At 41.9% G+C, this 57,648-nt stretch carries 48 protein-coding genes, 2 tRNA genes, 3 rRNA genes, 4 pseudogenes and 1 CRISPR repeat array; of the genes and pseudogenes, 23 read left to right on the top strand and 34 right to left on the bottom strand.

Features of this window, described 5'->3' with window-relative positions; genetic code table 11:
• Position 1: 1 nt before the first annotated feature.
• The 9 genes from rrf to AC4ME5_RS08795 form a co-directional block, all read right to left on the bottom strand.
• Positions 2–117, bottom strand: a 5S ribosomal RNA gene (gene rrf, locus AC4ME5_RS08835).
• Positions 118–193: 76 nt separating this feature from the next.
• A 23S ribosomal RNA gene (locus AC4ME5_RS08830) occupies positions 194–3,097 on the bottom strand.
• Positions 3,098–3,219: 122 nt separating this feature from the next.
• A tRNA-Ala gene (locus AC4ME5_RS08825) sits at positions 3,220–3,292 on the bottom strand.
• A gap of 51 nt (positions 3,293–3,343) precedes the next feature.
• A 16S ribosomal RNA gene (locus AC4ME5_RS08820) occupies positions 3,344–4,892 on the bottom strand.
• Together the 16S, 23S and 5S rRNA genes with 2 tRNA genes alongside form the textbook arrangement of a ribosomal RNA operon.
• A 233-nt stretch (positions 4,893–5,125) precedes the next feature.
• Positions 5,126–5,197, bottom strand: a tRNA-Glu gene (locus AC4ME5_RS08815).
• A 116-nt stretch (positions 5,198–5,313) separates the two neighbouring features.
• Positions 5,314–5,748 (bottom strand): cytidine deaminase family protein, encoded by a 435-nt coding sequence (locus AC4ME5_RS08810; RefSeq protein WP_491800533.1) that lies wholly within the window; start codon positions 5,746–5,748, stop codon positions 5,314–5,316.
• A gap of 12 nt (positions 5,749–5,760) precedes the next feature.
• Complete coding sequence (gene gltX, locus AC4ME5_RS08805) at positions 5,761–7,221, bottom strand: glutamate--tRNA ligase (RefSeq protein ID WP_491800532.1); 1,461 nt, start codon at positions 7,219–7,221, stop codon at positions 5,761–5,763.
• Between the two features lie 134 nt (positions 7,222–7,355).
• Positions 7,356–8,705, bottom strand: coding sequence for a glucose-6-phosphate isomerase (locus AC4ME5_RS08800; protein ID WP_000018247.1), 1,350 nt, complete (start codon positions 8,703–8,705; stop codon positions 7,356–7,358).
• A gap of 168 nt (positions 8,706–8,873) precedes the next feature.
• Positions 8,874–9,563 carry a gamma-glutamyl-gamma-aminobutyrate hydrolase family protein gene (locus tag AC4ME5_RS08795; RefSeq protein WP_414344934.1) on the bottom strand — a complete coding sequence of 230 codons (690 nt, stop codon included), beginning with the start codon at positions 9,561–9,563 and terminating at the stop codon, positions 8,874–8,876.
• A gap of 277 nt (positions 9,564–9,840) precedes the next feature.
• Here AC4ME5_RS08795 and AC4ME5_RS08790 point away from each other — a divergent pair, with 277 nt between their 5' ends.
• The 4 genes and pseudogenes from AC4ME5_RS08790 to AC4ME5_RS08775 form a co-directional block, all read left to right on the top strand.
• Positions 9,841–10,254: a helix-turn-helix domain-containing protein gene (locus AC4ME5_RS08790; RefSeq protein WP_007522644.1), complete on the top strand. Its 414-nt coding sequence runs from the start codon at positions 9,841–9,843 to the stop codon at positions 10,252–10,254.
• Positions 10,251–10,676: a hypothetical protein gene (locus AC4ME5_RS08785; RefSeq protein ID WP_007522645.1), complete on the top strand. Its 426-nt coding sequence runs from the start codon at positions 10,251–10,253 to the stop codon at positions 10,674–10,676. Before AC4ME5_RS08790 ends, AC4ME5_RS08785 begins: the two co-directional genes overlap by 4 nt.
• 161 nt (positions 10,677–10,837) lie before the next feature.
• A pseudogene (locus AC4ME5_RS08780) lies at positions 10,838–11,050 on the top strand (DUF3114 domain-containing protein); the annotation flags it as partial.
• Positions 11,035–11,433: pseudogene (locus AC4ME5_RS08775) on the top strand (IS30 family transposase); the annotation flags it as partial. The pseudogenes AC4ME5_RS08780 and AC4ME5_RS08775, both read left to right, overlap by 16 nt.
• 51 nt (positions 11,434–11,484) lie before the next feature.
• Here AC4ME5_RS08775 and AC4ME5_RS08770 read toward each other — a convergent pair.
• Both AC4ME5_RS08770 and AC4ME5_RS08765 read right to left on the bottom strand, forming a co-directional pair.
• Entirely contained in the window at positions 11,485–13,251 is a 1,767-nt protein-coding gene (locus AC4ME5_RS08770; protein ID WP_061588520.1) for an ABC transporter ATP-binding protein, read from the bottom strand.
• Positions 13,252–14,958 (bottom strand): ABC transporter ATP-binding protein, encoded by a 1,707-nt coding sequence (locus AC4ME5_RS08765; protein ID WP_491800531.1) that lies wholly within the window; start codon positions 14,956–14,958, stop codon positions 13,252–13,254.
• 206 nt (positions 14,959–15,164) lie between these two features.
• Between AC4ME5_RS08765 and AC4ME5_RS08760 the strand changes: the two genes are divergently transcribed.
• From AC4ME5_RS08760 to csn2, 6 genes are all read left to right on the top strand, one after another.
• Positions 15,165–16,181: an NAD(P)H-dependent glycerol-3-phosphate dehydrogenase gene (locus AC4ME5_RS08760; protein ID WP_491800530.1), complete on the top strand. Its 1,017-nt coding sequence runs from the start codon at positions 15,165–15,167 to the stop codon at positions 16,179–16,181.
• A gap of 21 nt (positions 16,182–16,202) precedes the next feature.
• A complete protein-coding gene (gene galU, locus AC4ME5_RS08755) occupies positions 16,203–17,102 on the top strand; it encodes a UTP--glucose-1-phosphate uridylyltransferase GalU (protein ID WP_109290272.1) in 900 nt (299 codons plus the stop codon).
• Positions 17,103–17,623: 521 nt separating this feature from the next.
• Positions 17,624–21,754 carry a type II CRISPR RNA-guided endonuclease Cas9 gene (gene cas9 / locus AC4ME5_RS08750; RefSeq protein ID WP_491800529.1) on the top strand — a complete coding sequence of 1,377 codons (4,131 nt, stop codon included), beginning with the start codon at positions 17,624–17,626 and terminating at the stop codon, positions 21,752–21,754.
• Positions 21,754–22,620 (top strand): type II CRISPR-associated endonuclease Cas1, encoded by an 867-nt coding sequence (gene cas1 / locus AC4ME5_RS08745; protein ID WP_491800528.1) that lies wholly within the window; start codon positions 21,754–21,756, stop codon positions 22,618–22,620. The genes cas9 and cas1 overlap by 1 nt, the downstream gene beginning before the upstream one ends.
• Complete coding sequence (cas2, locus tag AC4ME5_RS08740) at positions 22,617–22,961, top strand: CRISPR-associated endonuclease Cas2 (RefSeq protein WP_002895389.1); 345 nt, start codon at positions 22,617–22,619, stop codon at positions 22,959–22,961. The genes cas1 and cas2 overlap by 4 nt, the downstream gene beginning before the upstream one ends.
• Positions 22,951–23,613 (top strand): type II-A CRISPR-associated protein Csn2, encoded by a 663-nt coding sequence (gene csn2 / locus AC4ME5_RS08735; RefSeq protein ID WP_045618030.1) that lies wholly within the window; start codon positions 22,951–22,953, stop codon positions 23,611–23,613. The genes cas2 and csn2 overlap by 11 nt, the downstream gene beginning before the upstream one ends.
• Before the next feature lie 90 nt (positions 23,614–23,703).
• Positions 23,704–24,333: direct repeats of the CRISPR family, unit length 36 nt; unit sequence GTTTTAGAGCTGTGTTGTTTCGAATGGTTCCAAAAC.
• 41 nt (positions 24,334–24,374) lie between these two features.
• Here csn2 and AC4ME5_RS08730 read toward each other — a convergent pair.
• From AC4ME5_RS08730 to pbp1b, 6 genes are all read right to left on the bottom strand, one after another.
• The gene (locus AC4ME5_RS08730; RefSeq protein ID WP_491800527.1) at positions 24,375–25,055 is read right to left on the bottom strand and encodes a rhomboid family intramembrane serine protease; all 681 of its coding nucleotides are present in this window, start codon (positions 25,053–25,055) and stop codon (positions 24,375–24,377) included.
• The gene (locus AC4ME5_RS08725; protein ID WP_491800526.1) at positions 25,039–25,578 is read right to left on the bottom strand and encodes a 5-formyltetrahydrofolate cyclo-ligase; all 540 of its coding nucleotides are present in this window, start codon (positions 25,576–25,578) and stop codon (positions 25,039–25,041) included. The genes AC4ME5_RS08730 and AC4ME5_RS08725 overlap by 17 nt, the downstream gene beginning before the upstream one ends.
• Before the next feature lie 11 nt (positions 25,579–25,589).
• A complete protein-coding gene (locus tag AC4ME5_RS08720) occupies positions 25,590–26,720 on the bottom strand; it encodes an N-acetyldiaminopimelate deacetylase (RefSeq protein WP_491800525.1) in 1,131 nt (376 codons plus the stop codon).
• 59 nt (positions 26,721–26,779) lie between these two features.
• Entirely contained in the window at positions 26,780–27,478 is a 699-nt protein-coding gene (gene dapD / locus AC4ME5_RS08715; RefSeq protein ID WP_061588511.1) for a 2,3,4,5-tetrahydropyridine-2,6-dicarboxylate N-acetyltransferase, read from the bottom strand.
• Between the two features lie 85 nt (positions 27,479–27,563).
• Positions 27,564–28,475 carry a DMT family transporter gene (locus AC4ME5_RS08710; RefSeq protein ID WP_096422871.1) on the bottom strand — a complete coding sequence of 304 codons (912 nt, stop codon included), beginning with the start codon at positions 28,473–28,475 and terminating at the stop codon, positions 27,564–27,566.
• 76 nt (positions 28,476–28,551) lie between these two features.
• A complete protein-coding gene (gene pbp1b, locus AC4ME5_RS08705) occupies positions 28,552–31,053 on the bottom strand; it encodes a penicillin-binding protein PBP1B (RefSeq protein ID WP_491800524.1) in 2,502 nt (833 codons plus the stop codon).
• Between the two features lie 140 nt (positions 31,054–31,193).
• Here pbp1b and tyrS point away from each other — a divergent pair, with 140 nt between their 5' ends.
• The gene (gene tyrS, locus AC4ME5_RS08700) at positions 31,194–32,450 is read left to right on the top strand and encodes a tyrosine--tRNA ligase (protein WP_414344940.1); all 1,257 of its coding nucleotides are present in this window, start codon (positions 31,194–31,196) and stop codon (positions 32,448–32,450) included.
• A gap of 54 nt (positions 32,451–32,504) precedes the next feature.
• Entirely contained in the window at positions 32,505–33,353 is an 849-nt protein-coding gene (locus tag AC4ME5_RS08695) for a putative RNA methyltransferase (protein WP_491800523.1), read from the top strand.
• A 108-nt stretch (positions 33,354–33,461) separates the two neighbouring features.
• Here the strand turns inward: AC4ME5_RS08695 and AC4ME5_RS08690 are convergent.
• The 3 genes and pseudogenes from AC4ME5_RS08690 to malQ form a co-directional block, all read right to left on the bottom strand.
• Positions 33,462–33,670: pseudogene (locus AC4ME5_RS08690) on the bottom strand (hypothetical protein).
• Positions 33,671–33,911: 241 nt separating this feature from the next.
• Positions 33,912–36,170, bottom strand: a complete 2,259-nt coding sequence (glgP, locus tag AC4ME5_RS08685; RefSeq protein ID WP_491800522.1) for a glycogen/starch/alpha-glucan family phosphorylase — start codon at positions 36,168–36,170, stop codon at positions 33,912–33,914.
• 77 nt (positions 36,171–36,247) lie between these two features.
• Positions 36,248–37,780: a 4-alpha-glucanotransferase gene (gene malQ / locus AC4ME5_RS08680; protein ID WP_491800521.1), complete on the bottom strand. Its 1,533-nt coding sequence runs from the start codon at positions 37,778–37,780 to the stop codon at positions 36,248–36,250.
• A gap of 474 nt (positions 37,781–38,254) precedes the next feature.
• Between malQ and AC4ME5_RS08675 the strand changes: the two genes are divergently transcribed.
• From AC4ME5_RS08675 to AC4ME5_RS08655, 5 genes are all read left to right on the top strand, one after another.
• Entirely contained in the window at positions 38,255–39,526 is a 1,272-nt protein-coding gene (locus AC4ME5_RS08675; protein ID WP_491800520.1) for an extracellular solute-binding protein, read from the top strand.
• Between the two features lie 126 nt (positions 39,527–39,652).
• Complete coding sequence (locus AC4ME5_RS08670; protein WP_000431414.1) at positions 39,653–40,945, top strand: carbohydrate ABC transporter permease; 1,293 nt, start codon at positions 39,653–39,655, stop codon at positions 40,943–40,945.
• Between the two features lies 1 nt (position 40,946).
• A complete protein-coding gene (locus tag AC4ME5_RS08665) occupies positions 40,947–41,789 on the top strand; it encodes a sugar ABC transporter permease (protein ID WP_491800519.1) in 843 nt (280 codons plus the stop codon).
• Between the two features lie 180 nt (positions 41,790–41,969).
• Positions 41,970–42,770 (top strand): DUF1189 domain-containing protein, encoded by an 801-nt coding sequence (locus tag AC4ME5_RS08660; protein WP_491800518.1) that lies wholly within the window; start codon positions 41,970–41,972, stop codon positions 42,768–42,770.
• 9 nt (positions 42,771–42,779) lie between these two features.
• Entirely contained in the window at positions 42,780–43,766 is a 987-nt protein-coding gene (locus AC4ME5_RS08655; protein ID WP_491800517.1) for a LacI family DNA-binding transcriptional regulator, read from the top strand.
• A gap of 33 nt (positions 43,767–43,799) precedes the next feature.
• Here the strand turns inward: AC4ME5_RS08655 and AC4ME5_RS08650 are convergent, their stop codons facing one another.
• The 9 genes from AC4ME5_RS08650 to hisS form a co-directional block, all read right to left on the bottom strand.
• Positions 43,800–44,741 carry a YitT family protein gene (locus AC4ME5_RS08650; RefSeq protein ID WP_268721828.1) on the bottom strand — a complete coding sequence of 314 codons (942 nt, stop codon included), beginning with the start codon at positions 44,739–44,741 and terminating at the stop codon, positions 43,800–43,802.
• Entirely contained in the window at positions 44,719–46,482 is a 1,764-nt protein-coding gene (aspS, locus tag AC4ME5_RS08645; protein WP_491800516.1) for an aspartate--tRNA ligase, read from the bottom strand. The genes AC4ME5_RS08650 and aspS overlap by 23 nt, the downstream gene beginning before the upstream one ends.
• Positions 46,483–46,633: 151 nt before the next feature.
• The gene (locus AC4ME5_RS08640) at positions 46,634–46,852 is read right to left on the bottom strand and encodes a hypothetical protein (protein WP_000832176.1); all 219 of its coding nucleotides are present in this window, start codon (positions 46,850–46,852) and stop codon (positions 46,634–46,636) included.
• Between the two features lie 17 nt (positions 46,853–46,869).
• The gene (locus AC4ME5_RS08635; protein WP_491800515.1) at positions 46,870–47,511 is read right to left on the bottom strand and encodes a CPBP family intramembrane glutamic endopeptidase; all 642 of its coding nucleotides are present in this window, start codon (positions 47,509–47,511) and stop codon (positions 46,870–46,872) included.
• 11 nt (positions 47,512–47,522) lie between these two features.
• Complete coding sequence (locus tag AC4ME5_RS08630) at positions 47,523–48,245, bottom strand: DUF3169 family protein (protein WP_491800514.1); 723 nt, start codon at positions 48,243–48,245, stop codon at positions 47,523–47,525.
• Between the two features lie 13 nt (positions 48,246–48,258).
• On the bottom strand, positions 48,259–48,609 hold the full coding sequence (locus AC4ME5_RS08625; protein WP_491800513.1) for a PspC domain-containing protein: 351 nt from the start codon (positions 48,607–48,609) through the stop codon (positions 48,259–48,261).
• A complete protein-coding gene (locus tag AC4ME5_RS08620; protein ID WP_491800512.1) occupies positions 48,606–48,809 on the bottom strand; it encodes a hypothetical protein in 204 nt (67 codons plus the stop codon). The genes AC4ME5_RS08625 and AC4ME5_RS08620 overlap by 4 nt, the downstream gene beginning before the upstream one ends.
• A complete protein-coding gene (locus AC4ME5_RS08615) occupies positions 48,806–49,012 on the bottom strand; it encodes a helix-turn-helix transcriptional regulator (protein ID WP_491800534.1) in 207 nt (68 codons plus the stop codon). Before AC4ME5_RS08615 ends, AC4ME5_RS08620 begins: the two co-directional genes overlap by 4 nt.
• Before the next feature lie 144 nt (positions 49,013–49,156).
• The gene (gene hisS / locus AC4ME5_RS08610) at positions 49,157–50,437 is read right to left on the bottom strand and encodes a histidine--tRNA ligase (protein ID WP_491800511.1); all 1,281 of its coding nucleotides are present in this window, start codon (positions 50,435–50,437) and stop codon (positions 49,157–49,159) included.
• 167 nt (positions 50,438–50,604) lie between these two features.
• On the opposite strand from hisS, the gene AC4ME5_RS08605 reads away from it, so the two are divergent.
• Positions 50,605–50,946: a metal-sulfur cluster assembly factor gene (locus tag AC4ME5_RS08605; RefSeq protein WP_001204052.1), complete on the top strand. Its 342-nt coding sequence runs from the start codon at positions 50,605–50,607 to the stop codon at positions 50,944–50,946.
• Positions 50,947–51,120: 174 nt separating this feature from the next.
• Here AC4ME5_RS08605 and ilvD read toward each other — a convergent pair whose 3' ends face one another.
• On the bottom strand, positions 51,121–52,824 hold the full coding sequence (ilvD, locus tag AC4ME5_RS08600; protein WP_491800510.1) for a dihydroxy-acid dehydratase: 1,704 nt from the start codon (positions 52,822–52,824) through the stop codon (positions 51,121–51,123).
• 220 nt (positions 52,825–53,044) lie between these two features.
• On the opposite strand from ilvD, the gene rpmF reads away from it, so the two are divergent.
• The 4 genes and pseudogenes from rpmF (at position 53,045) to AC4ME5_RS08580 (ending at position 55,566) form a co-directional block, all read left to right on the top strand.
• A complete protein-coding gene (gene rpmF / locus AC4ME5_RS08595; RefSeq protein ID WP_000290417.1) occupies positions 53,045–53,227 on the top strand; it encodes a 50S ribosomal protein L32 in 183 nt (60 codons plus the stop codon).
• A 15-nt stretch (positions 53,228–53,242) separates the two neighbouring features.
• The gene (gene rpmG, locus AC4ME5_RS08590; protein WP_001265622.1) at positions 53,243–53,392 is read left to right on the top strand and encodes a 50S ribosomal protein L33; all 150 of its coding nucleotides are present in this window, start codon (positions 53,243–53,245) and stop codon (positions 53,390–53,392) included.
• Positions 53,393–53,470: 78 nt separating this feature from the next.
• Positions 53,471–53,989, top strand: a complete 519-nt coding sequence (locus tag AC4ME5_RS08585) for an HXXEE domain-containing protein (protein WP_491800509.1) — start codon at positions 53,471–53,473, stop codon at positions 53,987–53,989.
• 203 nt (positions 53,990–54,192) lie between these two features.
• A pseudogene (locus AC4ME5_RS08580) lies at positions 54,193–55,566 on the top strand (ISL3 family transposase).
• An 81-nt stretch (positions 55,567–55,647) separates the two neighbouring features.
• Here AC4ME5_RS08580 and AC4ME5_RS08575 read toward each other — a convergent pair.
• The 4 genes from AC4ME5_RS08575 to AC4ME5_RS08560 are packed head-to-tail and all read right to left on the bottom strand — an operon-like array spanning position 55,648 to position 56,807.
• A complete protein-coding gene (locus tag AC4ME5_RS08575) occupies positions 55,648–55,836 on the bottom strand; it encodes a hypothetical protein (protein ID WP_045618078.1) in 189 nt (62 codons plus the stop codon).
• A gap of 2 nt (positions 55,837–55,838) precedes the next feature.
• The gene (locus AC4ME5_RS08570; protein WP_045618080.1) at positions 55,839–56,048 is read right to left on the bottom strand and encodes a helix-turn-helix transcriptional regulator; all 210 of its coding nucleotides are present in this window, start codon (positions 56,046–56,048) and stop codon (positions 55,839–55,841) included.
• Between the two features lie 2 nt (positions 56,049–56,050).
• A complete protein-coding gene (locus tag AC4ME5_RS08565) occupies positions 56,051–56,620 on the bottom strand; it encodes a hypothetical protein (RefSeq protein WP_045618082.1) in 570 nt (189 codons plus the stop codon).
• Position 56,621: 1 nt separating this feature from the next.
• Complete coding sequence (locus AC4ME5_RS08560; RefSeq protein WP_045618084.1) at positions 56,622–56,807, bottom strand: hypothetical protein; 186 nt, start codon at positions 56,805–56,807, stop codon at positions 56,622–56,624.
• A gap of 388 nt (positions 56,808–57,195) precedes the next feature.
• Here AC4ME5_RS08560 and AC4ME5_RS08555 point away from each other — a divergent pair.
• Positions 57,196–57,648: transposase family protein (locus AC4ME5_RS08555; protein WP_491800484.1), on the top strand; the 453-nt coding region annotated here is incomplete at its 3' end.

Below are 57,648 nucleotides of genomic sequence, written 5' to 3'. Positions count from 1 at the left end.
AGCTAAGCGACTTCCATATCTCACAGGGGGCAACCCCCAACTACTTCCGGCGTTCTAGGGCTTAACTGCTGTGTTCGGCATGGGTACAGGTGTATCTCCTAGGCTATCGTCACTTAACTCTGAGTAATACCTACTCAAAATTGAATATCTATCAAATAATTAGAAAACCTCACGCTTCGTATCCTCAGTTACTTTGGATAAGTCCTCGAGCTATTAGTATTAGTCCGCTACATGTGTCGCCACACTTCCACTTCTAACCTATCTACCTGATCTTCTCTCAGGGCTCTTACTGATATATAATCATGGGAAATCTCATCTTGAGGTGGGTTTCACACTTAGATGCTTTCAGCGTTTATCCCTTCCCTACATAGCTACCCAGCGATGCCTTTGGCAAGACAACTGGTACACCAGCGGTAAGTCCACTCTGGTCCTCTCGTACTAGGAGCAGATCCTCTCAAATTTCCTACGCCCGCGACGGATAGGGACCGAACTGTCTCACGACGTTCTGAACCCAGCTCGCGTGCCGCTTTAATGGGCGAACAGCCCAACCCTTGGGACCGACTACAGCCCCAGGATGCGACGAGCCGACATCGAGGTGCCAAACCTCCCCGTCGATGTGAACTCTTGGGGGAGATAAGCCTGTTATCCCCAGGGTAGCTTTTATCCGTTGAGCGATGGCCCTTCCATACGGAACCACCGGATCACTAAGCCCGACTTTCGTCCCTGCTCGAGTTGTTGCTCTCGCAGTCAAGCTCCCTTATACCTTTACACTCTGCGAATGATTTCCAACCATTCTGAGGGAACCTTTGGGCGCCTCCGTTACCTTTTAGGAGGCGACCGCCCCAGTCAAACTGCCCGTCAGACACTGTCTCCGATAGGGATAACCTATCCGGGTTAGAGTGGCCATAACACAAGGGTAGTATCCCAACAACGTCTCCTTCGAAACTGGCGTCCCGATCTCTTAGACTCCTACCTATCCTGTACATGTGGTACAGACACTCAATATCAAACTGCAGTAAAGCTCCATGGGGTCTTTCCGTCCTGTCGCGGGTAACCTGCATCTTCACAGGTACTAAAATTTCACCGAGTCTCTCGTTGAGACAGTGCCCAAATCATTACGCCTTTCGTGCGGGTCGGAACTTACCCGACAAGGAATTTCGCTACCTTAGGACCGTTATAGTTACGGCCGCCGTTTACTGGGGCTTCAATTCATACCTTCGAGTTACCTCTAAGCACTCCTCTTAACCTTCCAGCACCGGGCAGGCGTCACCCCCTATACATCATCTTACGATTTAGCAGAGAGCTGTGTTTTTGATAAACAGTTGCTTGGGCCTATTCACTGCGGCTGACGTAAAGTCAGCACCCCTTCTCCCGAAGTTACGGGGTCATTTTGCCGAGTTCCTTAACGAGAGTTCTCTCGCTCACCTGAGGCTACTCGCCTCGACTACCTGTGTCGGTTTGCGGTACGGGTAGAGTATGTTTAAACGCTAGAAGCTTTTCTTGGCAGTGTGACGTCACTAACTTCGCTACTAAACTTCGCTCCCCATCACAGCTCAATGTTACAGATATAAGCATTTGACTCATATCACACCTCACTGCTTAGACAGACTCTTCCATTCGTCTGCTTTAGTTAGCCTACTGCGTCCCTCCATCACTACATACTCTAGTACAGGAATATCAACCTGTTGTCCATCGGATACACCTTTCGGTCTCTCCTTAGGTCCCGACTAACCCAGGGCGGACGAGCCTTCCCCTGGAAACCTTAGTCTTACGGTGGACAGGATTCTCACCTGTCTTTCGCTACTCATACCGGCATTCTCACTTCTATGCGTTCCAGCGCTCCTCACGGTACACCTTCTCCACACATAGAACGCTCTCCTACCATACCTATAAAGGTATCCACAGCTTCGGTAAATTGTTTTAGCCCCGGTACATTTTCGGCGCAGGGTCACTCGACTAGTGAGCTATTACGCACTCTTTGAATGAATAGCTGCTTCTAAGCTAACATCCTAGTTGTCTGTGCAACCCCACATCCTTTTCCACTTAACAATTATTTTGGGACCTTAGCTGGTGGTCTGGGCTGTTTCCCTTTCGACTACGGATCTTAGCACTCGCAGTCTGACTGCCGACCATAATTCTTTGGCATTCGGAGTTTATCTGAGATTGGTAATCCGGGATGGACCCCTCACCCAAACAGTGCTCTACCTCCAAGAATCTCTAATGTCGACGCTAGCCCTAAAGCTATTTCGGAGAGAACCAGCTATCTCCAAGTTCGTTTGGAATTTCTCCGCTACCCACAAGTCATCCAAGCACTTTTCAACGTGCCCTGGTTCGGTCCTCCAGTGCGTCTTACCGCACCTTCAACCTGCTCATGGGTAGGTCACATGGTTTCGGGTCTACGACATGATACTAATGCGCCCTATTCAGACTCGGTTTCCCTACGGCTCCGTCTCTTCAACTTAACCTCGCATCATATCGTAACTCGCCGGTTCATTCTACAAAAGGCACGCTCTCACCCATTAACGGGCTCGAACTTGTTGTAGGCACACGGTTTCAGGTTCTATTTCACTCCCCTCCCGGGGTGCTTTTCACCTTTCCCTCACGGTACTGGTTCACTATCGGTCACTAGGGAGTATTTAGGGTTGGGAGATGGTCCTCCCAGATTCCGACGGGATTTCGCGTGTCCCGCCGTACTCAGGATACTGCTAGGTACAAAGACTATTTTAAATACGAGGCTCTTACTCTCTTTGGCTGATCTTCCCAAATCATTCTTCTATAATCTTTGAGTCCACATTGCAGTCCTACAACCCCGAAGAGTAAACTCTTCGGTTTGCCCTTCTGCCGTTTCGCTCGCCGCTACTAAGGCAATCGCTTTTGCTTTCTCTTCCTGCAGCTACTTAGATGTTTCAGTTCACTGCGTCTTCCTCCTCATATCCTTAACAGATGTGGGTAACAGGTAGTACCTGTTGGGTTCCCCCATTCGGAAATCCCTGGATCATCGCTTACTTACAGCTACCCAAGGCATATCGTCGTTTGTCACGTCCTTCTTCGGCTCCTAGTGCCAAGGCATCCACCGTGCGCCCTTATTAACTTAACCTTATTTTCTGACCTTTCAGTCATAAACTCTTTTAATACTACAGCGTTTCGGTTTATTTTCTTGTTACTATTTGATATAGATATTCAATTTTCAATGTGCATTACTTGGTGATCTCTCACCAATGGAGCCTAGCGGGATCGAACCGCTGACCTCCTGCGTGCAAAGCAGGCGCTCTCCCAGCTGAGCTAAGGCCCCACAAGACCTCTCAAGACTAAACAAGACCAATGCGCAGTTCCTTATCCTTAGAAAGGAGGTGATCCAGCCGCACCTTCCGATACGGCTACCTTGTTACGACTTCACCCCAATCATCTATCCCACCTTAGGCGGCTGGCTCCTAAAAGGTTACCTCACCGACTTCGGGTGTTACAAACTCTCGTGGTGTGACGGGCGGTGTGTACAAGGCCCGGGAACGTATTCACCGCGGCGTGCTGATCCGCGATTACTAGCGATTCCGACTTCATGTAGGCGAGTTGCAGCCTACAATCCGAACTGAGACTGGCTTTAAGAGATTAGCTTGCCGTCACCGGCTTGCGACTCGTTGTACCAGCCATTGTAGCACGTGTGTAGCCCAGGTCATAAGGGGCATGATGATTTGACGTCATCCCCACCTTCCTCCGGTTTATTACCGGCAGTCTCGCTAGAGTGCCCAACTAAATGATGGCAACTAACAATAGGGGTTGCGCTCGTTGCGGGACTTAACCCAACATCTCACGACACGAGCTGACGACAACCATGCACCACCTGTCACCTCTGTCCCGAAGGAAAACTCTATCTCTAGAGCGATCAGAGGGATGTCAAGACCTGGTAAGGTTCTTCGCGTTGCTTCGAATTAAACCACATGCTCCACCGCTTGTGCGGGCCCCCGTCAATTCCTTTGAGTTTCAACCTTGCGGTCGTACTCCCCAGGCGGAGTGCTTAATGCGTTAGCTGCGGCACTAAACCCCGGAAAGGGTCTAACACCTAGCACTCATCGTTTACGGCGTGGACTACCAGGGTATCTAATCCTGTTTGCTCCCCACGCTTTCGAGCCTCAGCGTCAGTTACAAGCCAGAGAGCCGCTTTCGCCACCGGTGTTCCTCCATATATCTACGCATTTCACCGCTACACATGGAATTCCACTCTCCCCTCTTGCACTCAAGTTAAACAGTTTCCAAAGCGTACTATGGTTAAGCCACAGCCTTTAACTTCAGACTTATCTAACCGCCTGCGCTCGCTTTACGCCCAATAAATCCGGACAACGCTCGGGACCTACGTATTACCGCGGCTGCTGGCACGTAGTTAGCCGTCCCTTTCTGGTAAGATACCGTCACAGTGTGAACTTTCCACTCTCACACTCGTTCTTCTCTTACAACAGAGCTTTACGATCCGAAAACCTTCTTCACTCACGCGGCGTTGCTCGGTCAGACTTCCGTCCATTGCCGAAGATTCCCTACTGCTGCCTCCCGTAGGAGTCTGGGCCGTGTCTCAGTCCCAGTGTGGCCGATCACCCTCTCAGGTCGGCTATGTATCGTCGCCTTGGTGAGCCGTTACCCCACCAACTAGCTAATACAACGCAGGTCCATCTGGTAGTGATGCATTTGCACCTTTCAATCGATTATCATGCGATAATCCATTTTATGCGGTATTAGCTATCGTTTCCAATAGTTATCCCCCGCTACCAGGCAGGTTACCTACGCGTTACTCACCCGTTCGCAACTCATCCGCTCGGTGCAAGCACCAAGCTTCAGCGTTCTACTTGCATGTATTAGGCACGCCGCCAGCGTTCGTCCTGAGCCAGGATCAAACTCTCATTAAAAGTTTGAGTTCTCACTCATTTCTGTCACTGACAGATTTATTGTTTTTTTCATTGTTCAGTACTACAACATTAGTTGTAGTGCCCTGCACATTGGTTCGTCTTGTTCAGTTTTCAAAGGTCTTTGTCACTCAATCTCTCTCAAGCGACAACTATATTAGTATATCACAGCTGCTAACCTATGTCAACACTTTTTTTGAAACTTTTTTACTTTTTTCGTCCCTGTGATACACTCATAGTCCGTACGGGATTCGAACCCGTGTTACCGCCGTGAAAAGGCGGTGTCTTAACCCCTTGACCAACGGACCTGAGCTTTTCAACTCTTTCTATTATATCTACTTTTTCCCCTTTGTCAAGAACTTTTTTCCTCTTTATCGAAATTCTGAAAAAATAAGGGGAAAAGAGCCAGTAAAACTGACTCCTTCTATTTATCTTGCCAATTAGTCGCACGTTCCTCTCCCCACCAGTATGGGATTAACTCGGCAACTTTGATTGTTTTTCTTGTTTTGTAGTCCATCATGAACTCTGCTTCTTTATTTTCAGCATTCAATTCTAAGAGAAATTCTCTGCAAGCGCCACAGGGCATACCTGATCCTTCGCCGTAGGGAGGTTTATCTCGAAGGGCGAGGATTTTCTTAACTTTAGTTTGTCCTGAAAATTGATACATATTGAAGAGAGCTGCTCGTTCTGCACAGAGATGAAAAACGCCACAAGTGCCCTCCATACAAAATCCTGTGAAGATCTGACCATCTTCTGCTTCTACTGCAGCAACAACATGGTTAGCATAAACAAAGTCAGAAACTTCATGGGGATTGAATAAGGTTCGTGCTTCTTCATACATTTTTTCCCATGTATCCATCGGAAGTCCTTTTTATTTAGAAATCTCTTTGAGCATATTATCGATATGCTGAATTGACTTTTCACGTCCGAGTAAGAAAATGGTGTCTGGTAATTCTGGTCCATGCATTTCACCTGATACAGCAATACGAATCGGCATGAAGAGATTTTTTCCTTTGATACCTGTTTCTTTTTGAACTGCTTTGATTTGTGGGAAGATGTTTTCTGTCACAAATTCATCGTCTGTCATTGCTTCTAGTTTCGCTTTGAAGGCTTCTAGAACAACTGGAACGGTTTCTCCTGCCATGACCTCGCGCTCAGCGTCTGTCAACTCTGGGAAATCTGCAAAGAAAAGATCTGTCAATGGAACAATTTCATCCACTGACTTCATTTGTGGTTTGTAGAGTTCCACCATTTTTTCAGACTTGTCAGTCAAACGCCCTGCTTCTTCTAGGAATGGTTTTGCCATCTCAAAGATAGTTGCTAAGTCAGCTCTCTTGATGTAGTCGTTGCTCATCCAGTCTAGTTTCTTCTGATCGAAGGCTGCTGGTGACTTGCTGAGACGATTTTCATCAAAGAGTTTAATCAATTCCTCACGTGAGAAAATTTCATCTTCGCCACCTGGGTTCCAACCAAGAAGAGCAATAAAGTTAAAGACTGCTTCTGGCAAATAGCCTTTTTTACGGTAGTCTTCGATAAACTGAAGGGTGTTGGTGTCGCGTTTAGACAATTTTTTACCCGTTTCAGAGTTGATGATCAAAGTCATGTGACCGAACTCTGGAGCTTCCCAACCAAGAGCCTCATAAACCATAAGCTGTTTGGGTGTGTTGGCAATGTGGTCATCTCCACGGATAACATGAGAAATTTGCATATCGTGATCATCAATCACAACAGCAAAATTGTAAGTTGGGTAACCGTCTTTCTTTTGAATAACCCAGTCACCACCGATATTGCCACCTTCAAACTCGATATCACCTTTGACCATATCGTGCCATTTGTAGATACCAGACTCATTGACAGCCAAACGGACAGTTGGGATGATACCAGCTGCTTCACGTTCTGCAATGTAAGCCGCCTTTTCTTCTTCGCTCATGCCAAGATATTCATTGATGTAGCGTGGTGTTTCACCAGCTGCTTCTTGGCGTTCGCGCTCAGCTGCCAACTCTTCTTCTGTAACGTAAGATTTGTAGGCTTTTCCTTCAGCTAGCAATTGGTCGATGTATTTTTGATAGAGTTCCAAACGCTCTGATTGGCGATAGTTTTCATGAGTTTCTGGACTTTCATCCCAATTCATTCCTAACCAACGAAGATTTTCAAGCTGTGAACGTTCACCATCCTCAACATGGCGTTTACGGTCGGTATCTTCAATACGAATAATAAAAGTTCCACCATGATGGCGTGCGTAAAGGTAGTTGAATAATGCTGTACGGGCATTTCCGATGTGTAGTAGTCCTGTTGGACTTGGTGCGTAGCGTACGCGGATATCTTTTGACATAGTTTCTCCTATAAAGTCTCTAGGCGTCTGCCTTTTTGCTTTCTATATTATATCACAAGTCTCGCCTGAGTCCAATGTCTACGAATAAAGAGAGTAAAAAGAGTGGACAAGCCACTCTTTTCTTCTATTACAGACTATAGACGTGCGTTAAGCTCTTTGCTCAATTCTTCAAATCCTGGTTTCCCAAGAAGGGCAAACATGTTGCGTTTGTATGCTTCAACACCTGGTTGGTCAAATGGGTTGATGGCATTCAAGTAACCTGAAAGAGCAATTGCCAATTCGAAGAAGTAAATAGTATAACCAAGAGTGAAGGCATCTTGCTCTGGAAGGGTTACGTACATGTTTGGTACATCACCGTCTGTGTGGGCAAGAAGAACACCGTCAGTTGCTTTTTTGTTTACAAAGTCAACGTCTTTTCCTTGAAGGTAACCAAGCCCATCAAGGTCTTCTTCCAAAGTAGGAATGATCACGTTCTTACGTGGTTTGTCCACACGGACAACTGTTTCAAACATGATACGAGTTCCTTCTTGGATAAATTGACCCAATGAGTGCAAGTCAGTTGAGAAGTTTGCTGAAGTTGGGTAAATCCCTTTTTGGTCTTTCCCTTCTGACTCACCAGCCAATTGTTTCCACCATTCTGAGAAGTATTGAAGTGATGGCTCGTAGTTTACCAAGATTTCAGTAGCGTAGCCTTTACGGTAAAGGATGTTACGAACTGCTGCGTATTGGTAAGCTTCATTTTCAGTAATCTTGTCTGAAGTGTAGTCTTTACGAGCTGCATTCGCACCTTCCATAAGGGCTTTGATGTCAGCTCCTGATGCTGCGATTGGAAGCAAACCAACTGCTGTCAAGACTGAGAAGCGTCCACCGATGTCATCTGGAACAACAAATGTTTCCCAACCGTTGGCATCTGCTTCAACCTTAACAGCACCTTTTTGGCGGTCAGTTGTAGCGTAGATACGTTTGTTAGCTTCTTCTTGACCGTATTTCTTAACCAAGAGTTCTTTAAAGACACGGAAAGCGATGGCTGGTTCTGTTGTTGTACCTGATTTAGAAATCACGTTTACTGAGAAGTCTTTGTCAGCTACGTACTCTACCAAGTCAGCAAGGTAAGTAGATGAAATTGAGTTTCCAGCGTAAAGGATTTGTGGCGCTTTACGCTCTTCTTTTGTTTGTAAGTTAGCAAAGTGGTGGTTCAAGAAGTCAATAGCTGCTTTGGCACCAAGGTAAGATCCACCGATACCGATTACAACCAAAACATCGCTGTCTGATTTGATTTGCTCAGCAGCTTTCAAGATGCGGTCGAATTCTTCACGGTCGTAATTTTCAGGAAGGTCCAACCAACCCAAAAAGTCACTACCAGCACCAGTTCCTTTACGGATCAATTCGTCTGCTGCTGTTACTTGTGCTTGCATGTATTCCACTTCATGTGGTGCTACAAATTTATCTAAAACTTTTGAATAATCAAATTTAATATGTGACATGATATTCCTCCATTTTTTCTTCTTTTCTATCATAACGCTTACCTTCGATTTTTTCAAGTTTTTTTATTGAATTTGCCCAATTTTTATCAGAATTCAAACGTTTGCGTAAAAACGCTAAAATACAAAAAATCTGAAAGAACGAATAAAAACGGCTAGATATTCTAACCGTTACAATTCATTTAATAGGTACTCAAATAGTTCTAAATTGCCGTCTTCTTCATTGACCAGAAACTCTGGATGCCACTGCAAACCAATGATACGATGCTCATCAATAGACTCAATCGCTTCCACCGTCTGGTCGCGAGGATCTACAGCCGTTACACGGAAATTAGGTGCTAGGTCTTTGATACTTTGTCGATGTACTGAATTGACTTGGCTTTCTTTGCCGAACAACTTTGCAACAACGCTTCCTTCTACTGTTTCAATAGAATGAGATGTTCCAAAAGGCAGACCTTGCCAGTGTCCCTCAATTTCTTGGTGGAGAGTACCGCCAAAAGCAACATTGACCAGCTGGACACCACGGCAGATTGCTAAAATGGGCTTGTCCTGACGAAGAGCTTCTTTCAAGAGGGCCAGTTCAAACTCATCTCGTACTAGGTTGTAATCATCGCTCTCGATGGTTTTTTTCTCTCCATAAAACTGAGGATGGACATTTTGCCCGCCTGTCAAGATCAGTTTATCGATCATTTCCACATAATCACGCACAACGGACTCATCACCAACAGGAATAACCAAGGGGAGACCTCCGACCTGGCGAATGCTCTCTGCGAATCTACAAGATACAGATGAATGAATGTTTTTTCCTTCTGCATCTACAGGACATAGATTTGCAGCAACTCCTACAACCGTTCTAGCCATGATGGGGCTCCTTTCGATTTTCTAACGATAGTCCTATCTTATCATTCAAGCACTCTGCTGTCTAATATGTTTTTTAAAAGACCGTGATAAGTATTTTTTATGGGTTAAAAAAATTGAATTAGGAATATAAAAAGTTCTAGTATTTGTACTAGAGCTCAGATGGGCTTCTTTTTTGCTATGATTTTTAACAAAAAAACTCTCGTTTTGCCAATAAAAGGCGCTTGAAAATTGGACAAGAAGGCTCTATAATGAGTTTAGAAAAAGAGGTAGGAAAAGTATGATTAGTAAAACGATTGCTCTGCTAAGGAAAAAGTCAGGTTATTCTCAGGAAAAATTAGCTGAAAAAGTAGGCGTATCTCGTCAGACTCTCAGTAAGTGGGAATTGGGCGACAGTTTACCGGATATTATTTCTTCAAGTCGTTTGGCAGAAATTTTTGATATCAGCTTAGATGAGTTGGTTAATGGGGATGTCTCTCCTTTTGCTGCTAAAGCCAAAGAAGGGAAGTATATTTTTGGAACGGTAACTGTTGGTGAAAAGGGACAAATCGTCATTCCTGTACGAGCGAGAAAAATTTTTAACATCCAAAAAGACGACAGCCTTATGGTTTTAGGTGATATCAATCAAGGCTTGGCCTTGTTGAAGAGCGATTTTTTTATTCAATCTTTTGAAGAAATGGGGTTAATGAAATGAAAAAAATTACTGGCTTTGGTCTTAGCTTTGCAGTGTTTATATTTTTCTTGAATTTGATAGGCTGCTATGATTTTGTCATGGTAATGACGCGTAACCAGACTTATTTTGCAGAACATTATAATTCAGCTATTATGGTTTACTTTAGCCATTATCCTGTTGTCTTTGTAATTGTGTGGTTTAGCCATTTGTTAGCTGCTACCTTGAGTCCGATTTTCTATTTTTTCAGAAGAAAATTAGCCCTTACTTTGGCTGGTCTTGCTTTCTGGGGAGATGCTCTGCTGATTCTATTGACCAGTCTTTTTAGGAATCGCATTCAGATTTTTGGTTGGCAATTTTTCGTTGATTTGGTTGTTCTAGAATTGCTTGGCCTTTATTATCTGTATTTGCGTAAAATATTTCTTAGCACATCAGGAAAAATCTAGGATTTTAAAATAATCCTAGGTGTTTTTTGGTTATTTATGTATATTGTCTATAAAGATTAATGGAATACGACAAGAAAGTGAGAGAAGTGATTTTTAACTAAGAATCTGCTTCTGTCTCACTGCCTTTTTTGTTATAATAAGCTTTTGAAAGGAGAGAGTCTATGTGGCACATTTTAGGAAGTTATCCATTTTCCCAAGCAGGTTTGCACAAACGTTATGAACAAGCTAAGCAACTGCTTTTATGGGAAAGTGCGGGCTGGACTAGAAAGGATCTAAAGAACCTTGCTAAAAGAGATTTACAGCTATCTGATTTTTGCATAGGCTCTCAGGCTTTTAATCTCTTATGGCAAGATGCTTACGCTACTCAAAAGCCATCATCACACTGAAAACCAATGGACGGAAAGCAAGTGATATTGAGGCCTCCATCAATCAATGGTTGTCTCAAGTTCCCAGCCATCTCTTTAAGTCGATAACGTTTGATTGTGGGAAAGAATTTTCTAATTGGAAATCTATTTCCAATGCACATGACATTGATATTTTCTTTGCGGATCCAGGATGTCCCGGTCAACGAGGTCTCAATGAGCATTCTAATGGCTTATTAAGACGAAATGGATTACCGAAACAAATGGATTTTACGAATATTTCTCAAAATTATTTATCAGCTATAGCTGATAAAAGAAATAGAATTCCTAGAAAATCATTGAATTATCAATCACCCTACCAAGTTTTTCTGAGTTACTTGAAAAGTCTAACTTAATTTGACAATTTAGGGGGCAAGAAAAAGCTGCCCAAGAGGACAACTTTTTTCTTATTCAAATACAAATTGATTGTGATAGAGTTCTGAGTAGAAACCGCCAAGTTTGAGCAACTCGTGATGATTTCCACGTTCAATAACCTCTCCATCTTTGAGGACAATAATCTGATCGGCATTGAGGATGGTCTTGAGACGATGGGCAATGACAAAACTGGTTCGACCTGCTACAACTGCCTCCATGGCATGTTGAATCTTGCTTTCTGTTACGGTATCGACATTGGAAGTCGCTTCGTCTAAGATTAGGACTTGAGGATCTGTCATCAAGGTCCGAGCGATGGAAATCAATTGTTTCTGACCAGTTGAGAAGATATTTTGCTCATCATCAATAAGGGTATCATACTTATCAGGCAAGCTTTCGATATAGTCATGAATATGAGTTGCCTTAGCAGCTGCTTCGACCATTTCCTGACTGGCATCTGGCACACCAAAGCGGATATTGTCTCGGATTGTTCCGCTAAACAAGACCGAATCCTGCAAGACAATACCGACCTTGCTTCGCAGACTGTCCAAGTCGTAGTCACGAATGTCTTTGCCATCAAAGGAAATGCTACCTGCATCCACATCGTAGAAACGATTGATGAGGTTCATGATGGTCGTCTTCCCTGAGCCAGTTGGACCGACAACTGCTATCATCTGCCCCTTAGGAGCTGAAATGCTAACATCTTTTAAAATCGGCTTGTCTGGCACATAAGAGAAATCAATATGACTGATTTCAACACCTTCTCGCAATTCCGTAAAGGCAGGTGCACTTTGCGGGCGAATCTCTTCTTCTGCATCAAACATTTCTTGGATACGATCCGCCCCAGTAAAGGCCAACTGGAGGCTACCCCAACTCGCAGCTACCTGGATAATCGGCTGGTAGTACTGCTGAGAAAATTGGGTAAACATGACAATCAAACCTAGGGCTGTCGTTGTTTCGATACTTGGATCGTTCAGCAAGACAGCCGAACCTGCAAAAATGACGATAGCCGTATTGACCAAGCTCATCCCATTCATAACTGGAAAGAGGATGCCTGAGAACATTCTTCCTTTAAAGGTTGCCTTGCGCACGCGCTCATTTTGCTCCACAAAGCCTGCTACGATGTCATCTTGAATTCCTTGTACGATAACAGCTTTCTGCCCAGAAATGCTTTCGTCCATGTAGGCGTTGAGTTTTCCAACCTCTTTTTGCTGGAGATTGGTGTACTTGCGGGCCATTTTCACGATGAAGACCAGCATGAGAAAGGCCACTGGAGTGCTGGCTACTGTTATCAGGGCTAGCGTCACATTTTTTGAAAACATGACAAAAATCAAACCGATGTAAAGAGCAATATTGCTCATAACCTGAACTAGACTTTCATTGAAGGCTTGAAGGATGTTATCCAAGTCACTAGTGAAGCGAGAAAGGATATCCCCATCCTGATGGCGGTCAAAGAAAGAAACCGTCAAACGGGAAAGTTTACCAAAAAGGCCCTTACGCATCTCATTTGTCGACTCGGCAATCACACGGGTCATCAAGGTCATGTAAATCAAGCTAGACACAACCAAGGAAAGGACAACCAGAGCTAGATTCAGCATCAGAGCCGATAAACTCTGCCAGGCTAGTTCGGAAGTTCCATTTTGATAAGCCAGAACTAGGTTAGCAAGCTCTGTTACTGCTTGACCTGAAAAAACTGGAAAGAGGGCTTGGGAAATCGTCGCAATCGCAACCATCAGAATCACAACGACAAAGGAGAGCTTGTAGACTTTAAAATAATTCCAGAAAAATCGAACTGTTTTCATTTATTCCTCCTTTCCCTTTTGTGTTTCGTAGATTTCGCGGTAGACGGCATTGCTAGCTACCAAGTCCGCATGCCTTCCTTCTCCAATCAATCGTCCTTGATCCAAGACCAAAATCTTGTCTGCATGGACGACTGAACTGATCTTTTGAGCGATGATAATGGTTGTCGTCCCTTTCAGGTCTTTGTTCAAAGCTTCCTGCACGAGTCTTTCTGACTTGGCATCCAAGGCCGAAGTCGAATCGTCAAAAATCAGGATACGGGGATTGCTGACAATCCCACGGGCAATGGACATCCGTTGTTTTTGTCCACCAGAAAAGTTGGTGCCACGTTCCTCGACCTGACTCTCAAATTTGTTTTCCATGCGTCCGATAAATTCGCTGGCTTGAGCAATCCGTGCTGCACGTTCCATTTCTGACACGCTGGCATTGCCTTTTCCTTGACGAAGATTATCTGCAATGGTCCCGCTAAAGAGAATAGCACGTTGCAAGACGATAGAAACTGTTTTACGCAAGGTTCCCTCGCTGACGTCTCGAATATCCTTGCCACCAATCTTGATAGATCCCTCCTGTGGATCAAAAAGCCGTGGAATTAACTGAGCTAGGGTGGACTTCCCTGCTCCAGTAGCCCCAACCACACCGACCATTTGACCAGGCGCAATTTCAAAGGTTACATTCTTCAGCATAGGCTCATCGTCATTAGGATAGGTGAAGGTTACATTTTCAAAAGAGAGACTTCCTTCTAACTCTTCGTTCGGGAGATCTTTAAAGGTCATTGCTGGCTCGGTATCTAGAATCTCGCGGATACGACGCAAGGAAATCATGGCACGGCTGACAGAATTTCCTAAAAATCCAACCATGATAATGGTAAAGATAATCTGGCTGAGATAGTTGACAAAGGAAGCAATCGAGCCCACAACAGATGGATCTGACTGAGCCATTCCAGCCACCAACCAGATAGAGAGAAAGACAGCCCCATAGCCGACTAGCATCATAATAGGTTCTATAACTGAGAAGGCATAACCGATATAAAGATTTTGGCCGAGAAGTTCATCAGAAACCTCGGTAAATTTGTCAAATTGTGCTTTTTCTTGTACAAAGGATTTGACCACGCGCACACCACGTAGATTTTCCTTGGCGATAGCATTGATCCGTTCAAGAAGGGTTTGAAACTTAGCAAATCGTGGCCCCATCATCCCCATCATGATGGCAGTTAGTGCAAGGATTAGGAGCACCATGAGGACAATCACCCACCAAAGCGACGGAAGAGTGTGAACCGCCAAGATAAAGGAACCGATAAAGAGAAGAGGGAGACGGAAGAGGATTTGAAAAGCCATCATCACCACGTTCTGAATTTGGTTGATATCATTGGTCATACGGACGACAAGGTTACCGGCATTGAATTGCTCAATATTGGCATAAGAAAAAGTCTGGATCTTGCGAAAAGCGTCTTCCCGAAGGTCCGAAGACACTCCCTGAGCAATGTAGGCTGCAAGTGTCACATTGACCCCACCTGCAACCAGACCGACTAGGGCTACTCCTATCAGCCAAGCGCCAATACTATAAATAGCCTCATTTTGTCCGGCCAACAAAGCTTCTAACACCTCTTGCAAATAGCGCGGTTGCAAGAGCGAACTCGCAACCATCAAGCCTGTCATCATTAGGGATGCCAAGGCTTGCCATTTATAGGTTTTTATTTTTTTAATGAGCATATTTCCTCCTAATAAAATAGATAAAGGGAGCGACATCCTGCGTCAGCTCCTTCTCATTCGTTCATATTGATGCTATTCTAGCAAAAAAGAGGCATCTTGTCAAAGAAGTCTCCTTATTATAAATTAGTGCGCTTTCATCTACAGGTGATGCATGAAAAGGCTTTTTATGGTAAAATGAAAGGAAGAACTCTTACAAGGAGGAAAAGATGAAGAAACAAACCATCGCTGTCTTGGGTCCTGGTTCTTGGGGGACCGCCCTTTCGCAGGTCCTAAACGACAATGGACACGAAGTTCGAATTTGGGGAAATATTTCTGACCAAATCGATGAAATCAATAACCAACATACAAACAAACGCTATTTCAAAGATATCCTACTGGACGAAAAGATCAAAGCCTATCATGACTTGGAAGAAACACTAAAGGATGTGGATGCTGTTTTATTTGTAGTCCCAACAAAAGTAACGAGACTGGTTGCCCAACAAGTAGCAAAGGTGCTCGATCACAAGGTTGTCATCATGCATGCCTCCAAAGGATTGGAACCAGATAGCCACAAACGCCTCTCAACCATTCTTGAAGAGGAAATTCCAGCTGACCTCCGTAGTGACATCGTCGTTGTTTCCGGACCTAGTCACGCTGAGGAAACGATTGTACGGGATATTACCTTGATTACAGCAGCCTCTAAAGACCTCGAAACTGCTCAGTACGTACAAAATCTCTTTAGCAATCACTACTTCCGCCTCTATACCAATACGGATGTTATCGGAGTTGAAACCGCTGGTGCTCTTAAAAACATCATTGCAGTTGGTGCAGGAGCATTGCATGGTCTAGGATTTGGCGACAATGCCAAGGCAGCAATCATCGCACGTGGCTTGGCAGAAATCACCCGTCTAGGTGTCACTCTTGGAGCTAATCCTCTGACTTACAGCGGTCTTTCTGGAGTCGGTGATTTGATCGTAACTGGTACATCAATCCACTCTCGTAACTGGAGAGCTGGTGACGCTCTTGGTCGTGGAGAATCCTTGGCAGACATCGAAGCCAACATGGGTATGGTCATCGAAGGCATTTCAACAACGCGAGCAGCTTACGAACTGGCTCAGGAATTAGGTGTCTACATGCCAATCACACAGGCTATTTACCGAGTCATCTACGAAGGTGTCAATATCAAAGAAGCAATCACTGACATCATGAGCAATGAATTTAAAGCAGAAAACGAATGGTCATAGACCTTTATAGAAAGGAACATCATGAAACAACAAGTCAGAAAAGCAGTCATCCCTGCCGCTGGATTGGGAACTCGCTTCCTCCCAGCAACTAAGGCCTTGGCCAAGGAAATGTTGCCAATCGTAGACAAACCTACTATCCAGTTTATCGTTGAAGAAGCTCTCAAATCTGGTATCGAAGATATCTTGGTTGTTACGGGTAAGTCAAAACGTTCCATCGAGGACCACTTCGACTCAAACTTCGAATTGGAATACAACCTCAAAGAAAAAGGGAAAACAGATCTTTTGAAGCTAGTTGATGAAACAACTGGCATGCGTCTGCATTTTATCCGCCAAACTCATCCACGTGGTCTCGGCGATGCTGTTTTGCAAGCCAAGGCTTTCGTTGGAAATGAACCTTTTGTCGTTATGCTTGGTGATGACTTGATGGATATCACCAACGAAAAGGCTGTTCCACTTACCAAACAACTCATGGATGACTACGAGCGTACCCACGCGTCTACTATCGCTGTTATGCCAGTCCCTCATGACGAAGTATCTGCTTATGGAGTTATTGCTCCGCAAGGCGAAGGGAAAGATGGTCTTTACAGCGTTGAAACCTTCGTTGAAAAACCTGCGCCGGAGGATGCTCCTAGCGACCTTGCTATCATCGGACGCTACCTCCTTACTCCTGAAATTTTCCAAATCCTCGAAAATCAAGCTCCAGGTGCAGGAAATGAAATTCAGCTGACAGATGCAATCGATACCCTCAATAAAACACAACGTGTATTTGCTCGTGAATTCAAGGGAGCTCGTTACGATGTCGGAGATAAGTTTGGCTTTATGAAAACATCCATCGACTACGCTCTCAAACACCCACAAGTCAAAGACGACCTGAAAGACTACCTCATTCAACTCGGAAAAGAGTTAGCTGGGGGGGAATAGAAGAATATTCCATATAAAAAGAACTAGGATAGTTAATTATCCCAGTTCTTTTTATTTTGTATTGCTATTCTTCAAAACATCTATTACCTAAAAAGAAATCTGTATTGCTCAGTCAACCTACTTAAAAGCTCCACCGAATTGGTCTCAAACTACATCAAAGCGCTACGATATTATTTTTTATAAAAATGGGATCACAATAAGTTTGTATAATAAAATAAAAAGCACCGAATCGGTGCTCACTTTTTCAAGTTGTGTACGGACAAAAGCCTTATTTTAACTTGCTGTGTTGTTTCGAATAGTTCCAACACTTGTATTGTATACCATTCTTTTAAAAATTGCAAGAAGAAATCTATATAAAATAGAATAACATCCCATTTTATAACGATTTAAAAATTTACAGATTGAAAACGTTTTACAATTTCTTGATTTTAATAGTCAAAAGATATATAATTTATCCAAGGTTAATATATTAGCATTTGCTGATAAGAACTTAAAGAGTATAACTCAAAGGAGAACACTAAATGAACAATAAACCTTACTCTATCGGACTTGATATCGGAACAAACAGCGTCGGATGGGCCGTCATTACAGATGACTATAAAGTTCCGTCGAAAAAGATGAAAGTTCTGGGCAATACTGATAAGCACTTTATCAAGAAAAATCTAATCGGAGCTTTATTATTTGACGAGGGGACTACTGCTGAGGATAGACGTCTCAAACGAACAGCACGTCGTCGCTATACTCGTCGGAAAAATCGTCTTCGCTATCTTCAAGAAATCTTTGCTGAGGAAATGAGCAAGGTAGATAGTAGTTTCTTTCATCAATTAGATGACTCCTTTTTAGTTCCTGAGGATAAAAGAGGAAGTAAATACCCTATTTTTGCTACCTTAGCGGAAGAAAAAGAATATCACAAGCAATTTCCAACTATCTATCATTTGAGGAAACAGCTGGCGGACTCAAAAGAAAAAGCTGACTTGCGTTTAATCTATCTGGCATTAGCTCATATGATTAAATACCGCGGACATTTTTTATATGAAGAATCTTTCGATATTAAAAACAATAATATCCAAAAAATCTTTAACGAGTTTATAAGCATTTACGACAATACCTTTGAAGGAAGCTCCCTTAGTGGACAAAATGCACAAGTAGAAGCAATTTTTACTGATAAAATTAGTAAATCAGCCAAGAGAGAACGCGTTCTAAAACTCTTTCCTGATGAAAAGTCCACTGGTTTGTTTTCCGAATTTCTCAAGTTAATTGTAGGAAATCAGGCTGATTTTAAAAAACATTTTGACTTAGAAGAAAAAGTCCCACTACAATTCTCTAAAGATACCTATGATGAGGATTTGGAAAACTTACTCGGACAAATTGGAGATGACTTTGCAGACCTTTTCCTAGTTGCTAAAAAACTCTATGACGCTATTCTTCTATCAGGAATCTTAACTGTTACAGATCCTTCAACCAAGGCTCCACTATCAGCATCTATGATTGACCGTTATGAAAATCATCAAAAAGACTTGGCTGCTTTAAAACAATTCATTAAAACAAATCTTCCAGAAAAATATGATGAAGTTTTTTCTGACCAATCTAAAGATGGATATGCTGGATATATCGATGGCAAGACCACTCAAGAAGCATTTTACAAATACATCAAAAATCTTCTCTCTAAACTCGAAGGAGCAGATTATTTCCTTGATAAAATTGAACGTGAAGATTTCTTAAGAAAACAACGCACCTTTGATAATGGTTCTATTCCTCATCAAATTCATCTTCAAGAAATGAATGCCATTATCCGTCGACAAGGAGAACATTATCCATTTCTGCAGGAAAATAAAGAAAAGATAGAGAAAATCTTGACCTTCCGTATCCCTTACTACGTTGGCCCATTGGCTCGTGGCAATCGTGATTTTGCTTGGCTAACTCGAAATTCTGACCAAGCAATCCGACCTTGGAATTTTGAAGAAATCGTTGATAAAGCAAGATCTGCAGAAGACTTCATCAATAAGATGACTAACTATGACTTGTATCTACCAGAGGAAAAAGTTTTGCCCAAGCACAGTCTCTTGTATGAAACATTTGCTGTCTACAATGAATTAACAAAAGTAAAATTTATTGCGGAAGGATTGAGAGACTATCAATTCCTTGATAGTGGGCAGAAGCAGCAAATTGTCACTCAATTATTCAAAGAGAAAAGAAAAGTAACTGAAAAAGACATCATTCAGTATCTACACAATGTTGATAGCTACGATGGAATCGAACTAGAAGGAATTGAAAAACAATTTAACGCTAGTCTATCTACTTACCATGATTTGCTCAAAATTATCAAGGATAAGGAGTTTATGGATGATTCTAAAAATGAAGCAATTCTTGAAAATATCGTCCACACGCTAACTATCTTTGAAGATCGTGAGATGATCAGGCAACACCTTACTCAATATGCCTCTATCTTTGATGAGAAAGTTATTAAAGCACTAACTCGTCGACATTATACTGGATGGGGCAAACTCTCTGCCAAGCTGATTAACGGTATCTGTGATAAACAAACAGGAGATACGATTCTTGACTACCTGATTGATGACGGTGAGATTAATCGTAACTTTATGCAATTAATCCATGATGATGGGCTTTCCTTCAAAGAAATTATCCAAAAAGCACAAGTAGTTGGCAAGACAGATGATGTGAAACAAGTTGTCCAAGAACTCCCAGGAAGTCCTGCTATTAAAAAGGGAATTTTGCAAAGTATCAAGATTGTTGATGAACTTGTCAAGGTTATGGGACACGAACCTGAGTCCATTGTCATTGAAATGGCTCGCGAAAATCAAACCACTGCAAGAGGAAAAAAGAATTCCCAACAAAGATATAAGCGCATTGAAGATGCACTAAAAAATTTAGCACCTGAGCTTGATTCAAATATATTAAAAGAACATCCAACAGATAATATTCAACTCCAAAACGACCGTCTCTTCCTTTACTATCTCCAAAATGGGAAGGATATGTACACTGGGGAAGCTCTTGATATCAACCAACTGAGCAGCTGTGACATTGACCACATCATTCCACAAGCCTTTATAAAGGACGATTCGCTCGATAACCGTGTCCTAACCAGCTCCAAAGATAATCGTGGTAAATCTGACAATGTTCCAAGTTTAGAGATTGTTCAAAAAAGAAAAGCTTTTTGGCAACAATTATTGGATTCCAAATTGATTTCAGAACGTAAATTTAATAATTTGACTAAGGCTGAACGTGGTGGACTAGATGAGCGAGATAAAGTTGGCTTTATCAGACGCCAACTAGTTGAAACACGGCAAATCACAAAGCATGTTGCGCAGATTTTGGATGCTCGCTTCAATACAGAAGTGACTGAGAAGGATAAGAAGGACCGTTCCGTCAAAATCATCACTTTGAAATCCAATCTAGTTTCCAACTTCCGTAAAGAATTTAGGTTATACAAGGTGCGGGAAATTAATGACTACCACCACGCACATTATGCCTATTTAAATGCAGTAGTTGCTAAAGCTATCCTTAAGAAATATCCTAAACTAGAGCCTGAATTCGTCTATGGTGACTATCAAAAATACGATCTTAAGAGATACATCTCCAGAACCAAAGATCCTAAAGAAGTTGAAAAAGCAACTGAAAAGTATTTCTTCTACTCAAACTTGCTGAACTTCTTTAAAGAAGAGGTGCATTACGCAGACGGAACCATCGTAAAAAGAGAGAATATCGAATACTCCAAGGATACTGGAGAAATCGCTTGGAATAAGGAAAAAGATTTCGCTACAATCAAAAAAGTTCTTTCACTTCCGCAGGTGAATATTGTGAAGAAGACAGAAGAACAAACCGTTGGACAAAATGGTGGTCTGTTTGATAACAATATTGTGTCCAAGAAAAAAGTAGTTGACGCAAGCAAACTAACCCCTATCAAATCCGGTTTGTCACCTGAAAAGTATGGTGGCTATGCAAGACCTACAATCGCTTATTCAGTTCTTGTTATAGCAGATATTGAAAAAGGAAAGGCTAAAAAATTAAAGAGAATTAAAGAGATGGTTGGAATAACCGTTCAAGATAAAAAGAAATTTGAAGCAAATCCAATCGCCTATCTTGAAGAATGTGGTTATAAAAATATCAATCCTAATCTTATTATAAAACTACCTAAGTATAGTCTCTTTGAGTTTAATAATGGACAGCGAAGATTATTAGCAAGCTCTATTGAGTTGCAAAAAGGTAACGAATTGATTGTACCTTACCATTTCACTGCTTTGCTTTACCACGCACAGCGAATTAATAAAATTAGTGAACCAATTCATAAACAGTATGTGGAAACACATCAAAGTGAATTTAAAGAATTATTAACAGCAATCATTTCTTTATCTAAAAAATATATCCAAAAACCAAATGTTGAATCGTTATTACAACAAGCGTTTGACCAATCCGATAAAGATATTTATCAATTAAGCGAATCATTTATCTCGCTTTTAAAACTGATTTCATTTGGAGCTCCTGGAACCTTTAAATTCCTTGGTGTTGAAATTAGTCAATCAAATGTACGATATCAATCTGTGTCTTCTTGTTTCAACGCCACCCTCATCCACCAATCCATCACTGGTCTCTACGAGACTCGGATTGACTTGAGCAAACTAGGAGAAGACTGATGGGATGGAGAACCGTTGTTGTCAATACACACTCTAAACTCTCCTACAAGAACAACCACTTGATTTTTAAAGATGCCTCTCGGACAGAGTTGATTCACCTGTCCGAGGTGGACATCCTGCTTTTGGAGACAACGGATATCGTTCTCTCCACTATGCTGATTAAACGCTTGGTGGATGAAAATATTCTGGTCATCTTTTGTGATGATAAACGCTTGCCAACAGCCTACTTAACGCCTTACTATGGTCGACACGATTCCAGTTTGCAACTCTCTCGTCAAATCACATGGAACGAGGAAACTAAAGTACAAGTTTGGACTACCATTATTGCACAAAAAATTCTCAATCAAGCTTTTTATCTGGGGAGTTGTGGTTTTCTAGAAAAATCTCAGTCCGTCATCGATCTCTATCATGGGTTGGATTTATTTGATCCTAGTAACCGGGAGGGACACGCAGCTCGTATTTATTTCAACACCTTGTTTGGAAATGATTTTAGTCGTGAGCAAGATAGTGATATCAATGCTGCCTTGGACTACGGCTACACCATGATTTTGAGTATGTTTGCGCGTGAGATTGTCTTGTCTGGTTGTATGACTCAGTTTGGTTTGAAACATGCTAATCAGTTTAATCAGTTCAACCTAGCTAGTGATATTATGGAGCCTTTCCGACCAATTATTGATAGAATTGTCTATGAAAATCGAAGCAGTTCTTTTGTCAAAATCAAGCGAGAACTTTTCACTATTTTCTCAGACACCTTCCACTACAATGGAAAGGATATGTATCTGACCAATATCGTCAGTGACTATACTAAGAAAGTCATCCAAGCTCTCAATCAACCCGAGAAAGGAGTTCCTGAGTTTAGGATATGAGTTATCGATATATGCGTATGATTTTAATGTTTGATATGCCAGTTGATACCGCAGAGGAACGCAAGGCCTATCGGAAATTTCGGAAGTTCCTCATAGATGAGGGATTTATCATGCACCAATTCTCCATCTATAGTAAGCTCTTGCTCAACAATTCTGCTAATAATGCTATGATTGAGCGACTCAAGACTCATAACCCTAAAAAAGGAAACATTACTCTCTTGACCGTTACAGAAAAGCAGTTTTCTCGCATGATTTACTTAAATGGCGAACGAAATACCAGCGTAGCAAACTCCGACGCACGCTTGGTCTTTCTGGGAGAGGAGCCTAGAGATGAAGATTAATTTCCCACTACTGGATGAACCATTAGCTATTGAAAATGCAACTTTTTTAGTGTTGGAAGACCAGTTTACCTTTTCAACTATCGTCAAGCAATTCTACCAATATACTGATGATGGGGAGTTGAAGTTGTTTGATAGAAATCTAAAAGCACTGAAAGAGTCCGAATTACTAGTGATAACGGATGTCTTAGGATACAATCTCAACTCACCTGCCATGCTTAAATTGATACATGCTGATTTAGAAAATCAGCTCAATGACAAACCCGAAGTCAAGTCCATGATTGAAAAGTTGGTTGCTACGATTACAGAATTGCTGGCATTTGAGTGTTTGGAAAACGAGTTAGACCTAGAGTATGATGAAATCACCATTCTAGAGTTAATCGATGCACTTGGTGTCAAAGTCGAAACTCTGAGTGATACACCTTTTGAAAAGATGCTAGAGATTGTCCAGGTTTTTAAATATCTTTCTAAAAAGAAACTCCTTGTTTTCATCAATGCATCAGCCTATCTATCAAAGGATGAGTTAGTAAATCTGATAGAGTATATCCAACTAAATCAACTAAGGGTTTTATTTGTCGAACCTCGAAAAGTCTATGATTTTCCGCAGTATGTGCTGGATCAAGACTATTTCTTGAACCCTGAAAATATGGTATAATAAGAGTAACAATTGGAACCTAACGAGCTGAAGTCTGGCTGGGACGAATGGCGCGATTACGAAATTTCGTGAGAAAAATCTTTCTACGAGGTTTTAGAGCTGTGTTGTTTCGAATGGTTCCAAAACTCATTGGAAAAATAGTCGGAAACTTCATGCGTTTTAGAGCTGTGTTGTTTCGAATGGTTCCAAAACTGGACTTCATATTGGTCAGTAATTTTTTATGTTTTAGAGCTGTGTTGTTTCGAATGGTTCCAAAACTATTTTCAGTTTTTTCTAGAGCAGGCTCTAGTTTTAGAGCTGTGTTGTTTCGAATGGTTCCAAAACCTTTTGTGATTGAGGTGATTTATGAGGTAGGTTTTAGAGCTGTGTTGTTTCGAATGGTTCCAAAACAATTTGGTCGGTTTTTGCAAAGGGTAATCAGTTTTAGAGCTGTGTTGTTTCGAATGGTTCCAAAACACAAGAAAACGCAAACAGAAGGAGCATGATGTTTTAGAGCTGTGTTGTTTCGAATGGTTCCAAAACACTTGAACGTTTCACCCGTGTTCGTCTTAAGTTTTAGAGCTGTGTTGTTTCGAATGGTTCCAAAACACTGATGAGTTCAAGCCATGGTCAGGTGCTGTTTTAGAGCTGTGTTGTTTCGAATGGTTCCAAAACTTCAGTACATCGTTTCCCTGGCACCTTACTGTTTTAGAGCTGTGTTGTTTCGAATGGTTCCAAAAAAAGCTACTCATTTTTTGAGTAGCTTTTTAACTATTCCAACTCTACACATAGCTCATTCCTTTGTAGAAAAGGAAAACGGCTAGTGCGACAAAAAGTAGAGTTGCTCCGATTCGCTGGCTGGTACTATACATCCCTTTTTCCCATTTGACTGGAAAGATGACTGCTAGAAAGGCCCCGCCTACTGCACCACCAATATGCCCTGCTAGGCTGATTCCTGGGATCAGAACACTTCCAATGATATTTATCACAAAAAGCATCAGGTAGGATTGCCCTAACTGCTGGATATAGGGGCTGCGAGTCGCGTAGCGCAAAACAATAATCGCAGCAAATAGTCCGTAAAGAGAAGTGGATGCTCCTGCTGCAAGGACTTTCGGTGTAAAAGCAAACACAAAGAGATTGCCCATCATTCCTGATAAGAGATAGAGAAAGAAGAACTGTTTAGAGCCGAAAATCTCCTCCACCTGTCGCCCAAGAAAATAGAGAGAAAGCATATTGACAATGAAATGCTCCCAGCCTATGTGCACAAATATAGCCGAAAAAAGGCGCCACATCTGTTCTGGAAACAGGCGAATGATCGGTCCATACATAGCTCCAAACTGAAAAAGAGTTTTTACCCGATCAAAGTTGATGCCTGTAGTAATCAACATCAAGAGAAATACCAAAGCTGTTACTAGGAGAAAAAAACTAGTCACAGGGTAACGTTTGTCAAAAATTTCCTTCATAGATTAGCACCTCCTGAACGGGAATATCATGGTCTTCCGAGTTGAAATTCTGGATTTGACAAGGATAGATTGTACTCATGGTCTGACCAGCAAAATTCTCCAGATAGCGGTCGTAATAGCCTCCGCCATATCCGATCCGATAACCCTCTGTCGTAAAAGCCAAGCCCGGAACATGAATCAGATCAATCCGGGAGGTATCCACCACTTCCAAGTCCCCTTGAGGCTCCAGTAAACCAAAGGAAGTTTTTTTCAACTGCTGCGGATCGTAGACCACAAACTCCATGCGCCCCTTGAGATAGGTTTTAGGTATCAAAACCTTTTTGCCGTCCTTCAACGCCTGGTCGATCAGTCCCTGCGTTTGAAACTCATGCGGAAAAGAGAGGTAGGTTGCGATGACCTTGGCTTCTTGGTAAAAAGGATGATTCAAAAATCGTTCTGTTAAGGCTTGATCCATAGCAATTTTTTGCTTCTGAGGGATAGACCTCATTTCTTGCAAGACTTGCTTGCGCAATTCCGATTTCATAGACAAGCCCTCTACTCTGCTGCCTTCTTTTTCAAGAAACTAGAGACCGCATCCACCCCAATAGCTAAGGCTTCTTCCTTGGGGCTCATCTGAGGGTGATGAAGGGCGTAGGGACTGTCGATACCTAGCCAGAACATAACGCCATCTACCTTCGAAAGGAGATAACCAAAGTCCTCACCAGTCATAGCAGGCTCGATATCAATCAACTCAATTCCCTCTTTCTCTTCAAAAAAGTCCATCAGTTCACGCGCCAAGGCTGGATTGTTCTCCACAGGCAGGTAGCCTCCTTGTTTGAGTTCCACTTCGACTTCCATATCAAAGGCTGCTGCAACACCTTCTGCGACTGTCTTGACTCTTTTTTGCACCAAGAGGCTCATGTCCTGAGTCAAAGCTCGAATGGTTCCGTGTAAAAAGGCTGTGTCTGTAATGACATTGTTAGTTGTTCCAGCCTGAAAAACGCCAAAGGTGACCACTGCTCCTTCGATTGGATTGACATTGCGGCTGACAACTGACTGTACCTGGGTCACAAAGTAACTAGCGGCCACTAAGGCGTCATTGGCTTCATGTGGAAAGGCTGCGTGTCCTCCTTTTCCTTTGAAACGAATCTTCACCTCACAAGTCCCTGCAAAAAGTGTATGGGTATTGGTCGCAATCTGGCCGACTTTCAAATCTGGACGAACATGGAGTCCATAAAACTGGTCTGGCAACCAGTCCCCAAAAGCACCGTCCTCATACATGAGCATACCACCAGCTTCATTTTCTTCAGCAGGTTGAAACAGAAAAAGCAGATTATTCTTTGGTTGCTCCTCAAGAGCTCGTTCGAGACAGCCCAAGGCAATGGTCATGTGAAAATCATGGCCACAAGCATGCATACGACCGTGATGTTGGGAAGAAAAAGGAAGGCCCGTTTGTTCGACGATAGGTAGGCCATCAATATCTGTCCGCCAACCAATGGTCCGCTCTGGCTGGCTTCCCTGCAGGTAGACCAAAATCCCTGTCCGCCAGGTACGAACTTGAACAAAGTCCTTGCCCGCAGTCAATTTCTCAATCACAGCCAACAAATAAGCCTGAGTCTTGAACTCCTCCAAGCCAATCTCTGGAATTTGGTGTAAATCTCGTCTAGTCTGAATCAAATCTAACATCTATCTGTCCTCCTATATAGCAGAAAGAGGCTGGGAGAAGTATCCGCCTCTTTTTATTTTTACAAGGTACGAAGCGCATCTTCTAGCGCTGTTTTTTGTTGGGTTTGGGCATCAATCTCTTTGATAATACGAGCTGGAACGCCTGCTACCACTACATTTTCTGGAACATCTTGAGTCACGATAGCTCCTGCAGCGACAACTGAACCACTACCGATTTGGACACCTTCGATGACCACTGCATTGGCTCCGATGAGAACATTGTCCCCGACACGGACTGGATCGGCACTAGCTGGTTCAATCACACCTGCCAAAACTGCCCCTGCACCAACGTGGCTGTTCTTCCCAACGATGGCACGACCACCAAGGATAGCACCCATATCAATCATGGTTCCTGCACCGATTTCTGCTCCAATATTGATAACAGCTCCCATCATGATAACAGCATTGTCACCAATTTCCACTTGGTCGCGGATAATAGCACCTGGCTCGATACGAGCATTGATAGCACGTTTATCTAACAAAGGAACGGCAGAATTACGAGCATCTTGTTCGACAACATAATCTTGATTTTCTACCAAGCCTTCGAGAAGCGGAGCGATATCCTTCCAATCTCCAAAAAGAACATTGCCTAATTTGACAACAGAGCTAGGAACAGCAGACGCTAGTTGTCCTTCAAAGGTTACTTTGACACTGGTTTTCTTCTCTGCATTGGCGATAAATTGGATGATTTCTTGGGCATTCATTTTTGTGGCAGTCATAGGCGCCTCCTGGTTCATTATAATGATACCTATTCTACCAAAAAAGGCTTCAAATTTGAAGCCTAAACTATCAAAATAATCGTCTTTACTTCCCTTCTTTGGCTTCTTCGATAGACAAGAAGACCATAGGGACGATGATCAAAATCATGGCCAAAACTAGAAATCCATCTAGGACCAGACCGAGAAAGAGAACGCTCAATAGGGCCGAAGAGAGAGGCTCGCTAGCGCTCACTACAGAGACAACGAGAGGAGAAACGAGAGAGACGGCCTTCATAGACAGGAAGAAGGCAAAAGCTGTTCCAAATACGGCAATCGTCAGACAAATTAGCACACTTACCAGATCCACTTGAAAACTTATCCGATAAATAGGGTAAAGAAAATTACTAAAGAGCCCTGCCAGAATCATCCCCCAACCAACAGTCGGAACAAATCCGTAACGCCGTGCAAAACGCTGAGGCAGGATAACATTAAACATGACCCCTACTGCACTGAGCAAACCTGTTACTAGAGCCAAAGGTGTCATGGACAGCTGGGACAAATCCCCTTTTGTAGCCATCAAAAAAACACCTAGCATGGCAATCAAAACATAGAAAACAGCTGTAATCGAAGCCTTCTTCTGGTAAATGATTCGATTGTAAAACAGGATAAAAATAGGGCTGATAAATTGCAAAATGGTCGCCGTCGTCGCATTGGAATACTCAACGCAGAGATAAAAGAAAAACTGCACAGAAAAAATACCTAGAATAGCATAGGCTAAAAAAGGTAGATAATTTTTCTTATCTTTCCAGATATCCAACAAACGGCTACGCAACTGAAAGGCAGATAACCCTAAAACCAAACTCCCCGCCACAAGCAACCGCATAGAGGTAATCCAACCTGACGATACTGGGTAATGAGTGAAAAAATACTCTCCTAAAATCCCGCAAATCCCCCAGATAAGACCCGAGAACAGTGAATAAAAGGTTCCCTTCAAAATCTTCTTTTGATACTTATTCATTCCCTTATTGTAACACGAAATAGAAAAAGAAAAAAGTAGCTAAGAGAAGAAAAATTGCCTCTTGCTACTTTTTTTATTATCGATTAAATAGACGGGAACGACCTGAAGAGCCACTCTGAGTATTTCCACTCGAACTTGTTGTTCCCGAACTGCTACTTGAGCTTGGAGGAGTTACTGCAGGAATACTTCCTAGAATATTCTTCCAAGCATTCTGATAATCTGCATCGCTTCCTCCAATAGCAAAGCGATAGGTGGTTACTGGCGCCCCTTCTTTAGTAGCCCAGTAACTTGTTACGGTAGAACCGGAAACGTTGACTTCTTTGCCATTGATTGAAACCTTGCCCGGTTTCTCCCCTGTCGACTTGAGAACTTGTGACTTGGTCACACTTGAGTCAAGATTAAAGCGCTCATTCCCCCAAATGCCAGGTTTTGCTTGTTGAATGGCATTAACCAAGTGGGCCATATAGTTGGCATTGCGGTAGTGGCCTGCTCCTTTGGCTAGTGGGCGGTTGTCATCGTGACCTAGCCAGCCACCCAAGGTCAAGCGAGGTGTAGAAAGCATAAGCCACATATTTTCATCTTCATTGGTTGTACCAGTTTTTCCAATCCAGTCGGCGCTAGCAAGACTGGGATTGATGGTAGCCAAGTCTGTCTGGAAACTTGAGGTAATCCGAGATGAAATAACATCGCGAAGTAAACTTTGCATGATGGTCGCTGTCGCTTTTGAGTAAACTTGGACAGGTTTATCTTTATGTTCATAAACCACTCGACCATCTGTTGACTCGATCTTCGCAATCATATATTTCTTATGGTAAACTCCGTTGTTGGCCAGAGTCTGATATCCGTTGGTATGCTGAGCAACTGTAACGTCAATTCCTCCGCCCATCGGTAAACTCTCAATACCATATTCTGGGATTTCGTAACCCATTTTTTCCATATAGCCTTTAACATCAACACCCTTCTCTCGGAGTGTACGATAAGTCCAGTAGGCTGGGATATTCCATGAGTAGTTGAGGGCCTCCCCTAACGTCATCATCCCTGTACCAGGACTATTGACATACATGATAGGATTGCCGTTTGAAAAGTTGGTTGGATAGTTTGATAAGATACTTGCACTTCCCATCAGACCTTGGTCAATGGCAATACTGTAAGCCAATATCGGCTTAGTAGTCGAAGCAGGAGAACGTTTTGTGTCGATAGCATGGTTATTCTGATTTTTTTGATAATTGCGACCACCGACAAATCCAAGAATAGCTCCCGTTTGGTTGTCCATGAGGACATTCCCCACCTCAGGCTGGCCTGTCGAATCATCTAGCAGATAGCCGTAGGTTGCCACCGCATTTTGCATCGCAGCATGAACATTTTTATTAATAGTCGTCGTAATCTTATATCCACCATTTTCAATTTCCTTAGTCGCTAAATCACGATAAGCTTTCTGGATGGATTCATTCTTTTGCTCTTTTACAGAAACATTATCTCTCTGAATCAGATAGTCATACATCCGATCAGTAGCTTCTGCCAAGGTTGCGAAGTAGAGATAGTCACGCGAAGTACCACTGACACTACCAGATGGTAAGAAGTCTTTCTTAAAATCATAATCCTTGTACTTGTCGTAATCTTCCTGACTTAGAGCCCCTGTCCGGTACATATTATAGAGAACATCTCTAGCCCGTTTGACCCCCAGAGCCAAATCCTCCTCGCTCTTCATACTACCGTCAGATTCATAAGGAGAGTAACTAATTGGGCTCTGTGGCAATCCTGCGATAAAGGCTGCTTGAGGGACCGTTAAATCCGAAGCCTTAACCCCAAAGATCCCTTCTGCAGCCTGTTGGGCACCTGCAATATTTTGTCCTTTATGATTGCGACCAAAAGGAGCAATGTTAAGGTAGGTTGTTAAAATCTCATCCTTACCCATAGCTCGCTCTAAAGCTAGAGCATCAATGATTTCTTTAGCCTTACGAGCTAGAGTGGGAGCATCTCCCACCACTTGTTGCTTGATAACCTGCTGAGTCAAGGTCGAACCACCACTGGATGACCCCAGACCAACAAAAGTTCCCAAGGTCGCACGAATAACGGCCTTAGGCACGACTCCCTTGTGCTCGTTGAAATTCTCGTCTTCTGTCGCAATGATAGCCTTTTTAAGATTATCCGAAATAGCACCTGAAGCGACTGAAGTGCGCAACAAATCGCCCTCGATCGAGGCAATGGCACTGCCGTCAGAATAAGTGATTTCTGAGATAGAGGCAATATCCTTCACTTGCTTGACCAACTCTTCTGCTTGAGGAACTTGGGCCTTGTCAAATAGGGCAACTCCATAACCCATAGCCGCCCCAGCACCAAACAGTCCACCGATAAAACCTAGGATAAAGAGAGTGTTAAAGACTATTTTAAACCCACTCAAAATCTTAGCGAAAATAGGCCCTGCCTTTCTAACTTTATCAGAAGAGGTCCCCTTTTTACCGGTTTTCTTATCAGCTAGTTTTTCTGCTAGTCTTTTCTTCCATTTTGCAATTCGTTGCATTAGTTGCTGGAAAAAATGCAGCATTTTTGTTTTTAATTCATCAATTCTTTTTTTCATGAATGTCCTCGCTTTCTCTATTATACCATAAAAGGAAAACTTTCAATAAAATAGCCACTTTCTTCCCTATTCCACTAGGCTATTAATCAAGTTTGTGATACAATAGGTAGAAACAATATTTTATAAAGGAGAAAAGACACATGCACATTTTTGATGAGCTAAAAGAGCGTGGTTTGATTTTTCAAACGACTGATGAAGAAGCTTTGCGTAAAGCCCTAGAAGAAGGTCAAGTTTCTTATTATACTGGCTACGATCCAACTGCTGACAGCCTTCACCTCGGTCACCTTGTCGCAATCTTGACAAGTCGTCGTTTGCAACTAGCAGGTCACAAACCTTATGCGCTCGTTGGCGGTGCTACAGGTCTCATCGGAGATCCGTCCTTCAAAGATGCTGAGCGTAGTCTCCAAACAAAAGACACAGTAGAGGGCTGGGTCAAGTCTATCCAAGGACAACTTTCTCGTTTTCTTGACTTTGAAAATGGGGAAAATAAAGCTGTCATGGTCAACAACTACGACTGGTTTGGCAGCATCAGCTTCATCGACTTCCTCCGTGATGTCGGAAAATACTTCACTGTCAACTCCATGATGAGTAAGGAGTCTGTGAAAAAACGGATCGAGACAGGGATTTCTTACACTGAGTTCGCTTACCAAATCATGCAAGGATATGACTTCTACGTCCTTAACCAAGAGCACAACGTAACCCTACAAATCGGTGGTTCTGACCAGTGGGGAAATATGACTGCTGGTACCGAATTGCTTCGTCGCAAGGCTGACAAGACTGGTCACGTTATCACAGTGCCACTCATTACAGATGCAACTGGTAAGAAATTTGGTAAATCAGAAGGAAACGCTGTTTGGCTCAACCCTGAAAAGACTTCTCCATACGAAATGTACCAATTCTGGATGAACGTCATGGACGCTGACGCTGTTCGCTTCTTGAAGATCTTTACCTTCTTGTCACTTGATGAGATTGAAGAGATCCGCAAACAGTTTGAAGCTGCGCCACACGAACGCTTGGCTCAAAAAGTCTTGGCTCGTGAAGTCGTGACACTTGTTCACGGTGAAGAAGCTTACAAGGAAGCCCTCAATATCACAGAGCAACTCTTTGCAGGAAACATCAAAAACCTTTCTGTCAAAGAACTCAAACAAGGACTCCGCGGGGTACCAAATTACCAAGTCCAAGCTGACGAAAACCACAATATCGTGGAACTCCTCGTATCATCTGGCGTGGTTAACTCAAAACGCCAAGCCCGTGAAGATGTTCAAAACGGAGCTATCTATGTCAACGGCGACCGTATCCAAGACCTTGACTATGTCTTAAGTGACACAGATAAGTTAGAGAACGAACTGACTGTTATCCGCCGCGGAAAGAAAAAATACTTCGTTCTTACATACTAAAAAAGAAGACTGGAGGCATTTGCCATCCAGTCCTTTTTTTGCTAGACTAAAACTATGAATACAAACCTCAAACCCAAACTCCAACGCTTTGCTACTGCTAGTGCCTTTGCCTGCCCCATCTGCCAAAAAAACCTCACCTTGGTAGAGACTAGCCTCAAGTGTAGCAACCGCCATTCTTTTGATCTGGCAAAATTCGGCTATGTCAATCTAGCACCGCAAATCAAGCAATCCACCAACTACGACAAGGAAAATTTCCAAAACCGCCAACAAATCCTAGAAGCTGATTTTTATCAGGCTATTTTAGAAACCATCTCAGACCTGCTTACAAATTCTAAAACTAGCCAAACAATTTTAGATATCGGTTGTGGCGAAGGGTTTTACTCTCGTAAACTCCAAGAAAGTCACTCTGACAAAACCTTTTACGCCTTTGATATTTCAAAAGATTCTGTTCAAATCGCTGCCAAGAGCGAATCCAACTGGGCGGTCAATTGGTTTGTCGGTGACCTGGCTCGACTTCCTATAAAAGACGCCAGTATGGATATCCTGTTTGATATCTTTTCCCCTGCCAACTACGGAGAATTTCAAAGAGTATTATCAAAAAACGGTATCTTAATCAAGGTCATCCCAACCGAAAATCACCTCAAGGAAATCCGACAAATAGTACAAGACCAGCTGACAAAAAAGGACTATTCTAACCTAGATATCAAGGAACATTTCCAGGAACACTTCAGCATCCAATCTAGCCAAACAGCCTCCCTGACCAAACCCATCACAGCTGAGCAACGCCAAGCCCTGCTCAGCATGACGCCCCTTCTCTTTCACGTCGACCAGACCAAGATTGACTGGAGCCAACTGACAGAGATTACCATCGAAGCAGAGATTCTGGTTGGGAAAGCAGTGTAAATAAATCTTTCAATAAGACAAAACCCGCACCTCAAGAGGAGGTGCGGGTTTAAATCGCGATTTTTCAACTGTCTATCCGAAAAGTGGAAAAAATTTTGACCTCTCCATTTATTTTCGATTCGAAATGACAAATTTATCAATGAATATAATAAGTGAAATGAGGCAAGTGTAATCCCCAAATAGCACCCATGATAAGAGATTTCTTGATGGGTAAGTGGAAAAAGAGTACGATTCCCCGTCAAGAGGGATGACAAAATCACAAATAGTATCCAAAATAAATCAGTCCATTTATATCTTGAAAAATATTTTTGCCACATAAGAACACCTTCTTTCCTGCAATCATATTATAATACTTTGTGTAAGCGAATACAAGAAATATGAGGTCATCAACTACGAAGAAGCATGATACTGAAATACAGTGAAAAGTAGAATTTCTAAAACTTCAACGTATCTAAGATTTATCTCTTTTTAGACCGGATTGACTCAAATCCACATTATTCAAAAAAGCGAATTTCAATTGAAACTCGCTTTTTTACAAAATGTATTAGTATTATTTTCTTAGTTCAAGTGCCAGATATCTTCGTTGTACTGAGCGATGGTACGGTCAGATGAGAAGAATCCTGCTTTAGCAATGTTGACGATAACTTTGTCCAACCATGCGTCACGGTTTTCGTAGTCAGCAAGCATTTGCTCTTTCACCTTGATGTAGTCTTCCAAGTCAAGGAGAGTCATGAACCAGTCTTTGTTGATCAATTCCTTGTAAAGACGTTCCAAGCGTTCTTTCTTACCTACTGCAAGAACAGCATCGCTCACGATGAAGTCAACCAAAGGTTTGATAGCTTTACGAGCGTAGAATTCGCTTGATTTGTAAGCTGCTTTTGCGTAAAGGTCGATAACAGTTTCTGAATCTTCACCGAAGATGTAGATGTTTTCGTCTCCAACCAATTCAGCGATTTCCACGTTAGCGCCGTCCATAGTACCAAGAGTCAAAGCTCCGTTCAACATGAATTTCATGTTACCAGTACCTGAAGCTTCTTTAGAAGCAAGTGAGATTTGTTCTGAGATGTCACATGCTGGGATAAGGAAGCTTGCTGCAGTAACGTTGTAGTTTTCAACCATGACGACTTGCAAGTGTGGAGCTACTTCTGGATCATTTGCAATCACTTCTGACAAGCAAAGGATCAAGTGAATGATGTCTTGGGCAATTGTGTAGGCAGGAGCTGCTTTACCACCAAAGAAGACTGTGATTGGGCGAGCAGGGATGTTGCCAGCCTTGATATCAAGGTATTTGTGGATGACATACAAAGCGTTCATTTGTTGGCGTTTGTACTCGTGAAGACGTTTGATTTGGATATCAAAGATAGAGTTTGTATTGATTTCAACACCTTGGTGCTCTTTCAAATGACGAGCCAATTTACGTTTGTTGTGAGCTTTGATATCTTCCAATTTTTCTTTGACAGCAGCTTTGTCTTCATAAAACATTAGATTTTGTAGCTCTTCTGCTTGATGGTGCCAACCACGTCCAATAATATAGTCTAGATAGTGAGACAAGCGTGGGTTAGCATGCATGAGCCAACGACGGAAAGTGATACCGTTTGTTTTATTGTTGAATTTTTCTGGATAAATATCATAGAAGGCTTTCAACTCAGAGTTCTTCAGGATTTCAGTGTGGAGTGCTGCTACCCCGTTAACACTGTATCCGTAGTGGATATCCATGTGAGCCATGTGAACACGTCCGCTCTCGTCGATGATTTGGACAGCTGGATCTTTGTATTCTGCCTTCACACGACGGTCCAATTCTTCAATGATTGGTACCAAGTGTGGAACCACTTCTTGCAAGAATTCAAGTGGCCATTTTTCAAGGGCTTCAGCAAGGATGGTGTGGTTAGTGTAGGCTGTCATGCTGCGAACGATTGAGATGGCTTCGTCAAGTTCGATACCACGAGCAGTCAAAAGACGGATCAACTCAGGGATCACCATTGATGGGTGAGTATCGTTGATTTGGACAACTGCGTAGTCAGCAAGGTCATGCAAGTTGCTTCCTTTTTCAATTGCTTCGTCGATGATCAATTGCGCACCGTTTGAAACCATGAAGTATTGTTGGAAGATACGGAGCAATTCACCTTGACGATCACTATCATCTGGGTAAAGGAAAAGAGTCAAGTTACGAGCGATGTCTGTCTTGTCAAAGTTGATACCATCTTGGATGATTGAAGAATCAACTGAATCCAAGTCAAACAAACGCAAACGGTTTTTAGTTGCTGTTTTGTAACCAGGCACATCGATATCGTAAAGAGTAGATGTCAATGTAAAGTGCGCAAATGGCACTTGGTAGCTACGACTTGAGCGAACCAACCAGTTTTGGTCAGTCAACCAAGCGTTAGGAACCGTTTCTTGTTGGTTGTTTTTAAGAACTTGTTGGAAAAGACCAAAGTGGTAGTTCAAACCAACACCGTCACCGTTCAGACCAAGTGTAGCGATTGAGTCAATAAAGCAGGCTGCCAAACGTCCCAAACCACCATTCCCTAGAGATGGTTCCAATTCGACTTCTTCGATTTCGATCAACTCTTTACCTGCATCAGCAAGTTCTTTCTTAACGTCGTCATAAAGACCAAGGTTAATCAAGTTGTTAGACAAGAGTTTACCGATCAAGAATTCAGCTGAGATATAGTAAACTTTTTTCTTACCAGTATTTAATTTCTTTTGCGCACTAGCTTGCTTGGTGTAGTTGAGCAAGGCAATGTATAATTCTTCGTTTGAACATTCAGCAATTGTTTTTTGATGATGATCAATCACATATTTTTGTAATGATTCCATGTTGAGAGTCTCCTTTTGTTTCAACAATAATTGTAAATAGAGGAAAGCCTACTTGTGTAAGCACGCTTTCAGTATGATTAGGATTCTGCTTTTTGAACTTCTTTTGGCTTCAAGTCTTTATTTTCACGGCGATAGATGGTTGTAAAATCAAGCAATTCTTGCTCGACAGCAGGAGTCAATTGATCTTCAGTCATACGCCAAGACCAGTTTCCGCCAAGAGTAGATGGGTAGTTCATGCGAGCTGACTCATCTAGTTCTAGCAAGTCTTGCATGGTTGCAATAGCCATGAAGCTAACGGATGAAAAGACTGTGCGAAGCATTGCGTGTGGCACTGTTTCGTACTCTTTACGGTTCGTGTAACGAGCCATGTATTCACGAGTTGGATCGTCGATTTCATTACGGTACCAACCAAGAACCGTATTGTTATCGTGTGTTCCTGTGTACATAACAGAGTTGGCAGGTGCCAAGTGTGGACTATCGATACTTTCGTCTTCTGGGTTGAAGGCGAATTGAAGAATCTTCATTCCTGGAAAGCCAGTACGTTCACGTAACTCAATCACTTCATTTGTCATGAAACCAAGGTCTTCCGCGATGATGTTTAGCTCACCAAGCTCTTCCTTAACGGCTGCAAAAAGCTTATAGCCTGGGCCTTTCACCCATTTACCAGGGGCCGCTGTATCGGAACCAGCAGGGATTTCCCAGTAAGATTCAAAGCCACGGAAGTGGTCGATACGAACGATATCGTAGATCTTGAAGCTTTCGCGCAAGCGTTCAATCCACCATTTGTAACCGTCTTTGTCCATGGCTTCCCAGTCATAGATTGGGTTCCCCCAAAGCTGACCAGTAGCAGAAAACTCATCTGGTGGACATCCTGCGATGCAAGTTGCTTTACCAGTGACATCTGTCTTAAAGAGATGTGGATTTGCCCACATGTCGCTTGAATCTTCCGCAACGTAGATAGGCATGTCCCCAACAATTTCAATGTGGTTGTCGTTAGCGTATGCTTTCAATTTCAACCATTGTTGGAAGAAGAAGTATTGAGTTACACGATGGTAGACCAACTTGTCTGCCAATTTCTCACGGTAGCTTTCAAGTGCTGAAGCTTTACGAGCACGAGCATCTGCATCTGGCCATTCTGTCCAAGCAAGATTGTCAAAATGCTCTTTGATAGCCATATATTCTGCGAAGAGTTCGAGCCATGATTGGTTGTCTTGAGCAAACTTCTCAAAATCTTTGACATCACCCACTTCCAAGAAGCGTTTCACTGCTTTTTCTAAAAGTGGACGACGTGCATAATAAATCTTCGCATAATCAACTTCAGATGCATCGCTACCAAAGTCAACACCTTCGAGATCGCTAGCTTCCAACAAGCCTTGCTCTACCAAGATATCAAGGTCGATAAAATGCGTATTCCCAGCAAAGGCTGAGAATGATTGGTATGGAGAATCTCCATAACTTGTTGTCCCAAGAGGGAGAATTTGCCAGTAACGTTGCTTGGTACGAACCAAGAAATCAACGAAATCATAGGCAGTCTGCCCAAATGATCCAATCCCGTATGCTCCTGGCAGAGAAGAGATGTGCATCAACACACCACTTTGACGTTTTTTCATAATAGCACCTCATGTGTTTGTTATAAAACGTTGCGCAATTAAGGCGCAAACGTTTGCGTTAATTTAAGTATAACGCATTTCAAAAACAAATGCAAGCGTTTTTAAAAAATTTTTTTGAATTATTTTAATCAAACAAAACTTGTTGCCACTGATATTCTATGAAATAAGCAAAAAAATTTTAAAGATTTTCTGATTTAAGATAATTCATTCCCAATATCTGCTCTATTTTCTGAAAAACCGAGCCGAATTTACGCAATCGTTTTCCTAATATATTTTCAATTCAAAAAAAACAAACATTTTAAGTTCTTTCCTATATATGGGCTTTAACAAATGTTTGAAACCTTAAAATTTTTTTAAAAAATTTCCTAAAAACGCTTGCAACCGTTTTCTATTTGTGCTATACTAAGTTCGTAAAAGAAAACGTTTGCGTTTTCTCATTAAATTATTTTTGTTATTCTTTAGGAGGAATACACTATGTCATCTAAATTCATGAAGAGCGCTGCTGTGCTCGGAACTGCTACTCTTGCTAGCTTACTTTTGGTAGCTTGCGGAAGCAAAACTGCTGATAAAGCAGCTGATACTAGCTCATCTGAAGCAAAAGAAATCACTTTCTACGTTGAAGACCAATACAAAGCCTACGCTGAAAAAGTTGCTGCAGCTTATGAAAAAGAATCAGGTATAAAAGTTAACATCAAATCAGGTGACCAACTTGGTGGACTTGACAAACTTTCTCTTGACAACCAATCAGGTCAAGCTGCTGACGTTATGATGGCACCATACGACCGCGTAGGTAGCCTTGGTACTGACGGACAACTTTCAGAAGTTACTTTGAGCGACGGCGCTAAAACAGATGATAAGACTAAATCTCTTGTAACAGCTGCTGACGGTAAAGTTTACGGTGCTCCTGCCGTTATTGAGTCACTTGTTATGTACTACAACAAAGACTTGATCAAAGAAGCTCCAAAAACTTTTGCTGAATTAGAAGAACTTGCTAAAGACAGCAAATACGCTTTCGCTGGTGAAGATGGCAAAACTACTGCATTCCTAGCTGACTGGACAAACTTCTACTACGCATACGGACTTCTTGCTGGTAACGGTGGTTACGTATTCGGACAAAACGGTAAAGACGCTAAAGACATCGGTCTTGCAAACGACGGTTCTATCACTGGTGTCAACTACGCTAAATCTTGGTATGAAAAATGGCCTAAAGGTATGCAAGATACTGAAGGTGCTGCAAACTTGATCCAAACTCAATTCCAAGAAGGTAAAACAGCTGCTATCATCGATGGACCTTGGAAAGCTCAAGCATTCAAAGATGCTAAAGTAAACTACGGTGTTGCTACTATTCCAACTCTTCCAAATGGTAAAGAATACACACCATTCGGTGGTGGTAAAGCTTGGATCATCCCATCAAGCACTAAGAACCTTGAAGCTGCACAAAAATTTGTAGACTTCCTTGTTTCAACTGAACAACAAAAAGCATTCTACGATGCAACTAACGAAATCCCAGCTAACACTGAAGCTCGTTCATACGCTGAAGGTAAAAACGATGAGTTGACAACAGCTGTTATCAAACAGTTCAAGAACGCTCAACCAATGCCAAACATTTCTCAAATGTCAGCTGTTTGGGATCCAGCTAAAACAATGCTCTTTGACGCTGTAAGTGGTAAAAAAGATGCGAAGACAGCTGCTAACGATGCTGTAACATTAATCAAAGAAACAATCAAACAAAAATTTGGTGAATAATTGAATTCGTTACAAGGGGGGAGAATACAGATCCCCCTTTGATTTTATAAATTTACGAATGATTGCAGTTGCCTATCTAGTGATTGGAGACAAACTTCAATCTCGTATCCTATGAAAGGAGTATTCATGGAAAACCAACAACCTAGCAAAGCAGCCTTGCTTTCAGTGATTCCTGGGTTAGGACAGATTTACAATAAACAAAAGGCCAAAGGTTTTATCTTCCTTGGTGTAACTATCGTATTTGTTCTTTATTTCCTAGCACTTGCAGCCCCTGAATTGCACAATTTGATCACTCTTGGTGACAAGCCAGGTCGTGATAATTCCCTCTTTATGCTGATTCGTGGTGCCTTCCATTTAATCTTTGTAGTCGTTTATGTGCTCTTTTATTTCTCAAATATTAAAGATGCACATACAATCGCAAAACGTATTAACAATGGAATTCCTGTCCCACGTACTTTTAAAGATATGATCAAAGGTATTTATGAGAATGGTTTCCCTTACCTCTTGATCATCCCATCTTACGTCGCTATGACATTTGCGATTATCTTCCCAGTTATCGTAACCTTGATGATTGCCTTTACCAACTATGACTTCCAACACTTGCCACCAAACAAATTGTTGGACTGGGTTGGTTTGACTAACTTTACAAACATCTGGAGCTTAAGTACCTTCCGTTCAGCCTTCGGTGCGGTTCTTTCTTGGACCATCATCTGGGCCTTGTCTGCTTCTACTTTGCAGATTGTGATTGGTATCTTCACTGCTATCATTGCCAACCAACCATTTATCAAAGGAAAACGTATCTTTGGTGTTATTTTCCTTCTTCCTTGGGCTGTTCCAGCCTTCATCACTATCTTGACATTCTCAAACATGTTTAACGATAGTGTCGGAGCGATCAACACTCAAGTATTGCCTATCTTGGCTAAGGTTCTTCCTTTCCTTGACGGTGCTCTTATCCCTTGGAAAACAGACCCAACTTGGACGAAGATTGCCTTGATTATGATGCAAGGTTGGCTAGGATTCCCATACATCTACGTTTTGACTTTGGGTATCTTGCAGTCGATTCCTAACGACCTCTACGAAGCGGCTTACATCGATGGTGCCAATGCTTGGCAAAAATTCCGCAACATCACTTTCCCTATGATTTTGGCTGTTGCAGCACCAACATTGATCAGCCAATACACCTTCAACTTTAACAACTTCTCTATCATGTACCTCTTCAACGGCGGAGGTCCTGGTAGCGTTGGTGGTGGAGCCGGTTCAACTGATATCTTGATCTCATGGATTTATCGTTTGACAACAGGTACATCTCCTCAATACTCTATGGCGGCAGCTGTTACCTTGATCATCTCTATCATTGTCATCTCTATCTCTATGATCGCATTCAAGAAACTACACGCATTTGATATGGAGGACGTCTAAGATGAATAACTCAATCAAACTCAAACGTAGACTGACTCAAACCCTCACTTACCTCTACTTGATTGGTCTTTCAATCGTGATTATCTATCCACTTTTGATTACTATTATGTCAGCCTTCAAGACTGGTAACGTCGTAGCTTTTAAACTAGATGCTAACGTCGACTTTAGCTTTGCCAACTTCCAAGGGCTCTTCACTGAAACCTTGTACGGCACTTGGTACCTCAACACTTTGATTATCGCCTTGATTACCATGGTTGTTCAAACAAGTATCATCGTACTTGCTGGTTATGCCTACAGCCGTTACAACTTCTTGGCTCGTAAACAAAGTTTGGTCTTCTTCTTGATCATCCAAATGGTGCCAACAATGGCCGCTTTGACAGCCTTCTTCGTTATGGCCCTTATGTTGAATGCCCTTAACCAAAGCTGGTTCCTCATCTTCCTATATGTCGGTGGTGGTATCCCAATGAACGCTTGGTTGATGAAAGGTTACTTCGACACCGTACCGATGTCTCTTGATGAATCAGCAAAACTAGATGGTGCAGGACACTTCCGTCGCTTCTGGCAAATTGTTCTCCCACTCGTTCGCCCAATGGTTGCAGTACAAGCGCTCTGGGCCTTCATGGGACCTTTCGGAGACTATATCCTCTCTAGTTTCTTGCTTCGTGAGAAAGAATACTTTACAGTTGCCGTTGGTCTACAGACCTTTGTCAGCAATGTGAAAAACTTGAAGATTGCCTACTTCTCAGCAGGTGCTATCCTCATCGCCCTTCCAATCTGTATTCTCTTCTTCTTCCTACAAAAGAACTTTGTTTCAGGACTTACAAGTGGTGGCGACAAGGGATAATTTATCCCCGCCACCCTTTTTCATTTTGATCTTGTTTCTAAAGTTGAAAGATTAGACACAAGACCGCAAATAGTAGCAAAATCAGCTTTTCAGTAAGCAATTTATCTACTAGACTTGAAATAAAGCACATTTCTCTATATAATAATACTCATATAGAAAACACCTTTTAGAAAGATACAAATGCTTCCATATCCATTTTCATCTTTTTCAAGTATTTGGGGATTTCGTAAGCCCCTGTCAAAACGTTTTGGACTCAACTGGTTTCAACTCCTCTTTACTAGCATTTTCCTCATCAGCTTGTCCATGATTCCAATTGCCATCCAAAACAGTTCCCAGGAGACTTATCCGCTGGAAACCTTTATCGATAATGTCTATACTCCACTGACAGATGAAGCAATCATGGACTTATCAGAGAATGCACAAATCGTTGATGGAAAGCTGAACTACTCAGGCACTAAGAATCAGCAGCCTTCTCTTCTGATTGGTCCAAGTCCAAGTAAGGAATTGCCAAAGGATTTGCAACTTCATTTTGATACCGAAGAACTCATCATCAGTAAGGAAAGCAAGGAACTGACCCGCATTCGCTACCACGCCATTCAAACGGAGAGCTTCCAGAGTAAGGAAGCTTTAACCCAGGCTATTTCTAAAGACTGGTACCAACAGAACCGTGTCTATATCAGTCTCTTTCTCGTCCTTGGTGCTAGCTTCCTCTTTGGATTAAATTTCTTTATTGTCTCTCTTGGAGCTAGTCTTCTCCTTTATATCACCAAAAAATCACGTCTCTTTTCATTTAGGACCTTTAAAGAGTGCTACCACTTTATCTTGAACTGTTTAGGATTACCCACTCTGATTACGCTTATTTTGGGACTTTTTGGCCAAAATATGACAACCCTTATCACTGTACAAAACATTCTTTTTGTTCTTTATCTGGTCACCATCTTTTATAAAACACATTACCGTGATCCAGATTATCATAAATAGGAGATTTTTATGCCCGTGACGATTAAAGATGTGGCTAAAGCAGCAGGTGTCTCACCTTCCACTGTTACCCGCGTCATTCAAAATAAATCAACGATTAGTGATGAAACTAAAAAACGAGTTCGCAAGGCAATGAAGGAGCTCAACTACCATCCCAATCTCAATGCTCGTAGCCTAGTTAGCAGCTATACTCAAGTTATCGGTTTGGTATTGCCTGACGACTCGGATGCCTTTTACCAAAATCCTTTCTTCCCATCTGTTCTACGAGGGATCGCCCAAGTCGCATCTGAAAATCACTACGCTATTCAGATTGCAACGGGGAAAGATGAAAAAGAACGTCTCAATGCTATTTCTCAGATGGTTTATGGTAAGCGCGTTGACGGTTTGATTTTCCTCTACGCTGAAGAAGGAGACCCTCTGGTCAAGCTAGTAGCTGATGAGCAGTTCCCTTTCCTCATTCTCGGAAAATCCACTTCACCCTTTATCCCTCTTGTTGATAATGACAATGTACAGGCGGGCTTTGATGCGACAGAGTATTTCATCAAAAAAGGATGCAAACGAATTGCCTTCATCGGGGGTACAAAGCGACTCTTCGTAACGCAAGATCGTCTAACTGGCTATGAATCCGCACTCAAACAACACCAACTTCCGATTGATACCAACTTAACCTACTTTGCGACTGAATTTCTAGAAGAAAAAGGTTATCAATTCAGTGAACTCCTATTTAACCACGATCCGCAGATTGATGCTATCATCACCACCGACAGTCTCCTAGCAGAAGGGGTTTGTGACTACATCAGTAAACATCAATTAAATGTTCCTGTCTTGAGTTTCGACTCTGTCAATCCTCGACTCGATCTCGTAGCTTATGTCGATATCAATAGTCTAGAACTTGGACGTGTGTCCTTTGAAACCATTCTCCAGATCATCAACGATGCTAAAAACAATAAACAGATTTGTTATCGCCAGTTGATTGGACACAAAATTATCGAAAAATAAAGACCAGCCCCAAGGCTGGTCTTTTGAGTATTATTAATTGTCTGTTTCTACGAATCGTCCTAGGATGTGGACATTTTCAGATACAGAGACAAAGGCTGTCGGATCGACCTGTTTCATGATATGTTTAAAATCATTAAACTCTGCTCGCGTGATAACCGTAATCAAGACTGCTTTTCTCTCATGATTATAGGTTCCTTCTGCATCGTGGATCATAGTTGCTCCGCGGTGCAATTTTTTATGAATTTTTGCGATTACCTTGTCAGGGTTATTGGTTACAATCATGGCCTGCATACGTTTTTGCTTGGTAAAGACTGCGTCTGTCACACGGCTCGATACAAAAATCGTAATCATGGAGTAAAGGGCGTATTTCCAACCAAAGGTCAAACCTGCTATCAGCATAATCGTCCCATTTACCAAGAAAGAAATACTGCCGACATTTCTCCCTGTTTTCTTTCGAATGGTCAGACTGACAATATCTGTACCACCGCTAGAAATATTGTTACGGAGTGCAAAACCGATCCCCAAGCCCATGACAACACCCCCAAAAAGGGCATTGATGATAGGATCCTCTGTCAAGGTCACAACTGGCACAAGCTGGATAAAGAGGGAACTCATGGATACCGTGATAAAGGTAAAGACAGTAAACTTATGCCCGATCTGATACCAAGCCAAAATCATCAATGGAAAATTGATAGCATAAAAGGTTAGCGATATCGGAATGTAAAAACCGAACCAGTGATTGCTCAAGGCAGAGATAATCTGTGCCAAACCTGTTGCACCACTGGAGTAAACGTGCCCTGGTTGAAAAAAGAAATTGACCGCTACTGCTGACAAAAAGCCATATACCAGAGAAGCCGATACTTTCTCATCATATTTTTCCCGAGAGATACTTTGTAAAACTCGTAAGATTTTTATCTGATAAGCAAAGCGGCGCAGATAATAGCGCCACCGCTTAATTCGTTTTGCTTGTTTCATCTTCTTCTACTTGTAAGCTGAGTTCCTCTAGTTGTTTGAGAGCGACTGTTGATGGAGCTTGTGTCATTGGGTCGGTTGCCTTGTTGTTTTTAGGGAAGGCAATGACTTCACGGATATTTTCTTCTCCTGCTAAGAGCATCACAAAACGGTCAAGACCGATCGCCAAACCACCGTGTGGTGGGAAACCATAGTCCATGGCTTCAAGAAGGAAGCCGAACTGGTCATTGGCTTCTTCAGCTGAGAAACCAAGAGCCTTGAACATGCGTTCTTGAAGGTCTTTTTGGTTGATACGAAGACTACCACCACCAAGCTCATAACCGTTCAAGACGATATCGTAAGCAATAGCACGAACCTTAGCCAAATCACCTTCAAGCTCATGAGCAGTATCTGCTTGAGGAAGGGTAAATGGATGATGGGCGCTCATGTAGCGACCTTCTTCTTCAGACCATTCAAACATTGGCCAGTCAACTACCCAAAGGAAATTGAATTTATCGTTATCAATCAAGCCAAGCTCTTTAGCAATACGGCCACGAAGGGCACCAAGGGTTGCATTCGCTACTTCAAGCGTATCCGCCACAAAGAGAACCAAGTCCTTATCTTCAAGACCAAGCGCTGTTGTCAATTCTGCTTGGATACTAGTCAAGAACTTAGCAACTGGTCCATTTAATTCTCCATCAACAACCTTGACCCAAGCAAGACCTTTGGCACCATATTGTTTGGCTACTTCAGTCATCTTGTCAATGTCTTTACGTGAATAGTTGTCCGCAGCCCCTTTGACCACAATGGCTTTAACGGCAGGTGCTTCTGAGAAGACTTTGAAATCAACACCCTTGACAACTTCTGTCAAATCCTGAAGCAACATATCAAAACGAGTATCTGGTTTGTCAGAACCGTAAAGAGCCATAGCATCATCGTATTTCATACGAGGAAATGGAAGCGTTACTTCGATGCCTTTGGTTTCTTTCATCACGCGCGCAATCAAGCCTTCTGTAATATCTTGGATTTCTTGCTCACTAAGGAAGGAAGTTTCCAAGTCGACCTGGGTAAACTCGGGCTGACGGTCACCACGCAAGTCTTCGTCACGGAAACATTTAACGATTTGGTAGTAACGGTCAAAACCAGCATTCATCAAAAGTTGCTTGGTAATCTGTGGACTTTGAGGAAGAGCGTAGAAATGCCCTTTATTGACACGAGATGGCACCAAATAGTCACGCGCCCCTTCTGGTGTAGACTTAGAAAGGAAGGGTGTTTCCACATCGATAAATTCCAACTCATCCAAGTAATTGCGGATAGAGTGGGTTACTTTAGCACGAAGTTTGAGGTTTTCCAACATCTCTGGACGGCGAAGATCAAGGTAACGGTAGCGGAGACGCGTATCATCATTGGCCTCAATGCCATCCTTAATCTCAAAAGGTGTTGTTTTTGCTGTATTAAGAACCGTAAGGGCTGTTACATTCAGCTCAACTGCTCCCGTTGCCAATTTATCATTTGCTTGCTCGCGTGCAGCAACCTGACCCGTCACCTCGATAACAAATTCGCTACGAAGGCTTTCTGCTGTTGCCATAACCTCTGCAGATACTTTTTCAGGGTTGATAACCAACTGCATGATTCCTTCACGGTCACGAAGGTCGATAAAGATCAAACCACCAAGGTCACGACGACGGCCAACCCATCCTTTCAAAGTCATTTCTTGTCCGATGTGTTCCTCACGAACACGACCAGCATACATACTACGTTTCATGTTTTCTCTCCTCTTTTATTCTGTTACTATTTTACCATAAAAGCGCAGGCACTTCATGAAAATCAGCAGAAAAGTTTGATTGCCTTTAGAAATCAAAACGAACAGACAAAAAATCCGATGAAAACGTCATCGGATTCTCTGATTATGATTCTTAACCTTTTTTACGCTTTTCAGCAATCTCAGCTGCCTTTTTAGGTAGAACAATCTCCGTCGCATAAGCCGAAGCAAAACGCAAGACACCTGCAATAGGCGCAAAGACAACCGCTAGATAGTTGTAAAAGAAATCGCCTTTAAAGGCATAGGCAAGTGCCCCGATGATAAAGAAGAGAACGACCGCCTGTATCACTGCTAATAAAATTACTCGTTTCATGTGACCTCCTGACTCTATTATAGCATGAGTATCATCAAAAAGCCGATTAAATTATTCAAAGCGTGGAGAGAAATGCTGTAAAGAAGACCTTTTCGGCTTACATAAGCCAGTCCCAAACTCAATCCCAGACTAGCATAAACTAAAAACTGTTGCAAAGTCCCTGGAAAATGAATCAAGGCAAAAAGCACACTTGATACGAGGAGAAACAGAGCTGTCTGTTTGCTGTTGTTCTGCTTAGGAAAGAGATAGCGCGCCAGCATCCCTCTAAAGATGAGTTCTTCCGTCAGAGGAGCAAAGACTACCACCATAAAGAAACCAAAGACAGGCTGAGCAACTGTCAGTTGAGATACGATTTGTTGATTGACTGACGGATCATCCGGCAAAAAGAACTGGGCTGTAATCGCCACTAGCAAAACCAGGGTTGGCAACCAGATATAACGGTTAAAAGCAGTCGTCTGGATGCTAACCTTTTCTGTCTGATACCACTTGTAAACTCCATAAACATAGGCCCCCGACAGGGCGATATAAAGTGGCAAGACTCCATAGATTGAAGCCCCTAGTTCAAGAGCTGACAGCGCCATACTCTGAACCAGACCATAACCAAAGAAAAAGGATAGAACAGCTAGCAGAAACCAGCCAAGATTTTTAAGTAATTTCATGAATGACTCCTTTATTTGAAATAGCGTTTTACCATAGGTAACTGCATTAAATTGATATAGATATGAACTAGAGCTACAGCTAAGAGGGCTAATAACTGAATTTCTCCTGTAAGTACAGAAACAATATCAATCAAAATATACAAACCTGGTAAAACATATTGGTTTAATTGGAATAAAATTCGAAAACTCTGTTCCAAATTAGCCTGACGCTCTCCTTCATCATAAGAATTTATATAATCTAAGACATCCTTTGGTGTAGAGAAAAACGCCAAATCAAACTGACGAACAATCGAAATCGTCTTGAAAAGATATTTTTGAAGTACTGCTGCTAAAATAAGAGCTGGAACAGAAAGTCCTAGAACGATAGAACTTGTATGGAGTATCATCACTTCATTCATAGAGATGAATAAAGCTAATATAGTCATAACTGACACAATGTTAAAAGCAATCGTACCAAACTCGAGATTTCGATACATTTGCACATAATAAGTTTCATTCACATCGTCATCTAGTTCCATTTGATATAAAGCATGGAATTTCCGACTCTTTTTTAAGAAATAGATAGTTAAAAAAATGCTAATAAAAGCTATCAATAAACAGGAAGCTGAAATCCAAGGAACTAGAGTATTCAGATTAAAACTTGTGCCCAATGCCCAGGCACGACCCGTAAGCATACCTGTAAAATAGCCTAAAACACCAATCGCTAAGAAGTATAAAATTCTTTTCTTTTTCATATTCATCCTCTTTCTAAACCAATCCAACTAACCACTGACCAAAGGCTTTACCTGATTCATAAATTGCTGTCAAACCCTCTGTCCCAAGTGATACTAAAATCAAACAAACAGCAAATAAGAGAATAGCTTGATTTCTTGCTTTTTTCGCCCCTTCTCCTAAAGGATCTCTCCCAAGCCAGCCTGCTAGATAAGCATATAGGATGACTGTTAAAATCCCAAACTCTGTTGACGAAAGAAACAGCAAAATTACTACTAAACGGATGACGTTAGTCTTGATATTAAAATAATTTCCTAAACCTGCACAGACACCGGCAAGTTCTTTGTGCTCAGTATCGATTTGAAAACCTGCTAAAAACTCTCTCATGACTTTTCTCCTTTTTCAATCTTTTTGAATTTTATTTTTCTCTCTATCCATCTAAAGACTAATAGTAAAACTATGTTAATCCAGAAGAGATATTTACTTTCAACAATTGTAAACCAACCAAATAGGCTTCCGATCATAGCCAAAAGATTAACGATAAACACAACTATAGATAGATAATAAATCACTTTATACTTATTCATTCCTCATCCTCCTCAATCCGAAATACCGACTCGACTGGCTCATGGAATATCTGTGAAATCTTCAGGGCAATCACAATGGACGGGGTGTATTCGTCCCGTTCTAGTAGGCTAATGGTCTGCCTGGAGACCCCTGCTAGCTTGGCAAGTTCGGTCTGATTGAGACCATCGCGAGCCCGAAGCTCTTTTAAACGATTTTTTAGCATTCCTTTCTCCTTTTCTCTTAATTTGATTTCATTGTAACACATCTTTTTCTTTTTGACAATAATATTTGTCAAAAAGTTTATGATTTTTGTCATTTTGCAAAAGAAAAAGGTCAGGAATAAGATCCTGACCAGTTTTAAATACTATTAAAAGCCTAATTTTTCAAAGATTTCTGAGAAGTTTTGGCTGATTGTCTCAAGTGACACTTGAACTTCTTCTCGAGTTTGGTTGTTCTTGACTGTCACTTGTCCGCTTTCGACTTCGCTCTCTCCTAGAGTGATGAGGGCCTTAGCCGCAAAGACATCGGCGGACTTGAACTGAGCTTTGAGTTTACGGTTGAGGTAATCACGCTCTGCTTTGAATCCTTGTTGGCGAAGAGCCTGTACCAACTCCAAGGCCTTGACATTTGCGTCTTCACCCAAGACTGCGATATAGACATCTAGAGCGTTCTCGATAGGGAGAGTCACACCTTGCTTTTCAAGGATGAGGAGCAGACGCTCTACACCAAGTCCAAAACCAAATCCAGCAGTCTCAGGGCCACCAAAGTAGGAAACCAAGCCATCGTAGCGACCTCCTGCACAGACTGTCAAGTCATTGCCCTCGATTTCAGTGATAAACTCGAAAATCGTGTGGTTGTAGTAGTCCAGACCACGCACCATATTGGTATCGATGATGTAATCTACTCCAAGATTTTCCAACATCTGACGCACAGCATCAAAGTGAGCTTGGCTTTCTTCATCAAGGAAATCCAAGATAGACGGAGCATTCTCTACTGCCACCTTGTCTTCTTTTTCCTTAGAGTCCAAGACACGAAGAGGATTTTCCTCCAAACGACGTTGGCTGTCCTTAGACAAGGTCTCCTTGAGCGGTGTCAAATAGTCGATCAAGGCTTGACGATAGGCTGCACGGCTCTCAGGATTTCCCAGAGTGTTGAGGTGTAGTTTGACACCTTGGATACCGATTTCTTTCAAGAAATGAGCTGCCATAGCGATGGTTTCCACATCGGTAGCTGGATTGCTAGAGCCAAAACACTCAACACCGATCTGGTGGAACTGGCGCAAACGACCTGCTTGCGGACGCTCATAACGGAACATTGGACCCATGTAGTAGAACTTACTTGGCTTTTGCACTTCTGGGGCGAAAAGTTTATTTTCCACATAAGAACGGACAACGGGCGCAGTTCCTTCTGGACGAAGAGTGATATGGCGGTCACCCTTGTCATAAAAATCGTACATTTCCTTGGTTACGATATCCGTTGTATCTCCGACAGAGCGACTGATGACCTCGTAATGCTCAAAAATAGGCGTACGCACTTCCGCATAGTTATAGCGCTTGAAAATTTCACGGGCAAAGCCCTCAACGTACTGCCACTTGGCAGATTCAGCAGGTAAAATATCCTGCGTTCCTTTTGGTTTTTGTAATTTCATAGGGAATCCTCTTTAAACTTAATAGTCTTATTTTACCATAAATAGAGGTATTAAAACAGTGAGAGTAGAAAATCTCAAGAGAGTATTTTCAGAAAATTCATCAAAAACTTGCTAAATTGTCAGAATTATGAGAAAATAGAGGATATTTATCACGTGGAGGGACTGTTATGAGAGACGATATCAAAATCAATGACCGCGCTTTGGCCTTACAAGACCAAATTATCGAAAAACTAGAGAAGGTTTTTGATACAGATGTGGAATTGGATGTGTACAATCTAGGGCTGATTTATGAAATCAATCTGGACGAAACAGGTCTCTGCAAGATTGTCATGACCTTCACCGACACTGCCTGCGATTGCGCAGAAAGTTTGCCTATCGAAATCGTCGCAGGTCTAAAACAAATCGAGGGTATCGAAGATGTCAAGGTTGAAGTTACCTGGTCTCCCGCTTGGAAGATTACACGAATTAGTCGCTACGGCCGTATCGCCCTTGGACTGCCACCTCGTTAATACTCTTCAAAAATCTCTTCAAACCACGTCAGCTTTATCTCCAACCTCAAAGCTGTGCTTTGAGCAACCTGCGCCTAGCTTTCTAGTTTGCTCTTTGATTTTTATCGAGTATAAGCAGGTAAATTACTTTTGAAGATGAAAAGAAGCAAGCCGAAAATGGCTTGCTTTTTGAGTTTATTTTTTACCTGACTTGTCCATATTCCAGAAGTCTGTCACGGCTCCACGAGAAGCGGATGATACGATATGGGCGTATTTACCGAGGACACCACGGCTGTAAAGTGGTGGCAAGGTTGTTTCTGCCTTACGTTTTTCAAGTTCTTCTTCGGATACGGCCATGGAAATTTCTTTGGTATCTTGGTCGACCGTAACGATATCGCCTGTACGGAGATAAGCAATCGGTCCACCATCCTGAGCTTCAGGAGCGACATGTCCAACAACCAGACCATAAGTACCACCTGAGAAACGGCCATCTGTCAAGAGGGCAACCTTGTCTCCTTGACCTTTCCCAACAATCATGGATGAAAGGGACAGCATCTCAGGCATACCAGGACCACCCTTCGGTCCAACGAAACGAACAACGACAACATCGCCATCAACAATTTCATCTGTCAGAACGGCCTGAATAGCATCTTCTTCTGAGTCAAAGACCTTAGCTGGTCCAACGTGACGGCGCACCTTCACACCTGATACTTTAGCAACCGCACCATCAGGGGCAAGGTTCCCGTTCAAGATAATCAATGGTCCATCTGCACGTTTTGGATTTTCCAGTGGCATGATGACTTTTTGACCTGGTGTAAGGTCTGCAAAGTCAGCCAAGTTTTCAGCAACTGTCTTACCAGTACATGTGATACGGTCTCCGTGAAGGAAACCATTTGCCAGCAAGTACTTCATAACCGCAGGGACACCACCAACTTCGTAGAGGTCTTGGAAGACATACTGACCCGAAGGTTTCAAGTCAGCCAAGTGAGGCACACGTTCTTGGATCGTATTGAAGTCCTCAAGTGACAAGTCAACATTGGCAGCATGGGCAATGGCAAGCAAGTGAAGAGTGGCATTGGTTGACCCACCGAGAGCCATGGTTACTGTAATGGCATCTTCAAAAGCTTCACGAGTCAAGATATCTGATGGTTTGAGACCAAGCTCCAGCATCTTGACAACAGCACGTCCTGCTGCTTCGATATCTTCTTTCTTGTCAGCTGATTCAGCTGGGTGAGAGGATGATCCTGGCAAACTCATCCCTAGAACTTCGATAGCAGTCGCCATGGTATTAGCTGTGTACATACCACCACAACCACCAGGGCCAGGGCAGGCATTACATTCAAGACGTTTCACGTCCTCAGCCGTCATGTCACCGTGATTCCATTTTCCGATTCCCTCAAAGACAGAAACCAAATCGATGTCTTTTCCATCAAGATTTCCCGGTGCAATAGTTCCCCCATAGGCGAAAATAGCTGGAATGTCCATGTTGGCAATGGCAATCATAGAACCAGGCATGTTCTTATCACAGCCACCGATAGCAACAAAGGCATCCACATTGTGCCCACCCATAGCCGCCTCGATGGAGTCCGCGATGATATCACGAGATGTTAGAGAGAAACGCATACCAGGCGTTCCCATGGCAATCCCGTCTGCTACGGTAATGGTTCCAAACTGTACAGGCCAAGCGCCTGCAGATTTGACACCTTCTTTAGCCAGTTTCCCGAAATCATGCAAGTGAATGTTACATGGTGTATTTTCCGCCCAAGTTGAAATCACTCCCACAATCGGTGTTTCAAAGTCCTTATCTGTCATACCAGTCGCACGAAGCATGGCACGGTTTGGTGATTTTACCATACTGTCATAAATGCTACTGCGGTGACGTTTATCTAATTCTGTCATCTTATCCCTCCCATTTCAGTTTTTACCATTATAGCACAATTTTCGCATGAAGAACAGAATAAAATTCTTGAATTTTCAGAAAATTCCGATTAACAACTTCTAATTTTTTCATCTTTTTTTGTCAAGTAACTTTACTTTACAAAAAAAATGTGTTATCCTAGTATGGTTGATGAAAATCAGTAGATTGAATCGAATTTAAATACCTAAAGGAGAAATCAAAATGGCAGTACCTGCACGTCGCACGTCAAAAGCGAAGAAAAACAAACGTCGTACACACTACAAAGTAACAGCTCCATCTGTAAACTTTGACGAAACTACTGGAGATTACTCACGTTCTCACCGTGTATCACTTAAAGGATACTACAAAGGACGTAAAATCGCTAAAGCTGCATCAGCTGAATAATAGAAGGGAGATACCATGCGCGTAAATATTACACTTGAACACAAAGAATCTGGTGAACGCTTGTACCTTACTTCTAAAAACAAACGTAACACTCCAGACCGTCTTCAATTGAAGAAATACTCACCAAAACTTCGCAAACACGTCGTGTTTACAGAAGTGAAATAAGCATACCTAACTCAAAACGCCTTACTGGGCGTTTTTTGCTTGATTGGCGAGCGATCTATAGTTTTTCAGGAGAGATTTATGGCATTTTATCTTTGGATGTTTCCTCTACTTTTTATCTTTCACGATATGGAAGAAATTATCGGTCTTGTCCCTTGGATTCATCTCAACGAAACCTTGCTGGCTCAAAAGGCTCCAGCTATTCTCAAAATCCACAAAGAAATGACAACAGAGGGATTTGCCCTTGCTGTTTTTGAGGAATTCATCCTTGTCTTATCCATCACTTTCTTAGCATATGTTACTCAATCTAGAGCGCTCGAACTAGTTTGGTTAGGGGGATTTGCAGCCTTTGCGCTTCATCTCTTGCTCCATATCGGACAATCAATCCTTCTTCGCAAGTATATTCCTGCTCTGATTACTTCTATCCTCTGTTTTCCTGTCAGTGCTTATTTGATTACAGACATCGTACATTTGTGGCAGGTTTCGACTAGTGAATTTTTCCTGTTTTCACTGGTCAGTTCAGGCATTGTCATCATTAATCTCCTCTTTGCTCTCTGGCTTGGGAGAAAGTATTCCATCTGGCTTGTTCATTACCATTAACAAAAGTTCCTTGCAATTTCAATTTGCAGGGAATTTTTTTATCCCCCTTCACAGTTAAGAAGTGTTCTATAGTTTTTTAGGCTCCATAATATTTGTAGTGGGTAAATCCCCTATAGATATTATGGAGCCTATTTTGTTGCAGAAAAAAAGTTCCACATGACCTATAATGAAAAGCGACAAAACAACTCATTAGAAAGAATCATATGGAACCATTACATTTTATCACAAAACTACTCGATATCAAAGACCCTAATATCCAAATTATGGATGTTGTTAATAGAGATACCCACAAGGAAATCATCGCCAAACTGGACTACGAGGCTCTATCTTGTTCTGATTGCGGAAATCAAATGAAGAAATATGATTTTCAAAAACCGTCTAAGATCCCTTACCTCGAAACGGCCGTATGCCTACTAGAATTTATGAAAAGCGTCGTTTCAAGTGCCATCATTGCTCGAAAATAGCGGTCGCTGAGACTTCTCTCGTCAAGAAGAATCATCAAATTCCTCGTATTATCAACCAAAAAATTGCTCAAAAGTCGATTGAAAAAACTTCTATGACCGACATTGCCCATCAACTTTCCATCTCAACTTCAACTGTTATTCGAAAGCTTAATGACTTTCACTTTAAACATGATTTTTCTCGTCTTCCTGAGATTATGTCTTGGGATGTTGAAACAGTCAGGGGAGTGACTGTTTCAATCGGGAGATGAAGATAAGTTTCATTGCGTAAGATTTTAAAAAGCTCGATATCATCACTGTCCTTGAAGGCAGGACACAAACTATCATCCGAAATTACTTTCTTCGATACGATAGAAGTGTCCGTTGCCAGGTGAAAATCATTACGATGGATCGGTTTAGTCCTTATTATGACTTAGCTAGACAACTTCGCTTTCGAATTTCTAGGCTCAGGCTGAAACAGTCTCCCAGACTGTTTCACTCCCAAATGCTAAAATCGTTCTGGATCGCTTTCACCCTTCGTTATTATACTTCTAAACTCAGGCTAAAACAGTTCACTGGACTGTTTTACTCCAACACTTAAGCCGTGCTATGAATCGTGTGCATGTCCAAATTATGAATCAATTTGAGCGAAAATCTCATGAATACAAGGCTATCAAGCGCTACTGGAAGATCATCTAGCAGGATAACCGTACATTGAGTGATAAGCGATTTTATCGCCCTACTTTTCGTATGCACTTGACGAATAAAGAAATTCTAGACAAGCTTTTGAGCTATTCAGAAGACTTGAAACACCACTATAATGTCTATCAGCTCTTGCTTTTTCACTTTCAGAACAAGGAGCCTGAGAAATTTTTCGGACTTATTGAGGACAATCTAAAGCAGGTTCATCCTCTCTTTCATACTGTCTTTAAAACCTTTCTAAAGAACAAAGAGAAAATCGTCAACGCTCTTCAATTACCCTATTCCGACGCAAAACTAGAAGCTACTAACAACCTCATCAAACTCATCAAGCGCAATGCCTTTGGTTTTCGGGACTTTGAAAATTTTAAAACGAGAATTCTCATCGCTTTGAATATCAAAAAGGAGAGAACCAATTTGGTCCTCTCTAGGTTGTAACTTTTTATCAACCCACTACAGTTGACAAAGAGCCGATTTTCTAGGCCTTTTTAGCATATTTAAAACCACAATTATAATCGCTTATAATTTCTCAACATCCTTCACAAAACTTCTACGAACAGTACCACAATTTTGACAAATTTCATGATAGAGGGCAATACCTCCTGAAACGAATTTAGCCTCTTCACTGACTAATCCTGCATAACCTTTCAGTTGTTTTTTTACGACAAATTGGTCAGCACCACAGTGGGTACAAATTTGATTTTTCATGACTAGACCTCTTCATTTAAGCGGAAAATATCTTCAACGGACATGCCAAAGACACGTGCGATTTTAAGCGCCATTTCAAGTGAAGGGTTATATCGATTATTCTCCAAGTGGAGAATAGTTTCCCGTCGTACACCAATCTTATCCGCCAATTCTTGCTGGGTCATGCGGGCGTCTTCTCGGATGCCTTTTAAGTTTGTTAGAATTTTTCCCATATCTACCCCCTCTTTTCAAATATGAGGAAAAACAGGTCAAAAAACACAATCATGGATGCAGTAAAAATCAAAACCATGCCTGTTCTTAGGGTGAAGGGAAGGAAAAATGTTACTATGCTCAACACTATCAGAGATAGAACTATCAGTACCAGGGTTGTGCAGGCTGCCTTTGCCAAGTTCATATAGAAACGCTCGTCTGCTTGTTCATCAACTTTTTTTAATGCAAAATAGAGAAAGCAAAGAATGAGGACAAACAAGCCAGAACCTAGAAAAAGGTGTTTCAGCCAGATAGGACTAGTAGCTGGTGTGATTATCCAGATACCTTTAGTGTAAATGGCCATAGCGGTAAATAAGGTCATACCATATAACTTCTCTGTCAGTCCAAAATACTTTCCCTCGTCTGCTTGAGATTGTGCCTTGGAAACAAGCCAGAAAATAAGTCCTTGCATGGTAATCGTGACTAGAAAAACAGTGTGTTTTATCCAGGGGGAATTACTTGGCGGAGTTAATAGCCACAGTAGTAGCATAACAGGTAACCAAGTCCAAATTAACCATTTTTTGATGTGTTTCATCTTATTCTTCTTTCCTGTCTTTAAAGTAGAAGGCAGAAAATCCAATGGCACTACCGATAATTGGTGTAAGGCTAATCAATATTTTAGCCAAAAGACTGAGGTTTGTAGCTAGAAAAACGTAGCTAATAATGGAAATATTGGTCATCAGTGTCGAAATGATGAGCCCTATTTTTTGTGATTTAAACATGATGTGTTCCTCCTTTGTTAGAAATAGTTCACATTGAACAGTAAAATTTTTAGGCTTGTGCCTAATGGCAGATTTTCTTGTGAGAAAGGATTGGTGACCGTAGCATTTGTTATAAATATCTCACCTCTACGTTATAATTATATCACATTAAAAAAGAGAATACAAGTATTAAATCAAAAGATATTTTCTAATCTTTTCTCAATCAGACAAAATTTATCCAGAAGAATAGTTTAAGCAGGAAAAAAGCCCAGAAACGTTGGTTTCAGGCTCTATAATTTCTGTAGTGGGTAAAACCACTGTAGGAATTATGGAGTCTATTTTGTTGTAGAAAAAAGGCCCATAAGACCTATAATGAAAAAGTGACCAAACCCTCATTAGAAAGAATCTTATGGAACAATTAAATTTTATCACAAACATACTTGGAATTAATGACAAAAATATTATTATCTTAGATTATCTTGATACTGGAACGAATAAAGAAGTCATTGCTAAGCTCGATTATCCTGCCTCTAAATGTCTCAACTGTCAAGGACAAATGGCTAAATATGACTTTCAAATAGAATCCAAAATCCCCTACCTCGAATGTGCTGGCTACAAGACTCTCATTCGATTGAGAAAACGCCGTTTCCGCTGTAAAGACTGTGGAAAAATAGCCGTCGCGGAGACTTCCTTAGTCAAGAAGAATCACCAGATCGCAACCATCGTCAAACAGAAAATCACTCAAAAATTGATTGAGAAAGTCCCTATGACAGCTATCTCCGAAAGTTTATCTGTCTCCACTTCGACAGTCATTCGTCAGTTACATAAATTCAAATTTAAGACTGATCTTAACCACCTTCCA

The sequence above is a fragment of the Streptococcus sp. A69 genome (genome assembly GCF_058556195.1).
The sequence above is the reverse complement of the archived record's forward strand: the minus strand, read 5'-3'. Positions and strand labels throughout refer to the sequence as shown.

What these genes read in the sequence shown, in the direction of transcription:
- AC4ME5_RS08810 (WP_491800533.1), bottom strand. Translation starts at nt 5,748, where the DNA reads ATGGATACATGGGAAAAAATGTATGAAGAAGCACGAACCTTATTCAAT.
- gltX (WP_491800532.1), bottom strand. Translation starts at nt 7,221, where the DNA reads ATGTCAAAAGATATCCGCGTACGCTACGCACCAAGTCCAACAGGACTA.
- AC4ME5_RS08800 (WP_000018247.1), bottom strand. Translation starts at nt 8,705, where the DNA reads ATGTCACATATTAAATTTGATTATTCAAAAGTTTTAGATAAATTTGTA.
- AC4ME5_RS08795 (WP_414344934.1), bottom strand. Translation starts at nt 9,563, where the DNA reads ATGGCTAGAACGGTTGTAGGAGTTGCTGCAAATCTATGTCCTGTAGAT.
- AC4ME5_RS08790 (WP_007522644.1), top strand. Translation starts at nt 9,841, where the DNA reads ATGATTAGTAAAACGATTGCTCTGCTAAGGAAAAAGTCAGGTTATTCT.
- AC4ME5_RS08785 (WP_007522645.1), top strand. Translation starts at nt 10,251, where the DNA reads ATGAAAAAAATTACTGGCTTTGGTCTTAGCTTTGCAGTGTTTATATTT.
- AC4ME5_RS08770 (WP_061588520.1), bottom strand. Translation starts at nt 13,251, where the DNA reads ATGAAAACAGTTCGATTTTTCTGGAATTATTTTAAAGTCTACAAGCTC.
- AC4ME5_RS08765 (WP_491800531.1), bottom strand. Translation starts at nt 14,958, where the DNA reads ATGCTCATTAAAAAAATAAAAACCTATAAATGGCAAGCCTTGGCATCC.
- AC4ME5_RS08760 (WP_491800530.1), top strand. Translation starts at nt 15,165, where the DNA reads ATGAAGAAACAAACCATCGCTGTCTTGGGTCCTGGTTCTTGGGGGACC.
- galU (WP_109290272.1), top strand. Translation starts at nt 16,203, where the DNA reads ATGAAACAACAAGTCAGAAAAGCAGTCATCCCTGCCGCTGGATTGGGA.
- cas9 (WP_491800529.1), top strand. Translation starts at nt 17,624, where the DNA reads ATGAACAATAAACCTTACTCTATCGGACTTGATATCGGAACAAACAGC.
- cas1 (WP_491800528.1), top strand. Translation starts at nt 21,754, where the DNA reads ATGGGATGGAGAACCGTTGTTGTCAATACACACTCTAAACTCTCCTAC.
- cas2 (WP_002895389.1), top strand. Translation starts at nt 22,617, where the DNA reads ATGAGTTATCGATATATGCGTATGATTTTAATGTTTGATATGCCAGTT.
- csn2 (WP_045618030.1), top strand. Translation starts at nt 22,951, where the DNA reads ATGAAGATTAATTTCCCACTACTGGATGAACCATTAGCTATTGAAAAT.
- AC4ME5_RS08730 (WP_491800527.1), bottom strand. Translation starts at nt 25,055, where the DNA reads ATGAAGGAAATTTTTGACAAACGTTACCCTGTGACTAGTTTTTTTCTC.
- AC4ME5_RS08725 (WP_491800526.1), bottom strand. Translation starts at nt 25,578, where the DNA reads ATGAAATCGGAATTGCGCAAGCAAGTCTTGCAAGAAATGAGGTCTATC.
- AC4ME5_RS08720 (WP_491800525.1), bottom strand. Translation starts at nt 26,720, where the DNA reads ATGTTAGATTTGATTCAGACTAGACGAGATTTACACCAAATTCCAGAG.
- dapD (WP_061588511.1), bottom strand. Translation starts at nt 27,478, where the DNA reads ATGACTGCCACAAAAATGAATGCCCAAGAAATCATCCAATTTATCGCC.
- AC4ME5_RS08710 (WP_096422871.1), bottom strand. Translation starts at nt 28,475, where the DNA reads ATGAATAAGTATCAAAAGAAGATTTTGAAGGGAACCTTTTATTCACTG.
- pbp1b (WP_491800524.1), bottom strand. Translation starts at nt 31,053, where the DNA reads ATGAAAAAAAGAATTGATGAATTAAAAACAAAAATGCTGCATTTTTTC.
- tyrS (WP_414344940.1), top strand. Translation starts at nt 31,194, where the DNA reads ATGCACATTTTTGATGAGCTAAAAGAGCGTGGTTTGATTTTTCAAACG.
- AC4ME5_RS08695 (WP_491800523.1), top strand. Translation starts at nt 32,505, where the DNA reads ATGAATACAAACCTCAAACCCAAACTCCAACGCTTTGCTACTGCTAGT.
- glgP (WP_491800522.1), bottom strand. Translation starts at nt 36,170, where the DNA reads ATGGAATCATTACAAAAATATGTGATTGATCATCATCAAAAAACAATT.
- malQ (WP_491800521.1), bottom strand. Translation starts at nt 37,780, where the DNA reads ATGAAAAAACGTCAAAGTGGTGTGTTGATGCACATCTCTTCTCTGCCA.
- AC4ME5_RS08675 (WP_491800520.1), top strand. Translation starts at nt 38,255, where the DNA reads ATGTCATCTAAATTCATGAAGAGCGCTGCTGTGCTCGGAACTGCTACT.
- AC4ME5_RS08670 (WP_000431414.1), top strand. Translation starts at nt 39,653, where the DNA reads ATGGAAAACCAACAACCTAGCAAAGCAGCCTTGCTTTCAGTGATTCCT.
- AC4ME5_RS08665 (WP_491800519.1), top strand. Translation starts at nt 40,947, where the DNA reads ATGAATAACTCAATCAAACTCAAACGTAGACTGACTCAAACCCTCACT.
- AC4ME5_RS08660 (WP_491800518.1), top strand. Translation starts at nt 41,970, where the DNA reads ATGCTTCCATATCCATTTTCATCTTTTTCAAGTATTTGGGGATTTCGT.
- AC4ME5_RS08655 (WP_491800517.1), top strand. Translation starts at nt 42,780, where the DNA reads ATGCCCGTGACGATTAAAGATGTGGCTAAAGCAGCAGGTGTCTCACCT.
- AC4ME5_RS08650 (WP_268721828.1), bottom strand. Translation starts at nt 44,741, where the DNA reads ATGAAACAAGCAAAACGAATTAAGCGGTGGCGCTATTATCTGCGCCGC.
- aspS (WP_491800516.1), bottom strand. Translation starts at nt 46,482, where the DNA reads ATGAAACGTAGTATGTATGCTGGTCGTGTTCGTGAGGAACACATCGGA.
- AC4ME5_RS08640 (WP_000832176.1), bottom strand. Translation starts at nt 46,852, where the DNA reads ATGAAACGAGTAATTTTATTAGCAGTGATACAGGCGGTCGTTCTCTTC.
- AC4ME5_RS08635 (WP_491800515.1), bottom strand. Translation starts at nt 47,511, where the DNA reads ATGAAATTACTTAAAAATCTTGGCTGGTTTCTGCTAGCTGTTCTATCC.
- AC4ME5_RS08630 (WP_491800514.1), bottom strand. Translation starts at nt 48,245, where the DNA reads ATGAAAAAGAAAAGAATTTTATACTTCTTAGCGATTGGTGTTTTAGGC.
- AC4ME5_RS08625 (WP_491800513.1), bottom strand. Translation starts at nt 48,609, where the DNA reads ATGAGAGAGTTTTTAGCAGGTTTTCAAATCGATACTGAGCACAAAGAA.
- AC4ME5_RS08620 (WP_491800512.1), bottom strand. Translation starts at nt 48,809, where the DNA reads ATGAATAAGTATAAAGTGATTTATTATCTATCTATAGTTGTGTTTATC.
- AC4ME5_RS08615 (WP_491800534.1), bottom strand. Translation starts at nt 49,012, where the DNA reads ATGCTAAAAAATCGTTTAAAAGAGCTTCGGGCTCGCGATGGTCTCAAT.
- hisS (WP_491800511.1), bottom strand. Translation starts at nt 50,437, where the DNA reads ATGAAATTACAAAAACCAAAAGGAACGCAGGATATTTTACCTGCTGAA.
- AC4ME5_RS08605 (WP_001204052.1), top strand. Translation starts at nt 50,605, where the DNA reads ATGAGAGACGATATCAAAATCAATGACCGCGCTTTGGCCTTACAAGAC.
- ilvD (WP_491800510.1), bottom strand. Translation starts at nt 52,824, where the DNA reads ATGACAGAATTAGATAAACGTCACCGCAGTAGCATTTATGACAGTATG.
- rpmF (WP_000290417.1), top strand. Translation starts at nt 53,045, where the DNA reads ATGGCAGTACCTGCACGTCGCACGTCAAAAGCGAAGAAAAACAAACGT.
- rpmG (WP_001265622.1), top strand. Translation starts at nt 53,243, where the DNA reads ATGCGCGTAAATATTACACTTGAACACAAAGAATCTGGTGAACGCTTG.
- AC4ME5_RS08585 (WP_491800509.1), top strand. Translation starts at nt 53,471, where the DNA reads ATGGCATTTTATCTTTGGATGTTTCCTCTACTTTTTATCTTTCACGAT.
- AC4ME5_RS08575 (WP_045618078.1), bottom strand. Translation starts at nt 55,836, where the DNA reads ATGAAAAATCAAATTTGTACCCACTGTGGTGCTGACCAATTTGTCGTA.
- AC4ME5_RS08570 (WP_045618080.1), bottom strand. Translation starts at nt 56,048, where the DNA reads ATGGGAAAAATTCTAACAAACTTAAAAGGCATCCGAGAAGACGCCCGC.
- AC4ME5_RS08565 (WP_045618082.1), bottom strand. Translation starts at nt 56,620, where the DNA reads ATGAAACACATCAAAAAATGGTTAATTTGGACTTGGTTACCTGTTATG.
- AC4ME5_RS08560 (WP_045618084.1), bottom strand. Translation starts at nt 56,807, where the DNA reads ATGTTTAAATCACAAAAAATAGGGCTCATCATTTCGACACTGATGACC.